Origin of the sequence: Pseudomonas spirodelae (assembly GCF_034653255.1) — a bacterium.
Taxonomy (GTDB): domain Bacteria; phylum Pseudomonadota; class Gammaproteobacteria; order Pseudomonadales; family Pseudomonadaceae; genus Aquipseudomonas; species Aquipseudomonas spirodelae.
Genome location: NZ_JAYEET010000036.1, coordinates 1 through 56,433 on the forward strand (window position 1 = coordinate 1; position 56,433 = coordinate 56,433).

General features: G+C 60.1%; 52 protein-coding genes and 1 pseudogene. 26 read left to right on the plus strand and 27 right to left on the minus strand.

Annotation, left to right across the window (positions count from 1 at the left end):
• Positions 1-176: ATP-binding protein (locus SOP97_RS10800; protein WP_322949275.1), on the plus strand; the 176-nt coding region annotated here is incomplete at its 5' end.
• Between the two features lie 161 nt (positions 177-337).
• Here SOP97_RS10800 and SOP97_RS10805 read toward each other — a convergent pair.
• Positions 338-1,768, minus strand: a complete 1,431-nt coding sequence (locus SOP97_RS10805; protein ID WP_322949206.1) for an IS1182 family transposase — start codon at positions 1,766-1,768, stop codon at positions 338-340.
• Between the two features lie 431 nt (positions 1,769-2,199).
• Between SOP97_RS10805 and SOP97_RS10810 the strand changes: the two genes are divergently transcribed.
• Positions 2,200-3,774, plus strand: coding sequence for a protein kinase domain-containing protein (locus SOP97_RS10810; RefSeq protein ID WP_322949207.1), 1,575 nt, complete (start codon positions 2,200-2,202; stop codon positions 3,772-3,774).
• Between the two features lie 528 nt (positions 3,775-4,302).
• On the opposite strand, the gene SOP97_RS10815 is transcribed toward SOP97_RS10810, so the two are convergent.
• The 11 genes from SOP97_RS10815 to glcD all read right to left on the minus strand — a co-directional run bounded on the left by SOP97_RS10815 (position 4,303) and on the right by glcD (position 15,726).
• Positions 4,303-4,800 (minus strand): TerB family tellurite resistance protein, encoded by a 498-nt coding sequence (locus tag SOP97_RS10815; RefSeq protein WP_322949208.1) that lies wholly within the window; start codon positions 4,798-4,800, stop codon positions 4,303-4,305.
• 132 nt (positions 4,801-4,932) lie between these two features.
• Positions 4,933-5,205, minus strand: coding sequence for an HU family DNA-binding protein (locus SOP97_RS10820; protein ID WP_136663630.1), 273 nt, complete (start codon positions 5,203-5,205; stop codon positions 4,933-4,935).
• A gap of 186 nt (positions 5,206-5,391) precedes the next feature.
• Positions 5,392-6,540, minus strand: coding sequence for an NAD(P)/FAD-dependent oxidoreductase (locus SOP97_RS10825; protein WP_274088014.1), 1,149 nt, complete (start codon positions 6,538-6,540; stop codon positions 5,392-5,394).
• A gap of 152 nt (positions 6,541-6,692) precedes the next feature.
• Entirely contained in the window at positions 6,693-6,860 is a 168-nt protein-coding gene (locus tag SOP97_RS10830) for a rubredoxin (protein WP_274088015.1), read from the minus strand.
• Between the two features lie 182 nt (positions 6,861-7,042).
• Positions 7,043-7,210: a rubredoxin gene (locus SOP97_RS10835; protein ID WP_090250760.1), complete on the minus strand. Its 168-nt coding sequence runs from the start codon at positions 7,208-7,210 to the stop codon at positions 7,043-7,045.
• Positions 7,211-7,359: 149 nt separating this feature from the next.
• Positions 7,360-9,063: an L-lactate permease gene (locus tag SOP97_RS10840; RefSeq protein ID WP_274088016.1), complete on the minus strand. Its 1,704-nt coding sequence runs from the start codon at positions 9,061-9,063 to the stop codon at positions 7,360-7,362.
• Between the two features lie 214 nt (positions 9,064-9,277).
• Positions 9,278-11,449, minus strand: coding sequence for a malate synthase G (locus SOP97_RS10845; RefSeq protein WP_322949209.1), 2,172 nt, complete (start codon positions 11,447-11,449; stop codon positions 9,278-9,280).
• A gap of 79 nt (positions 11,450-11,528) precedes the next feature.
• Positions 11,529-11,930 carry a heme-binding protein gene (locus SOP97_RS10850; RefSeq protein ID WP_274088018.1) on the minus strand — a complete coding sequence of 134 codons (402 nt, stop codon included), beginning with the start codon at positions 11,928-11,930 and terminating at the stop codon, positions 11,529-11,531.
• 12 nt (positions 11,931-11,942) lie between these two features.
• Complete coding sequence (gene glcF, locus SOP97_RS10855; RefSeq protein ID WP_274088019.1) at positions 11,943-13,160, minus strand: glycolate oxidase subunit GlcF; 1,218 nt, start codon at positions 13,158-13,160, stop codon at positions 11,943-11,945.
• 2 nt (positions 13,161-13,162) lie between these two features.
• Positions 13,163-14,221 (minus strand): glycolate oxidase subunit GlcE, encoded by a 1,059-nt coding sequence (gene glcE / locus SOP97_RS10860; RefSeq protein ID WP_274088102.1) that lies wholly within the window; start codon positions 14,219-14,221, stop codon positions 13,163-13,165.
• Between the two features lie 5 nt (positions 14,222-14,226).
• Entirely contained in the window at positions 14,227-15,726 is a 1,500-nt protein-coding gene (gene glcD, locus SOP97_RS10865; RefSeq protein ID WP_274088020.1) for a glycolate oxidase subunit GlcD, read from the minus strand.
• A gap of 258 nt (positions 15,727-15,984) precedes the next feature.
• On the opposite strand from glcD, the gene glcC reads away from it, so the two are divergent.
• From glcC to SOP97_RS10895, 6 genes are all read left to right on the plus strand, one after another.
• Positions 15,985-16,758 (plus strand): transcriptional regulator GlcC, encoded by a 774-nt coding sequence (gene glcC, locus SOP97_RS10870; protein WP_274088021.1) that lies wholly within the window; start codon positions 15,985-15,987, stop codon positions 16,756-16,758.
• Positions 16,759-16,875: 117 nt separating this feature from the next.
• On the plus strand, positions 16,876-17,430 hold the full coding sequence (locus SOP97_RS10875) for a chorismate--pyruvate lyase family protein (protein ID WP_274088022.1): 555 nt from the start codon (positions 16,876-16,878) through the stop codon (positions 17,428-17,430).
• A gap of 138 nt (positions 17,431-17,568) precedes the next feature.
• Entirely contained in the window at positions 17,569-18,465 is an 897-nt protein-coding gene (gene ubiA, locus SOP97_RS10880) for a 4-hydroxybenzoate octaprenyltransferase (protein WP_274088023.1), read from the plus strand.
• A gap of 100 nt (positions 18,466-18,565) precedes the next feature.
• Entirely contained in the window at positions 18,566-19,255 is a 690-nt protein-coding gene (phoB, locus tag SOP97_RS10885; RefSeq protein WP_274088024.1) for a phosphate regulon transcriptional regulator PhoB, read from the plus strand.
• 56 nt (positions 19,256-19,311) lie between these two features.
• On the plus strand, positions 19,312-20,619 hold the full coding sequence (phoR, locus tag SOP97_RS10890; protein ID WP_274088025.1) for a phosphate regulon sensor histidine kinase PhoR: 1,308 nt from the start codon (positions 19,312-19,314) through the stop codon (positions 20,617-20,619).
• Positions 20,620-20,688: 69 nt separating this feature from the next.
• The gene (locus SOP97_RS10895) at positions 20,689-22,029 is read left to right on the plus strand and encodes a hemolysin family protein (RefSeq protein WP_274088026.1); all 1,341 of its coding nucleotides are present in this window, start codon (positions 20,689-20,691) and stop codon (positions 22,027-22,029) included.
• A gap of 126 nt (positions 22,030-22,155) precedes the next feature.
• Here SOP97_RS10895 and SOP97_RS10900 read toward each other — a convergent pair whose 3' ends face one another.
• Positions 22,156-23,049, minus strand: coding sequence for a peptidoglycan DD-metalloendopeptidase family protein (locus SOP97_RS10900; protein ID WP_274088027.1), 894 nt, complete (start codon positions 23,047-23,049; stop codon positions 22,156-22,158).
• Positions 23,050-23,287: 238 nt separating this feature from the next.
• On the opposite strand from SOP97_RS10900, the gene SOP97_RS10905 reads away from it, so the two are divergent.
• Positions 23,288-24,781 (plus strand): acetyl-CoA hydrolase/transferase family protein, encoded by a 1,494-nt coding sequence (locus SOP97_RS10905; protein WP_274088028.1) that lies wholly within the window; start codon positions 23,288-23,290, stop codon positions 24,779-24,781.
• A gap of 59 nt (positions 24,782-24,840) precedes the next feature.
• Here SOP97_RS10905 and SOP97_RS10910 read toward each other — a convergent pair whose 3' ends face one another.
• The 4 genes from SOP97_RS10910 to pstA all read right to left on the minus strand — a co-directional run bounded on the left by SOP97_RS10910 (position 24,841) and on the right by pstA (position 28,530).
• Positions 24,841-25,740 (minus strand): response regulator, encoded by a 900-nt coding sequence (locus SOP97_RS10910; protein ID WP_274088029.1) that lies wholly within the window; start codon positions 25,738-25,740, stop codon positions 24,841-24,843.
• Positions 25,741-25,872: 132 nt separating this feature from the next.
• Positions 25,873-26,604 carry a phosphate signaling complex protein PhoU gene (gene phoU, locus SOP97_RS10915; protein WP_274088030.1) on the minus strand — a complete coding sequence of 244 codons (732 nt, stop codon included), beginning with the start codon at positions 26,602-26,604 and terminating at the stop codon, positions 25,873-25,875.
• 175 nt (positions 26,605-26,779) lie between these two features.
• Positions 26,780-27,613 (minus strand): phosphate ABC transporter ATP-binding protein PstB, encoded by an 834-nt coding sequence (pstB, locus tag SOP97_RS10920; RefSeq protein WP_274088031.1) that lies wholly within the window; start codon positions 27,611-27,613, stop codon positions 26,780-26,782.
• A 65-nt stretch (positions 27,614-27,678) separates the two neighbouring features.
• On the minus strand, positions 27,679-28,530 hold the full coding sequence (gene pstA, locus SOP97_RS20400) for a phosphate ABC transporter permease PstA (RefSeq protein WP_411912053.1): 852 nt from the start codon (positions 28,528-28,530) through the stop codon (positions 27,679-27,681).
• A 291-nt stretch (positions 28,531-28,821) separates the two neighbouring features.
• On the opposite strand from pstA, the pseudogene SOP97_RS20405 reads away from it, so the two are divergent.
• Positions 28,822-29,112, plus strand: a pseudogene (locus SOP97_RS20405) (hypothetical protein); the annotation flags it as partial.
• A 258-nt stretch (positions 29,113-29,370) separates the two neighbouring features.
• Here the strand turns inward: SOP97_RS20405 and SOP97_RS10930 are convergent.
• Both SOP97_RS10930 and SOP97_RS10935 read right to left on the minus strand, forming a co-directional pair.
• Complete coding sequence (locus SOP97_RS10930) at positions 29,371-31,656, minus strand: phosphate ABC transporter permease (RefSeq protein ID WP_322949210.1); 2,286 nt, start codon at positions 31,654-31,656, stop codon at positions 29,371-29,373.
• Positions 31,657-31,914: 258 nt separating this feature from the next.
• Positions 31,915-32,883 (minus strand): PstS family phosphate ABC transporter substrate-binding protein, encoded by a 969-nt coding sequence (locus tag SOP97_RS10935; protein WP_274088034.1) that lies wholly within the window; start codon positions 32,881-32,883, stop codon positions 31,915-31,917.
• 306 nt (positions 32,884-33,189) lie between these two features.
• On the opposite strand from SOP97_RS10935, the gene SOP97_RS10940 reads away from it, so the two are divergent.
• Positions 33,190-33,591, plus strand: a complete 402-nt coding sequence (locus SOP97_RS10940) for an acyl-CoA thioesterase (RefSeq protein WP_090250791.1) — start codon at positions 33,190-33,192, stop codon at positions 33,589-33,591.
• Positions 33,592-33,650: 59 nt separating this feature from the next.
• On the opposite strand, the gene SOP97_RS10945 is transcribed toward SOP97_RS10940, so the two are convergent.
• Positions 33,651-34,751, minus strand: coding sequence for a TRAP transporter substrate-binding protein (locus SOP97_RS10945; protein ID WP_274088035.1), 1,101 nt, complete (start codon positions 34,749-34,751; stop codon positions 33,651-33,653).
• A gap of 196 nt (positions 34,752-34,947) precedes the next feature.
• Here SOP97_RS10945 and SOP97_RS10950 point away from each other — a divergent pair, with 196 nt between their 5' ends.
• From SOP97_RS10950 to SOP97_RS10960, 3 genes are all read left to right on the plus strand, one after another.
• Complete coding sequence (locus SOP97_RS10950; RefSeq protein ID WP_274088036.1) at positions 34,948-35,493, plus strand: TRAP transporter small permease subunit; 546 nt, start codon at positions 34,948-34,950, stop codon at positions 35,491-35,493.
• Positions 35,486-36,862, plus strand: a complete 1,377-nt coding sequence (locus tag SOP97_RS10955; protein ID WP_274088037.1) for a TRAP transporter large permease — start codon at positions 35,486-35,488, stop codon at positions 36,860-36,862. The genes SOP97_RS10950 and SOP97_RS10955 overlap by 8 nt, the downstream gene beginning before the upstream one ends.
• 104 nt (positions 36,863-36,966) lie before the next feature.
• Positions 36,967-37,872, plus strand: a complete 906-nt coding sequence (locus SOP97_RS10960; RefSeq protein ID WP_274088038.1) for a D-hexose-6-phosphate mutarotase — start codon at positions 36,967-36,969, stop codon at positions 37,870-37,872.
• A gap of 38 nt (positions 37,873-37,910) precedes the next feature.
• Here SOP97_RS10960 and SOP97_RS10965 read toward each other — a convergent pair whose 3' ends face one another.
• The 5 genes from SOP97_RS10965 to purE form a co-directional block, all read right to left on the minus strand.
• A complete protein-coding gene (locus SOP97_RS10965) occupies positions 37,911-38,381 on the minus strand; it encodes an FAD/FMN-containing dehydrogenase (RefSeq protein WP_274088039.1) in 471 nt (156 codons plus the stop codon).
• Between the two features lie 16 nt (positions 38,382-38,397).
• Complete coding sequence (locus SOP97_RS10970; RefSeq protein ID WP_274088040.1) at positions 38,398-38,931, minus strand: DUF3299 domain-containing protein; 534 nt, start codon at positions 38,929-38,931, stop codon at positions 38,398-38,400.
• A 34-nt stretch (positions 38,932-38,965) separates the two neighbouring features.
• Positions 38,966-39,211 (minus strand): GlsB/YeaQ/YmgE family stress response membrane protein, encoded by a 246-nt coding sequence (locus SOP97_RS10975; protein WP_274088041.1) that lies wholly within the window; start codon positions 39,209-39,211, stop codon positions 38,966-38,968.
• A 114-nt stretch (positions 39,212-39,325) separates the two neighbouring features.
• Positions 39,326-40,411, minus strand: a complete 1,086-nt coding sequence (locus SOP97_RS10980) for a 5-(carboxyamino)imidazole ribonucleotide synthase (RefSeq protein ID WP_274088042.1) — start codon at positions 40,409-40,411, stop codon at positions 39,326-39,328.
• A gap of 3 nt (positions 40,412-40,414) precedes the next feature.
• Entirely contained in the window at positions 40,415-40,906 is a 492-nt protein-coding gene (gene purE, locus SOP97_RS10985; protein ID WP_274088043.1) for a 5-(carboxyamino)imidazole ribonucleotide mutase, read from the minus strand.
• Between the two features lie 299 nt (positions 40,907-41,205).
• On the opposite strand from purE, the gene SOP97_RS10990 reads away from it, so the two are divergent.
• The 4 genes from SOP97_RS10990 (at position 41,206) to SOP97_RS11005 (ending at position 45,475) form a co-directional block, all read left to right on the plus strand.
• Positions 41,206-42,000, plus strand: coding sequence for a hypothetical protein (locus SOP97_RS10990; RefSeq protein WP_274088044.1), 795 nt, complete (start codon positions 41,206-41,208; stop codon positions 41,998-42,000).
• Between the two features lie 96 nt (positions 42,001-42,096).
• Complete coding sequence (locus tag SOP97_RS10995) at positions 42,097-43,089, plus strand: AraC family transcriptional regulator (protein ID WP_274088045.1); 993 nt, start codon at positions 42,097-42,099, stop codon at positions 43,087-43,089.
• Between the two features lie 213 nt (positions 43,090-43,302).
• Entirely contained in the window at positions 43,303-44,331 is a 1,029-nt protein-coding gene (locus tag SOP97_RS11000; protein ID WP_274088046.1) for a histone deacetylase family protein, read from the plus strand.
• 31 nt (positions 44,332-44,362) lie between these two features.
• A complete protein-coding gene (locus tag SOP97_RS11005; RefSeq protein WP_274088047.1) occupies positions 44,363-45,475 on the plus strand; it encodes a polyamine ABC transporter substrate-binding protein in 1,113 nt (370 codons plus the stop codon).
• A gap of 55 nt (positions 45,476-45,530) precedes the next feature.
• Here SOP97_RS11005 and SOP97_RS11010 read toward each other — a convergent pair whose 3' ends face one another.
• Positions 45,531-46,436, minus strand: a complete 906-nt coding sequence (locus tag SOP97_RS11010; protein ID WP_274088048.1) for a LysR substrate-binding domain-containing protein — start codon at positions 46,434-46,436, stop codon at positions 45,531-45,533.
• Positions 46,437-46,685: 249 nt separating this feature from the next.
• Here SOP97_RS11010 and aspA point away from each other — a divergent pair, with 249 nt between their 5' ends.
• From aspA to SOP97_RS11035, 5 genes are all read left to right on the plus strand, one after another.
• Positions 46,686-48,110 (plus strand): aspartate ammonia-lyase, encoded by a 1,425-nt coding sequence (gene aspA, locus SOP97_RS11015; protein ID WP_322949211.1) that lies wholly within the window; start codon positions 46,686-46,688, stop codon positions 48,108-48,110.
• A gap of 15 nt (positions 48,111-48,125) precedes the next feature.
• Complete coding sequence (locus SOP97_RS11020) at positions 48,126-48,293, plus strand: hypothetical protein (protein ID WP_322949212.1); 168 nt, start codon at positions 48,126-48,128, stop codon at positions 48,291-48,293.
• A 148-nt stretch (positions 48,294-48,441) separates the two neighbouring features.
• On the plus strand, positions 48,442-49,695 hold the full coding sequence (locus SOP97_RS11025) for a dicarboxylate/amino acid:cation symporter (protein WP_322949213.1): 1,254 nt from the start codon (positions 48,442-48,444) through the stop codon (positions 49,693-49,695).
• Between the two features lie 169 nt (positions 49,696-49,864).
• Positions 49,865-51,274 carry a mechanosensitive ion channel family protein gene (locus SOP97_RS11030; RefSeq protein ID WP_322949214.1) on the plus strand — a complete coding sequence of 470 codons (1,410 nt, stop codon included), beginning with the start codon at positions 49,865-49,867 and terminating at the stop codon, positions 51,272-51,274.
• Positions 51,275-51,422: 148 nt separating this feature from the next.
• Positions 51,423-52,043 (plus strand): FMN-binding negative transcriptional regulator, encoded by a 621-nt coding sequence (locus tag SOP97_RS11035; protein WP_322949215.1) that lies wholly within the window; start codon positions 51,423-51,425, stop codon positions 52,041-52,043.
• An 11-nt stretch (positions 52,044-52,054) separates the two neighbouring features.
• Here the strand turns inward: SOP97_RS11035 and SOP97_RS11040 are convergent, their stop codons facing one another.
• Positions 52,055-52,873: a helix-turn-helix domain-containing protein gene (locus tag SOP97_RS11040; protein ID WP_322949216.1), complete on the minus strand. Its 819-nt coding sequence runs from the start codon at positions 52,871-52,873 to the stop codon at positions 52,055-52,057.
• Between the two features lie 152 nt (positions 52,874-53,025).
• Here SOP97_RS11040 and SOP97_RS11045 point away from each other — a divergent pair, with 152 nt between their 5' ends.
• The 3 genes from SOP97_RS11045 to SOP97_RS11055 all read left to right on the plus strand — a co-directional run bounded on the left by SOP97_RS11045 (position 53,026) and on the right by SOP97_RS11055 (position 56,194).
• Positions 53,026-54,474 carry an alanine/glycine:cation symporter family protein gene (locus SOP97_RS11045; RefSeq protein ID WP_322949217.1) on the plus strand — a complete coding sequence of 483 codons (1,449 nt, stop codon included), beginning with the start codon at positions 53,026-53,028 and terminating at the stop codon, positions 54,472-54,474.
• Positions 54,475-54,551: 77 nt separating this feature from the next.
• Entirely contained in the window at positions 54,552-55,538 is a 987-nt protein-coding gene (locus SOP97_RS11050; RefSeq protein WP_411912051.1) for an asparaginase, read from the plus strand.
• A gap of 200 nt (positions 55,539-55,738) precedes the next feature.
• Positions 55,739-56,194, plus strand: a complete 456-nt coding sequence (locus SOP97_RS11055) for a GNAT family N-acetyltransferase (RefSeq protein WP_322949218.1) — start codon at positions 55,739-55,741, stop codon at positions 56,192-56,194.
• Positions 56,195-56,433 lie beyond the last annotated feature (239 nt).

Below are 56,433 nucleotides of genomic sequence, written 5' to 3' on the forward strand. Positions count from 1 at the left end.
CGACCATCGTTACCAGCCAGATGCCGGTGGACAACTGGCACGAGCTGATCGGCGACCCGACCCTGGCCGACGCCATCCTCGACCGCCTGGTGCACAACGCTTATCGGATCAATCTGAAGGGTGAATCAATGCGCAAACGGACGCAGAAATTGACGACGCCGGGCACCTCAGACTAACAATGCCACCCCTGCGTCGCTGCGCTCCGACTGCCTGTCCGAATGATCGTGGAACAGGTGTCCGGATCAGCGTGGGCTGAGTGTCCGAATGGCGTGGAATCCGCAGTCAGAGCGTTTATGAAGCGCTTTGGCACCTCTTGGAGCAGCAAAAGCTGGGGCTTTTACGCCGTCATCGCCTTCAACAGACCTTCGGTGCCGATGATTTTCATCACCCGTTTCAAGTTGTAGGCCAGCACATTCAAGCTCATCTCCGCACTCACCCCGTTCAGCTTTCGGGTCAGGAAGTGCGTTGCGCCCATCCATTGCTTGAGCGTGCCGAAGGGATGCTCAACAGTCCGTTTTCGAACCCGCATCATCTCTGGTGCTTGGTTCAACCGGCGCTGCATTTCCTCCAGCACTGCTTCATGCTCCCAGCGCCTTACTCGACGATTTGTGCTTGGTGTGCACTGGGTTTTCAGCGCACAACTCTGGCACTTAGAACTCCAGTAACAGTGCATATTCATGCCTTTCTCAACGCTGGAGAATCGCCAGATCAGTGCCTCTCCCGCCGGGCAGGTGTATTCGTTTTTCGTCGGGTCATACACGAAGGCATCTTTATTGAATCGGCCATCAGCCTTGGCGCTTGAAGTCAATGGCTTAGGCACGTAGGCCGTGATGTTTGCGTCGTGACAGGCAAGGATCTCTTCACCCTTGAAGTAGCCTCGGTCAGCCACCACGGACAGCGTTTCTGCGCCGATGGCTTCACGAGCCTGCTTCGCCATTGAACTGAGTTGGTCGCGGTCTGAACCGCTGTTGGTGACCTCGTGAGCAACGATCAGGTGGTGCTGCGTATCGACAGCCGTCTGCACGTTGTAGCCGACGATACCGCTGCCGCGCGTCATCATCGAACGGGCATCCGGGTCGGTCAGCGAAACCTGTTTATCAGGGGAATCGTTGAGCTGAGTTTCGATCCCTTGAAGCTCTTTCATATGCGCTTTTAGCTTGGCAATCTTATCTTCCAGGCTGGCAGTGTCTGGCGCGGAGGCGCTAGGAATCTGTCGATCAGCCGCATCGAGCACAGCCAAATAACGGCTGATGCTCGCCTCGATTTCTTCCATACGCCGCTTCAGTTTGGCGCTGGTGAAATTGCGGTCACGGTTGTTCACTGCCTTGAATTTGCTGCCGTCGATGGCAACCAAGTTTTCGCCAAACAACCCCAACTGCTGGCAGAGCAAAACGAACTGGCGGCAGACGCCGCGAATGGCCTTGCTGTTATCTTTTCGGAAGTTGGCGATGGTCTTGAAATCGGGCATCAATCGCCCGGTTAACCACATGAGTTCGACGTTGCGCTGAGCTTCTCGCTCAAGACGCCGGCTCGATTGAATGCGGTTTAGATAGCCGTAGATATAGATCTTCAGCAGGATCGAAGGGTGGTAAGCCGGTCTTCCGGTTTCGGCTGGAATGACGCCATCAAAACCTAGCGTGGCTAGGTCGAGTTCATCGACGAAAACGTCAACCACCCGAACCGGATTGGTATCGCTGACGTAGTCGTCGAGGCTTTCGGGAAGTAAGGTGCTTTGACCTCGGTGTTCACCCTGGATAAACCGTTTCATGGGCGTCCCATACGCTGAGATTCTCGGAAATCATAGCAAGGGTTTACCGGTGCGTTTTTACACACTCTGGGGCGGAAGCTGCCGCTCATCAAGGTTTTCCATTAAGCGTTAGCTCCCCTTCGCGAACAGCTGTTTCCGGCCAACTCCAGCCCGATGCTACTGGCGACACCCGGCCAAAAGCAGCCGTTCAAATTCGTTAAAAAAACTGAACGCGATAGCGGCCGTTCACAAGTGGCAGTTGTTGGGTAGAAGCGATCAATAGCTGGGATGTATGAAAATAGCGCCAATTTCTGTGCTGCTGTGGAAATGGGAAAGGCGCTTGCGGGGTGAAACCAAGGAGTAAGGCTGCGTTGAGACGATATTATCGATGCGCCTTTTTTGCAGAGTATCGGCTTATTATCAATCCAGCCAACTACAAGAGAATGAGTCGCATGGATATGGATGAAAACTTGAAGGAATATTTGGAATCCTGCTTATTTAAAGGAAGGATAGTTGACCGTCGCAAAGGGCGAGGAGGGTTGGTTTATATTGTGGAGCAAGGAAATATCTCTCCGAGCCGAGTGGCTTATAAGACCATCAAGGAGTTTGAATGCAACACGACAGAGCACGTTGATGGCTTTATTCGTGAAACACACAATTGGGTGGAGTTTTCTGGCCATTATTCAATAATTTCGCCACATTTTATAAAGATGTATCAAGGGGTGCCTCTGGTTTGCATGCCCTACTGTGACGGGGATCTTCGTGGCTTGATCAAACTGAAGCCTGATATTATTGCCGTCATAAATATTGCCCTTCAAGTCATGAAGGGAATGATGGTTGCGATTAGCCGTGGAATGGAATATCACCAAGACATAAAGCCTGAGAATATTCTTTATTCGGATTTAAGTCGGATTTTTCATGATTTTCCTCCATCACATGTCGATCCTTCCGTGAGGTATTCGGTAAAAATTGCTGATTTCGGTGTAGCTAACGCATGGTTTAATGATTACTTAGGCGGAACTAATGCATACAAAGCGCCTGAGCAATATGTTGTGGATAAGGCGAGGTCGTTCGCTCCTGATATTTTTGCGGTTGGGGTAGTAATTTCTGAACTATATCAAGGCTACCATCCCGCAGTGCAATCCTCAGACATTGATCCTGGAAAAAAGTGGAAGGGTTCCAAGTTAAAAAGATGGGCTCAAGGTGGTGTCAGAAATTTCGCTGAACCACAGTCCTCTACAGCGAAAGCACTAGTAGAACTTTTAGGCGAAATGCTCTCCGCCGATCCTAATGCACGGCCTTCATTTGCTAGATGTTACGAAAGATTGGCAGAGATGCTGAAAGGGCTCAGTCCGACAACTCTTGAGCAAATGGAATTACTATTTGATTACTATGATTGCAACGCAAATCATAAAAGCCTGGAGTCAGGGTTGCATGCGATGTTAAAGCTCTTGGCGATCCCTAGTAAACGGGAGTTCTTGAGGGATAAATTATCGAACGATTTGAGTCTATGTTTAAGAAAGGATTTAGGAAATTTAGAAAATTTGTTTGAAGTGCATTTTATAGCGAACGCGTTGCAGGAAGCATGCATTGGGAAAGTCGAAGGTGTTCAGCGAGAGCTGTTAGTCGAGGCTTCCAGAGCAGTTGTGTTGTTTTTTCTGTCATCCTGCGAATTGATTACCTGTGGTGATCTTTGGTCGACGCCTGCATTCAAAGAGTTTAACCCAGTTAAGTTGGGAAGTGACCTGGAGGCAAGGACGGACATACTTTTCACAAGTATTGATCGGCTTGTTTATTTAAATTCATACGACCAAGAACTAAGGCGGCAGGTTGAGTCTGGCGGTAGTCAAATTCAAGCTTGCATTTTAATGAAGAAGGCATCGGGTGAATGGGTTGCGCAAAGATGGAGTAATGCGCTATCGCTGCTAGGTCAAGCTCGTTTGTTAGCTACCCCTGAACCGGAGTTAGAAAAGCTTTATAAGACTTGGCAATCAATGGAAAAGTATTGCTCTGAGTGGGGGAGCTAAGCGCCTCGAAAAATATTTCTTAAATTCTTCGACCGAATAGAGGCGTCACTGGGACAGACCAAACATTTTAAATCCTATGGGTTCTCCATGATGGAATAGAAGTCACTTAGCATTTGAACCACCGCATCAGTAGAACAAGGTAAATGGCTCGGTGGCAAATGAGCTTGAACGGATAATTTTGAATCGCTCCTAGTTTCGTAGACATCCGACGACTTCTTCTGGCCGGAAGCAGCCGATATAAAGCTGGATATAGCTTCATCGGCGATGGAGCCACCAAAATCCAAAAATGGACACTGGCACCCCACTTCTTAAGCAAGAATATTGCATTGCAGGTACACAGTTTTGTGCCGATAGCTGCTAGATATGAACGGCATTAGTCGCCCAAATGCAGCCCACAAAAGGTATCTTCGAAACTAGGAGCTATTAATTTAGCTTGTTTGGCATGGCACATGCACTCCTGCTTTTCTTTAGCAGTCGCCCTCAATATCTAGGGGTATCGAGGGCAAGGTGAAAAACTCCCGAGCACTACTAGCTATTAATCATTTCATTTATATCCGCATCGTCGAACCCAAGAATTTTTCCGACTTGCTTAATATACATCTTTTCGGTGATATGGAACTTTCCGTCAACTTTCGCCAGCGCAACCATATCCGTAATTAGCGCTATCGCATCTGCCGGTGAGGCTGCAATGGCGTTAATACCATCCAGCTTGCTATCCGTGCTTGATATGTCAGAAATCAGCGATAATTTGTCTTCTGCTGAGAGTGCGCTCGATTCAATCATCGAGGATAGGAATTCCAACTCTTCCTCTTCGGACTTCCCATCAACCTTCATAAGATTTGAAAGCGCTTTTATCTTATAAAACTCGAGCGACTTTGCTTCTTCAATGCTTTCAGTTTTTTCTGCGTTTAAAGGCGCGACGATTTCTATGTCGGCGATCCCATCATCAAAAACAATTTCGGAAGAAAATATTTCGTGGGCTTTTTTGCCAATTCGGCGTGTCAAATAATTTGTCCAGGCAGCCATGGCCGCAGCGCCAACGCCAGGAAGCCATTTAATGAAACACTGTTTCGATATTTTCACTTACCCCAGATAGTGCAAAGCCCCGATTCTCGGGGCTTTGCAGAACTTATCCACAGAAAATGAAACACTCTCTGTTTAATTTACAGCATCTTTCAGGGACTTACCCGGTTTGAAAGCGACGGTGTTGCTGGCCTTGATTTGGACCGGTTCACCCGTTTGAGGGTTTTTACCGGTGCGAGCACCGCGGTGGCGTTGCACGAATGTACCGAAGCCCACCAGAGTAACGCTGTCCTTACGGTTCAGGGCGTTGGTGATTTCTTCGAGTACCGCGTTAAGTACACGGTTTGCCTGATCTTTAGTCAGATCCGCCTTATCGGCGATGGCGGCGGCGAGTTCCGGTTTACGCATAAATGCCTCTTTACGGTTTTTTGTTGTTGTGTCCGGGCTGCTCTGCGCGAGCAGATACCAAGGCGCCGCAACAGCTCTAGGCTGCGGCAGACTGAGGGAGAATGGCATGGCATTGGGCCCTGCGCCAGTCTTGTCAGACAGTTAAGCCGCGCAACTTTATGGCATACCCGACAGAACAGCCGCCGTTTATGCCAATAGCGCCGGCAGGCGCTTATTCAAGGCCAATTTGTCCTGAACGGCCGCACCGGTGAGCGCGTAACCCAGCAGTGCGCCGCTGCTGTCATGGCACAGCGCTTTGATGTCCGCGCCACTGCCTTCAACGCTCCACTCGCCTTGCAGGCCGTGCGGTGGCGGCGACACGACCAATGGGCAAACCGGGGTTTTAACCGTTACCGGCATAGGGCCATAGCTCACTGCGCTGGGGTTACCGGCCAAGGTTTGGGCCAACGCACGGGCGCTGACCATCAGCGGCATGACGTAGAGCAGGTTGATCCCATCCACCTCGGCGCAGTCGCCCAAGGCATAGATATTGGCGTGGGAGGTGCGCAATTGGCGATCGACTACCACGCCGCGATTGGTTGCCAGCCCGGCAGCTGCCGCCAGGTTGATGCGTGGTCGTAAGCCCACCGCCGACAACACCAGATCACAGTTGATCAGCGTGCCATCGGACAGCTGCGCTGCCAGCCCATCGCCCTGGTGATTCAGGCTGGCCAGCACGGGGCCAAGGTGAAAGCGCGCGCCCAATCCCTCCAACCCGGCTTGCACGGCGGCGGCAGCAGCCGGATGCAGCAAACCGGGCATGACCTGCTCGCAGGGCGCCACCAGCTCAACCTGATAGCCGCCTAGGATCAGGTCATTGGCAAACTCGCAGCCGATCAGCCCGGCACCCAGCAGCAGCACCCGTTGCTTGCCGGCCGCAGCCGTGCGAAAGCGCGCGTAATCTTCCAAGTCATTGATCGAGAAGATCGAGTCATCAGCATCACCGGGCACCGGCACGCGAATCACCTCGGCGCCCAAGGCCAGCACCAGGTCGCGGTACGGTACGGCCTCTTCACCAATCCACAGCTGCTGGTGGCCGGGGTCGATCCCGCTGATGCGGGTGTGGGTGCGCACTTCCGCCTTGAGCTGCTCGGCCATGGCGCCCGGCTCAGCCATGCTCAGGCCATCGGCGTCCTTGTTTTTGGCAAAGCCGGTGGACAGCATCGGTTTGGAATACGAGCGGCCATCATCGGCAGTGATCAGCAGCAGCGGGGTTTCGCTGTCCAGCTTGCGAAATTCACGGGCCAGGTTGTAGCCGGCCAGGCCGGTACCGACGATGACGACAGGTGCGCTCATGTTGCATTCCTCACACGGGCCGGCGCAGGGCGGCGGCCATAATTGATTTTCGGACGTGCCGATCAAACTCTGCTCATGATCTGGCGAGCGAGAGTCCTGCAAGTTCGTTGTTAAGGCCGCGGGCTGACGCGCCGCGGATCATGCACGGGCTATCAGGCGATTTCGATCATCTCGAAATCCTGCTTGCCGACGCCGCAATCGGGGCACAGCCAATCGGCGGGAATATCTTCCCAGGCGGTGCCAGGGGCGATGCCTTCTGCGGGTAAACCGAGGGCTTCGTCATAGATAAAACCGCACACCACACACTGCCACTTACGCATAACCACCTCGCCGCTCATCCAGCTCGTTCGGGGTAATCAGTATGGGCACTCACTAAACAAAACGGCGACCCTTAGGTCGCCGACGCGCAGCCTTAACTTAGAACCTGCTTCAGATTTCGCGAACCCGCGCGAGGCCATTCCTAACGCTGCAGCGCCGACGCGCATCAGATCGGAGAGGGCTCTTAGCCGATTTCGATCATTTCAAAATCCAGCTTACCGACGCCGCAGTCAGGGCACAGCCAGTCTTCGGGGACATCCTGCCACAACGTACCGGCGGCGATGCCGTCATCCGGCCAACCCTGGCTCTCGTCGTAAATCAGTCCACAGACCACACATTGCCACTTCTTCATAACTACCTCAGGAGATCACACGGCTATCGCGCTGCGGAAACTACCGTATATACGCAGGTGCGCCAAGCCGCAGGACGAGAAAGGCCGCCTCGTGGGCGGCCAATCAAAATAAGCGTCTGCCCGCCACATGACGGGCAGAACATGGGGTATTAACCCGCCGCGTGCATCAGCGGATCACCAATCCCCATGCCGTACATGGCAATCATGGTGATGCTACCAGCCGCTACGAGGTAGTAGAGGGTCGGCAGAATGGTTTTGCGCAGGGTGATCCCTTCGCGACCCAGCAGACCCACAGTGGCCGAAGCCGCTACCACGTTGTGAATGGCAATCATGTTACCTGCCGCCGCACCCACCGACTGCGCGGCCACCATCATCGCGCCCGAAACCCCAAGCAAGCCTGCCGCGTTGAACTGGAACTGCGACAGCATCAGGTTGGACACGGTGTTGGAGCCGGCGATAAAGGCACCCAAGGCACCCACAGCCGGCGCGAAGAACGGATAAACCCCGCCCACGCTGTCTGCCACCAGCTGCGCCATAGCCACTGGCATGGACACCAGGTCCGCACCGTTGACGCCGGAGTTGATCAGAATCCGCACCATCGGAATGGTGAAGATCAGCACGAAGCCCGCGCCCAGCAAGGTACGGCTCGACTCATTGATCGCAGCACCCAGCTCGGACAGACGCATGCGGTGCAGCAGTGCGGTCACCAGCACCACCATGCACAGGATGCCGCCCGGCAGGTACAACGGCTCAAGTTTGCCGGAAATACCCGTCTCACCGAGGATGTCGATCCAGCCGATGCTGACCGACAGCAGGGCCGCCTTCAGCTCAGGGAAGACCCGCGACGCCACCAGGAAGATCGCCAGCAGCACGTAAGGTGCCCAGGCCATGCGCACGGAGATCGGCGTTTTACCGGCGATGTCTTCGAGCTTCATCTCGATCTTGCCCATCCACTCGGCTGGCCACTCGCTGGCCGGCGCAAAGTCCCAGGCGGTCTTAGGCAGCAGGAAGCCTGCCTTGGCGGCAGGGATGACAATCGCCAGGCCGACCATCGCACCGATCATCGACGGGAATTCCGGACCGAGGAAGACGCCGGCGGCGATGTAAGGAATGACGAAAGCCAAGCCAGTGAAAATGGCAAACGGGGCCATTTCCAAGCCTTCTTTCCACGACTGATTCTTGCCGAAGAAGCGCGTCATGATCGACAGCATGATCAGTGGCATAAAGATGCCGATCAAACCGTGAGTAATCGCCACGCGCGAGAAGATCAGGTGGAAGAACACCTCCCAGCTACTGCCCACTGTGGCCAGTTGCGCACTCATACCGGCCTGATCCAGACCGCCGGCAACGCCGACCAGGATCGGTGTACCCACCGCGCCGAAAGACACCGGCGTGGATTGCACCATCATGCCCAGTACCACTGCCGCCAGCGCTGGGAACCCCAAGGCCACCAACAGTGGCGCCGCAACGGCAGCCGGCGTACCAAAGCCCGAGGCGCCCTCGATAAAGCAGCCGAACAACCAGGCCACGATCAGCGCCTGGACCCGACGGTCCGGGGTGATGGTAGCGAAGCCACGACGGATGGCGGCAATGCCACCGGAATGTTTAAGGGTGTTGAGCAACAGGATCGCGCCGAAGATGATCCAGAGGATCGCGGCGGTGAGAATCAGGCCTTGCAGGCTGGACGCCAGCACCCGATTGAAGGACATATCCCAGGCCGTCAGGCCAATGATTGCGGTGAGCAGAAAGACCACCGGCATGGCGTACTTGGCTGGCCAGCGAAAGCCGATCAGCAGCACACCCGCCAGCACCAAAGGCACAAAGGCCAGTATCGACAGCAGTGTTTGACTCATGTGTTGGTTCCTATTTTTTATTGTGAACCAGAATATCCCGGGAAGACCCGGCGCCACGCACGTAGACCTGCCGAGTTGGTCGAGCAACACTCAGCCAACCCTAAGCAGCCCCCCTGATGCCGGTACGCAGTAACTCGTACCTGCATCAATGCTCAATCGCCCCGGCAGGTTGAGCCTGACGGGGCGGTTTATTAATCGAGTCTAGCCAGCCCTCTTATTGCTTGAAACGCAGACGCCACGCATGCAGCAGTGGTTCGGTGTAGCCACTCGGCTGCTCACGCCCTTTGAATACCAAATCACTGGCGGCCTGGAAGGCTGCAGACTGAGCATAGTTGGTTGCCATCGGCCGGTAAGCCGCATCGCCGCTATTCTGCTGATCGACCACCTTGGCCATCCGCGCCAGACTCTCACGCACCTGAGCCTCGTCGATAACCCCATGGTGCAACCAGTTGGCAATGTGCTGGCTGGAGATGCGCAGCGTCGCACGGTCTTCCATCAGGCCCACGTTGTGAATATCCGGCACTTTGGAGCAACCCACGCCCTGCTCCACCCAACGCACCACATAACCGAGGATGCCCTGGCAGTTGTTGTCCAGCTCTTCCTGAATCTCGCTAGCGCTCCAGTTACGCTCGGCGGCCACCGGCACGCTGAGTAGATCATTCAGCAGGCTGTCACGCTGGCTGTTGAGGTCGATGGCTTCCAGTTCACGCTGCACCGCTTGTACATCCACCTGGTGGTAGTGCATGGCATGCAGGGTGGCGGCCGTCGGCGACGGTACCCAGGCGGTGTTGGCACCGGCTTTGGGGTGGCCGATCTTCTGTTCCAGCATGGCGGCCATCAGGTCCGGCATGGCCCACATGCCCTTACCGATTTGCGCCCGACCACGCAGGCCGCAGCTCAAACCCACCAGCACGTTGTTGCGCTCATAGGCCTGAATCCAGGCGCTGCTTTTCATGTCGCCCTTACGCAACATGGCGCCCGCTTCCATCGCGGTGTGCATCTCGTCACCGGTACGGTCGAGGAAACCGGTGTTGATAAACGCCACCCGCGCGCTGGCAGCGCCGATGCAGGCTTTGAGGTTGATACTGGTGCGCCGCTCTTCGTCCATGATGCCCATTTTCAGGGTATGACGCGGCAGCTGCAGCAGGTCTTCAATACGCCCGAACAGCTGATCGGCAAAGGCCACTTCGGCCGGGCCGTGCATCTTCGGCTTAACGATGTAGACGCTGCCGGTACGCGAGTTGCCCTTACGCTGCAGGTCATGCAGCGCGCACAGGCTGGTCATCACGCCATCGAGAATGCCCTCGGGGATCTCGTTACCCTCGCCATCGAGAATCGCCGGGTTGCTCATCAGGTGGCCGACGTTACGCACGAACAGCAACGAACGACCGTGCAGCGTCAACTCGCCACCATCGGCGGCGGTGTAGGTGCGGTCCGGGTTGAGGCGACGGACGATGCGCTTGCCGCCCTTCTCCAATTCTTCGCTGAGGTCGCCCTTCATCAGGCCGAGCCAGTTGCGGTAAATCACCACCTTATCGTCGGCGTCGACCGCTGCCACGGAGTCTTCACAGTCGAGAATGGTCGACAGCGCCGACTCGATCAGCAGGTCTTTGACCCCTGCGGCGTCGGTGGCGCCAATCTGGCTGCTGGCATCGATCTGGATTTCCACATGCAGGCCGTTGTTCTTCAGCAACACGGCGGTCGGCGCGCTGGCCTCGCCCTGATAGCCGATAAACTTAGCAGCCTGGGCCAGGCCCGTTTGGCTACCGTCTTTCAGGCTGACGTGCAGCTGACCAGCAACCACTTGATAGCCGGTCGAGTCGACGTGCGAGCCCTTGGCCAACGGCGCAGCCTGATCGAGGAAGGCACGGGCAAAGGCAATCACCTTGTCACCACGCACCTGGTTGTAGCCTGAGCCCTTCTGCGCGCCGCCGTCTTCGCTGATCGCATCGGTGCCGTACAGGGCGTCATACAGCGAACCCCAGCGCGCGTTGGCGGCGTTCAGCGCGTAGCGGGCATTCATTACCGGCACCACCAGCTGCGGGCCGGCCTGGCTGCTGATCTCGCTGTCGACGTTGGCGGTGCTGGCTTGCACGCTGTCGGGTTGCGGCAACAGGTAGCCGATGGATTCGAGGAAGGTGCGATACGCCGGCATGTCGCTAATCGGCCCTGGATGCTCGCGGTGCCAGGTGTCCAGCTGGACTTGCAGGGCATCACGCTCGGCCAGCAGTGCACGGTTCTTCGGCGCCAGGTCATGTACCAGGGCGTCGAAACCCGCCCAGAACGCCTCGCGCTCAATACCGCTGCCCGGCAGCACTTCCTCGTCGACAAAACGTTGCAGATTGGTGGCCACTTGCAGGCGCTGGCAGTTCACGCGATCGGTCATTTTCCCACTCTCCAAAAATCAGTACAGGTGTGGCGCTAGGCGCCTGGCGGCTCACTGAGGAACCGCCTCGCGAGGCGAATCAGCTCAGTGCGGCAACGCCGGCTTTGGCCACTTGTGCATCCTGGTCAGCCTTGACCCCAGACACACCGATTGCGCCAACCACTTGGCCGTCAACAATCACCGGCACGCCGCCTTCCAGCGAGGTCACCAGTGGTGCGGACAGAAAAGCCGTGCGCCCGCCATTGACCATGTCTTCAAAGCCCTTGGTCTCACGACGACCGAGGGCGGCGCTGCGGGCTTTTTCGCTGGCAATGTAGGCACCAATCGGCGCGCAACCATCGAGGCGCTCCAGGGCCAGCGGGTGACCGCCGTCATCGACCACGCTGATGGTCACGGCCCACTGGTTCTTCTCGGCCTCGCTGCGGGCAGCAGCGAGCATGCGGCTGACTTCGGTTTGGCTCAATATAGCTTTGCTAAGCATGCTGTTCTCCAATTAATTCAGGGCTTCTTCGACGAGTTCGATCCAGTGCCGCACAGGCGTGCGACCGGCGCCGTCGAGGTGGGTTTGGCAGCCGATGTTGGCGGTGACGATCACCTCCGGCTTGCCGCTTTCCAGGGCATTTAATTTGTTGTCACGCAGCTGCTTGGACAGCTCCGGCTGGGTCAGCGAGTAGCTGCCGGCAGAACCGCAGCACAGGTGGCTGTCGGGCACGGCCGTCAAGTTGAAGCCCAGGCGCGCGAGCACGCCCTCGACCGCACCGCCGAGCTTCTGCGCATGCTGCAGCGTGCAGGGGCAATGGAAGGCCAAACGCTTGTCAGCCTGCACATTGAGCTGTTCCAGGGGCTCGGCGCTGAAGACCTCAATCAGGTCCTTGGCCAGTTCACTGACGCGCTGGGCCTTCTCGGCATAGGCCGGATCCTGCGCCAGCAGGTGCCCATAATCCTTGACGAAGGCACCGCAACCGCTGGCCGTTTGCACGATGGCCTCGGCGCCCTGCTCGATGGCAGGCCACCAGGCGTCGATGTTCTGTCGGGCACGTTGCAGCCCCTGCTCTTGGGCATTCAAGTGGTAGTCCACCGCGCCGCAGCAACCGGCTTCATTGATCGGCGTAACGCTAATGCCCAAGCGATCCAGCACCCGCGCCGTGGCGGCATTGGTGTTGGGCGCCAGGCCAGGCTGTACGCAGCCTTCGAGCATCAGCACACGGCGCTCATGGCGCGGCGCAGGGCGTGGCTTCGCGGCATTTACGATGCGCGGCAGCTTGCTCTTGAGACTCGCCGGCAACATCGGACGGAACACCTGGCCGATCTGCACCAGCCCCTTGAACAGAGCCGCGTTCGGCACCACGGCGCGCAAGCTTTCACGCAGCGCGCGCTGGGCCAACGGGCGCGGTACGGCGGCATCCACCACGGCGCGGCCGATATCCAGCAGGTTGTGGTACTGCACACCCGACGGGCAGGTGGTTTCACAGTTACGGCAGGTCAGGCAGCGGTCCAGGTGCAGCTGGGTCTTGGCGGTAACTTCGTTGCCTTCCAGCACTTGCTTGATCAAGTAGATGCGCCCGCGCGGGCCGTCCAGCTCATCACCAAGCAATTGGTAAGTCGGGCAGGTGGCGTTGCAGAAACCACAATGCACGCAGCTGCGCAGGATGCGTTCGGCTTCCTCGGCGCGCGGCAGACTTTTGGCGTGTTCACTCAGATTAGTCTGCACGGCTATACCTCGGCATACATGCGGCCAGGATTGAAAATGCCCTGGGGGTCGAGCTGGGTTTTCAGCTGGCGGTGGTAGCGCAGCAACGGCGCGGCCAGCGGCTGGAAGGGGCTGTCGCAGTGACCGGCGGTAAAGCAGGTGGCATGGCCACCGACTGCGGCGACGGTCTGGCGGATCAGCGCCGCATCAGCATCGGATTTCAGCCAGCGCTGTGCGCCGCCCCAATCGATCAACTGCTCGCCAGGCAACGTCAGCACGCCAGTGCTGCTCGGCACCGACAACCGCCACAGCGGCCGTGGATCGGCGAAGAAGCTCAAACGCTGCTCGCGCAGGCCGGCCCAGTAAGCGCTGTCGAGCAGCTCACCACCCAGGCGTTCACGCGCGGCGGCGACTGAGCCTTCCCCGCCTTCCAGGCGCAGATGCAGCGCCCGGCCGTCGTGGCTGGCGGCACTCAGCGGAATCGGCTGCTGGCCCCACTCAGCGAGTTTTTGCAGGGCCAAGGCGGCGTCCATGTCCAGGCGCAGGCTGAGGCACTGGCGCGGCTTGGGCAGCACCTTGAGCGATACTTCGGTGATCACCCCCAGGCAGCCGAAGCTGCCGGCGAGCAAGCGCGACAGGTCGTAGCCGGCGACGTTCTTCATCACCTCGCCACCAAAGCGCAGGTGTTTGCCCATGCCGGTGATCAGGCGCGCACCCAGCACCAGGTCGCGTACCGCGCCGGACCAGGGCCGACGTGGCCCCGACAGGCCGGCGGCAACCATGCCGCCCAGGGTCGCCGCACCGCCGAATTGCGCAGGCTCACAGGTGAGCATCTGCCCGGCCTCGTCGAGTGCTGCTTCCAACTCAGCCAGCGGTGTGCCGGCGCGCGCGGTGATCACCAGCTCGGTCGGGTCGTAGCTGACGATGCCACGGTGGACGCGGGTATCGAGCACTTCGCCCTCAACCTTACGGCCGAGAAACGCCTTGCTGTTGCCGCCCTGAATGCGCAGTGCAGTCGAGCTGTTGAGGCTGTGATTGACTTGTTCCAGCAGCGCCGCACTGGCATCTGCGTCATGCCGCATAACCATTAAAAACGCTCCAGTTCAGGGAAAGGCAACTTGCCGTGGTGCACGTGCATGGAACCGAATTCGGCGCAGCGGTGCAGGGTCGGAATGTTCTTACCGGGGTTGAGCAGGCCGCGTGGATCAAAGGCCGCTTTCACCGCGTGGAACAACGTCAGCTCGTCACTGTTGAACTGGGAGCACATCTGGTTGATCTTCTCGCGGCCCACGCCGTGCTCGCCGGTGATGCTGCCGCCGACCTTGACGCAGAGTTCGAGAATCTTGCCGCCCAAGGTCTCGGCGCGCTCTAGCTCGCCGGGCTGGTTGGCATCAAACAGGATCAGTGGGTGCATGTTACCGTCACCGGCATGGAACACGTTGGCCACCCGCAGACCGAACTCTTCAGAGAGGTCGCTGATGCCCTTGAGCACACCCGGCAGCTCGCGGCGCGGGATGGTGCCATCCATGCAGTAGTAGTCCGGCGACAGGCGTCCCACCGCGGGGAAGGCGTTCTTGCGCCCGGCCCAGAATCGGATGCGCTCCGCCTCGTCGCGGGCCAGGCGCACTTCGGTGGCGCCGGCCTGGGTCAGCACAGCTTCAACGCGCACGCACTCGTCATGCACATCGGCTTCCACGCCATCCAGCTCACACAGCAGAATGGCCTCGGCCTCTACCGGGTAGCCGGCGTGGATAAAGTCTTCAGCGGCGCGAATCGCCAGGTTGTCCATCATTTCCAGGCCGCCGGGGATGATCCCTGCCGCGATGATTTCACCCACCGCGCGACCGGCTTTCTCCACCGAGTCGAAGCTGGCGAGCAACACTTTGGCCACCTGCGGCTTGGGCAGCAGCTTGACCGTCACCTCGGTGATGATGCCGAGCATGCCTTCGGAGCCGGTGAACAGCGCGAGCAGGTCGAAACCCGGTGAATCCAGGGCATCGCTGCCCAGGGTCATGCGCTCACCCTCGACGGTGAGAATCTCCACCTTGAGCAGGTTGTGCACGGTCAGGCCGTATTTAAGGCAGTGCACACCCCCCGCGTTCTCGGCGACGTTGCCGCCGATCGAGCAGGCGATTTGCGAGGACGGGTCCGGTGCGTAGTAGAGGTCATACGGCGCGGCGGCCTGGGAGATGGCCAGGTTGCGCACACCAGGCTGGACACGGGCAAAACGCCCCTCGGGATTCACTTCGAGGATGTGCTTGAAGCGCGCCATCACCAGCAGAATGCCTTGCGACAGCGGCAACGCACCGCCCGACAGACCGGTGCCCGCACCGCGTGCAACCACGGGTACATTGCGTTGGTAGCAGAGTTTGAGCAGCTGCTCGACCTGCTCAATACGCTCAGGCAAGACCACCAGCATCGGCGTGGTGGTATAGGCCGAAAGGCCATCGCATTCGTAGGGTTTGAGGTCTTCTGCGATGTGCAGCACCTCCATATCGGGGAGCTGCTCACGCAATGCAGCCAGCAAAGCTGGCTTATCGACGTTGGGCAGCGGCCCATCGACGCGCTCGTCGTACAGAATACTCATGGCAGGCGTTCTCGCGTGACGTTGTCTTTTGTTTGCGCGCAGCACCGGTAGCGACCCGGTCTGCTTGTTGTGCACTAGTTGTAGAGGCCTGCACGCCCAACGTCTATCGTTCAACACGCTGGTATGACCAGTTTCTTAAGTTCGCAGCCGAGCTAAAACTGCCTAATAGGCTTACATATAGGGCGCTTTACACCTATATTGAGACGCACAGGGTTGACCCGAACCAACTGGTACTACCAGTTACTAGAGGCGCTTAGCATGCTCGAAAAGACACCTGATATTCGCCGCCAGGTCAGTGATGTGGTCGCTGAACGCATCGAGCGGTTGATCGTCGATGGCGTGCTCAAGGTCGGCCAAGCGCTGCCTTCGGAGCGCCGCCTGTGCGAGAAACTGGGGATCTCCCGTTCCGCCCTGCGCGAAGGGCTCAAGGTGCTGCGCGGTCGCGGCATCATCGAGACCGCGCAGGGCCGCGACTCGCGGGTGGCCACGCTAAACGGCCCCCGCGACGCCAGCCCGCTGATGCACCTGTTCAACTCACAGCCGCGTACCCTCTTCGACCTGCTTGAAGTGCGCGCCCTGCTCGAAGCCGAGTCGGCGCGACTGGCCGCCTTGCGCGGCACCGAGGCGGATTTCGTCCTGCTCACCCGGCGCTATGAAGAAATGCTCGCCGCCCACAGCCAGGCCGTGCCGGTCGATCCGCGCGAGCATGCGCGCCTCGACCACGCCTTCCACCTGGCGGTTTGCGAGGCGTCACACAACCCGGTGTTGCTGCACACGCTGCAATCGTTGACCGACTTGATGCTCAGCACGGTGTTTGCCTCGGTTAACAACCTCTACCACCGGCCCATGCAGAAACGCCAAATCGACCGCCAGCACACACGGCTCTACCAGGCGGTGATCGAGCGTCTGCCCGAACAAGCGCAGCGCGCGGCACGCGAGCACATTCACAGCATTCGCGACAACCTCAAGGAGATTGAAGAAGAAGAACAACGCCTGGTTCGAGCGACCATGCGCCTTGAAGGCTGGGCGTAGGAGCCGGCTCCAACAACCCCGCCAGCGCCATCAAGCCAAGCCGCTGATGACGGCCCTCTGGATGATCACTGGCATTTGCTACACTCGCGCGCTTTGATTTGTGGTGACTTCCCTACCGTGCCCGATGCCTCTCTCGCTTTTCCGCCGCACTGGCTCACCGCCAGCCAATTGCAACCGACCCCGGCGGCGGGCGTTTACGGCTGGCTGTTCGTCAACCAGGACTCACTCACCCAGCGCCTGGTCGAACTGTCGGCCAAACACTTCAGCGTCTTGCCGCTGAACGAAGGCTGGCAGACCCTGCGCAGTGATGAATGCGCCGCCTTGAATGTTGCAGAAGGCAGCCAAGGCTGGGTGCGCGAGGTGTTTCTGCGCGGCCACCAACAGCCGTGGGTGTTTGCCCGCAGCGTGGCCGCGCGCCGCGCGCTGGAAGATTCCGGGATGGGCCTCGACCAGCTTGGCAGCCGCTCCCTCGGCGAGTTGCTGTTCAGCGACCGCGCCTTCGCCCGCGGACCGCTGCAAGCCTGCCACTACCCGGCCGCCTGGTTGCCGCAGCAGGTGCGCGAAGAAAACCTATGGGCGCGCCGCTCGTGCTTTAGCCGTGGCGCGCTGAACGTGCTGGTGGCCGAGGTGTTCTTGCCGGCCTTCTGGGCGGCAGCAGCCATCGAGCCGTAGGATCGATGGGGCCGCCTAGGTCGGGCCGCAGGCGTAAACTATCAATAAACAGCGTCAGCCCTCCTACAGCTCAACCCTGGCCCCATCCCGCGCGCCGACTCCGTATAATCCGCCGCAACCCGCACGGAGACGCGCTCGATGTATACCCAGTTGCTGCACTCACTCAACCGCCTGCACCCACGCGCCTGGGACTTTATCCAGCTAATGCGCCTGGAAAAACCCATCGGCATGTACCTGCTGCTGTGGCCAACGCTGTGGGCACTCTGGGTAGCGGCTGAAGGTGTGCCGAGCGCAAAAAACCTGGTTATTTTCATCGCCGGTGTATTCCTTATGCGCGCCGCCGGCTGCGTGATCAACGACTACGCCGACCGCAACTTCGACGGCCATGTCAGCCGTACCCAGGCGCGGCCCCTGGCCAGTGGCAAGGTCAAACCGCGCGAGGCGCTGATCCTCTTCGTCGTCCTGGTGGCGGCCAGCTTTGTTTTGGTGCTGTTTACCAATGCCACCACCATCTGGCTGTCGTTTGGCGGCCTGGCACTGGCGGCCTGCTACCCCTTTATGAAGCGCTACACCTTCTATCCACAGGTGGTATTGGGGGCGGCGTTTTCCTGGGGCATGCCGATGGCGTTCAGCGCGGTGACTGGGGAGATGCCGCCGCCCGAGGCCTGGCTGTTGTACATCGCCAACCTGCTGTGGACGGTGGCCTATGACACCTACTACGCCATGGCCGACCGCGAAGACGACCTGAAAATTGGGGTGAAATCCACCGCCATTCTGTTCGGCGATGCCGACCGTTTGATCATCCTCACCCTGCAAGGCCTGGCGCTGCTTTGCCTGCTCTTGGCGGCGGCGCGCTTTGAGCTGGGGCTGTACTTCCATATCGGTTTAGTGGTGGCGGCGGGCTGCTTTGCCTGGCAATTCCACGTGACCCGCAACCGCCAACCCATGGTCTGTTTCAATGCTTTTTTGCATAACCACTGGGCCGGACTGGCGATCTTTCTTGGCCTAGTGCTCGACTACGCCTTGCGCGGCTAGGAGGCGTGTTACAAGGCAGTGCCGCGCGACTGTCATATGGCTGCAATAATTCCGTTATCTAATGCAGGCCATTACAGCGAGATGACTTGAGGTTTGATCCATGGTTGGCAAGAACATCCTGATCGTCGATGACGAAGCACCGATCCGTGAAATGATCGCCGTGGCCCTGGAGATGGCCGGCTACGAGTGCCTGGAAGCGGAGAACACCCAGCAGGCCCACGCAATCATTGTCGACCGCAAGCCCGACCTGATTCTGCTCGACTGGATGTTGCCCGGCACCAGCGGCATCGAGCTGGCGCGGCGGCTCAAGCGCGATGAGCTGACCAACGATATTCCGATCATCATGCTCACCGCCAAGGGCGAAGAGGACAACAAGATCCAGGGCCTGGAAGTCGGTGCAGATGACTACATCACCAAGCCGTTTTCCCCGCGCGAACTGGTCGCGCGCCTGAAAGCCGTGCTGCGCCGCGCCGGCCCCGTTGACAGTGAAGGGCCGATCGAAGTTGGCGGCCTGCTGCTCGACCCAATCAGCCATCGCGTGACCATCGACGGCAAACCGGCGGAAATGGGCCCCACCGAATACCGCTTGCTGCAATTTTTTATGACCCACCAAGAGCGCGCCTACACCCGCGGCCAATTGCTTGATCAGGTGTGGGGCGGCAACGTCTATGTTGAAGAACGCACGGTCGATGTGCACATTCGGCGCCTGCGCAAAGCCCTCGGCGAGGTCTACGAGAATTTGGTGCAGACTGTACGTGGCACGGGTTACCGTTTTTCCACCAAAAGCTAGGCCGCTTTTGCTACTCGCACCTGGCAACCATGGATTGATTGGCGGATGAGTTTGAATTGAATCAAGACTGGCGCGGCTCCCTGATACGTCAATTGTTAGTGCTCGGCGGTGTTTGCCTGCTGCTGGGCTTGATCACCGGCGAATACGCTTGGCCCCTGGTAATCGGCCTGGCCGGCTACCTCGGCTGGCATCTGCAGCAACTGCTGCGTCTGCACAAATGGCTGCGCACCCGCGAGGGGGATGAGGCACCGCCGGAAGGCTACGGCCTGTGGGGCGAGGTACTCGACAGCATTTATCACCTGCAGCGCCGCGACCAGAAAGTCCGCGCACGCTTGCAGGCGGTGATCGACCGCGTGCAGGAGTCCACGGCCGCGCTAAAAGACGCGGTGGTCATGCTCGACCGCGACGGCAACCTGGAGTGGTGGAACATCGCCGCCGAGAAACTCCTGGGCCTGCAAACGCCCCAGGACAGCGGCCAGCAAATCACCAATCTGCTGCGCGACCCGCGCTTTATCGACTATTTCGACAACCACAATTACAACGAGCCGCTGGAGCTGCCTTCGCCGGTGAATAACCACCTGCGCCTGCAATTTCACATCACCCGCTACGGCAACCGCGAGCACCTGATGCTGGTGCGTGATATCACCCGGCTGCATCAGCTGGAGCAAATGCGCAAAGACTTCGTGGCCAACGTTTCCCATGAACTGCGCACCCCGCTCACGGTGATCAGCGGCTATCTGGAAACCCTGTTGGATAACGTCGAAAACGTTAATCCACGCTGGCTGCGCGCCCTGCAACAGATGCAACAGCAAGGCGGGCGCATGCAAAACCTGCTCAACGACCTGCTGTTACTGGCCAAGCTGGAAGCCACCGATTACCCCTCGGATAACCAACCAGTAGCGGTTGACCTGCTGCTGCTGAGCATCAAGAACGATGCCCAGGCGCTGTCCGGCGAGCGCCACCACCGCATCAGCCTGGAGGCAGACCCGCACCTCAAGCTCAAAGGCAGCGAGGCCGAGTTGCGTAGCGCGTTCTCCAACCTGGTGTTCAACGCGGTGAAATACACCCCGGACGAAGGTGAAATCCATGTGCGTTGGTGGAGTGATGAACAGGGCGCGCACCTCAGCGTGCAGGACACCGGCCTGGGCATCGAAGCCAAACACCTGCCGCGCCTGACCGAGCGCTTCTACCGCGTCGACTCCAGCCGCGCCAGCAACACCGGCGGCACCGGCCTGGGCCTGGCCATCGTCAAGCATGTGCTGCTGCGCCACCGCGCCCGCTTGGAGATTGCCAGCCAGCTGGGCAAGGGCAGCACCTTTACCTGCCACTTCCCGCCCTTGCAGATGGTGCGCCGCGGTCAGTAGCCGCGCCCTACTTGCAAAGCCGGCAATCAACCCCCACCTTGTAGCGCTCATCCACTACCCGAACCCTGTATGGACCCCTCCCCGAGTTACACCGCTGCCACTTACTTCGCCGATTTCGGCCTGGTTTTATTTGCCCTGTTTCTGGTCTTGCTCAACGGCTTCTTCGTCGCCGCTGAGTTCGCCATCGTCAAGCTGCGAGCCACCAAGGTCGAAGCCTTGGCCGCCAAGAATGGCTGGCGCGGGCATATCCTGCGCACTGTGCACAACCAGCTCGACGCCTACCTCTCCGCCTGCCAGCTGGGTATTACCCTGGCCTCCCTCGGCCTTGGCTGGGTGGGCGAACCGGCCTTTGCTCACCTGCTCGAACCGCTGCTGGCCGCTATCGGCATCGAGTCGCCGAAGCTGGTGCATGGCATCGCCTTCTTCACCGCGTTCTTTATCATTTCCTACCTGCATATCGTGATTGGCGAACTCGCGCCCAAGTCGTGGGCCATCCGCAAACCCGAGCTGCTGTCGCTGTGGACGGCTGCGCCGCTGTACCTGTTTTACTGGGCGATGTACCCGGCGATCTTCCTGCTTAACGCCAGCGCCAACGCCATCCTGCGCGTGGCCGGTCAGGGCGAGCCAGGGCCGCACCATGAGCACCACTACAGCCGTGATGAACTCAAGCTGATCCTGCATTCCCGACGCGCCAGCGACCCTAACGATCAGGACATGCGCGTTCTCGCCTCGGCCGTCGAACTGGGCGAACTGGAAGTGGTGGACTGGGCCAACTCCCGCGAGGATCTGGTGTCCCTACCGCTAACAGCCGCGCTGGATGAGGTGTTCAGCGTGTTCCGCCGGCACAAGTACAGCCGCTACCCGATCTATGACGACACCAGCGGCGAATTTGTCGGCGTTCTGCACATCAAGGACCTGCTGCTGCACCTGTCCCTGCTGGAAATGCTGCCCTCGGCGCTGAAGCTGGCCGACCTCATGCACCCAATCGAACGTGTCGGCCGGCACATGCCGCTGTCCAACCTGCTGGAGCAGTTTCGTCAGGGCGGCTCGCACTTCGCGCTGGTCGAGGAAGCCGACGGCAAGGTGATCGGCTACCTGACCATGGAAGACGTGCTGGAAGCCCTGGTCGGCGATATTCAGGACGAACACCGCAAGGCCGAACGCGGCATCCTCGCCTACCAACCGGGCAAGCTGCTGGTGCGCGGCGACACGCCGCTGGCCAAGGTCGAGCGCCTACTCGGGGTCGACCTCGACCATGTCGAGGCAGAAACCCTGGCAGGCTTGATCTACGAAACCCTCAAGCGCATGCCTGAAGAAGAGGAAGTGCTGGAAGTCGACGGCCTGCGCATCATCGTGAAAAAGATGAAAGGCCCGAAGGTCGTGCTGGCCAAGGTGCTCAAGCTGGATTGAGGCGCAGATCATGGGTCGCGCGGCATTTAACCGACGCTGCGCGACCTGGCCTTCCGTTAGCGCGCAGAGCCAACGGCAATAAAAACCTGTTTCCACTCGACTATAAGCGGACCGGCAACAGGTTGTTTATTCGCCGCCTACCGCAAAGTTGGGCAGGCTGTTAACCGGTTTGGCGAAGTCGAAGGGGATCGATTCCAGTGCTAATCCGACGTTGCGCTGCACCACGAAGTGCAGGTGCGGGCCGGTGCTGTTGCCGGTGTTGCCGGAGCGCGCGAGCAGGCTGCCAACATTGACTCGGCTGCCCTCGCGCACGACGACCGAACCTTGCATCAAGTGTAGGTAGACGCCCATGGTGCCGTCGTCGTGCAGGATGCGCACATAGTTGCCGGACGGATTATTGCCGCGCCCACTCTGCCGATTCTCGGTTTTCACTACCATTCCGCCGCGCGCCGCGACAATTGGCGTGCCTTCAGGCATGGCGATATCCATGGCGTAACGGCCTTTGGGGGTGAAATGGCTGTACTTACCGTTAGCGCCCTGGGTCAGACGGAACGGTCCGCCGCGCCACGGCAGCGGGTAATGCTGCTGGGTCGGTAACAAGCGCGGATCGCCCATGGCGTAACGCAGCTTGGGGGTATAACGCATGGGTTTGCGGGCATCACGCGGTGCCAGAGTCACCAAGCGAATTTTACTGCGCGGCGGCAGCACCCAACTGATCGGCTCGTCCGGTATACCGGTGATGTTGTCAGTGGCTTGCAGGCGTAACTCGATCTGCACGGGGGCGAACAAGTCGTTGCGCACCAACAGCGTTTCACCGGCTTCGTGTTTCTTGGTTTCCAGCTTTACCTGGTTATCCAGGCGCTCAACCATGCGGTCGCGAAACACAAACACTTGCGCACCGGGCGCGGCCTGGTCGCTGTAAGTGACCACACCGTTGGCATCGGTGTACTTATAAATAGTTAACGCGCTGGCCTGACTGGCAAACAGCAACGCCCAAAGGATCAATAAACGCCCCAACATAACGACTCGATTTTAATTTTTGTACAATGGCAGACCTAACGAGACTAGCAGTCCAGCCTGTTCTCCGCGAGCGTCGCTGAAATGGTCTGTGGCCTAGGCCGCAGAAGCGGCCTTCGGTCTAAGCCGAGGTCCAACTGAAGTGCTCAATCAAGCGCTATACGACCTTAGTCGAACTGGCCTCACGCGGTTCAGCGCCTAAACTCTTGCGCCGCTCTACACCCCCTTCCCGAGGTTCCCCATGTACCGTGATCGCATTCGCCTGCCTGCTTTACTGGGCAAAGTCATGAGTGCTGCCGACGCTGCGGCCCTGATCGAAGACGGCATGACCGTCGGCATGAGCGGTTTCACCCGCGCCGGCGAAGCCAAAGCTGTACCCCGCGCCTTGGCCGAGCGCGCCAAGACCCAACCGCTGCAGATCAGCCTGATGACTGGCGCCAGCCTGGGCAACGACCTCGACAAGCAGCTGACCGAAGCCGGTGTACTGGCGCGGCGCATGCCATTCCAGGTCGATAGCACCCTGCGCAAGGCGATCAACGCCGGCGACGTGATGTTTATCGACCAGCACCTGTCCGATACCGTCGAGCAGATCCGCAATCTGCAACTGAAGAAACCGGACATCGCGGTGATTGAAGCCGTTGCCATCACCGAAGAAGGCCACATCGTGCCGACTACCTCGGTGGGCAACTCCGCCAGTTTCGCGATCTTCGCCGACCGCGTGATCGTCGAGATCAACCTGGCACACAACCCTAATCTGGAAGGGCTGCACGACATCTATATCCCGACCTATCGGCCGACCCGCACGCCTATCCCGCTGGTTCAGACCGATCAGCGCATTGGCAGCGGCGCCATCCCGATCCCGCCGGAGAAGATTGCGGCCATCGTCATCACCAACCAGCCGGACTCCTACTCCACGGTCACCCCGCCGGACAGTGAGACCCAGGGGATTGCCGACCATCTGATCGCCTTCTTCGAGAACGAAGTGCTGCTGGGTCGCCTGCCGAAGAACCTTGGTCCGCTGCAAGCGGGCATCGGTTCGATTGCCAACGCGGTGATGTGCGGCCTGCTCAACTCGCCGTTCGAAGACCTGGTGATGTACTCCGAAGTGCTGCAGGACTCGACCTTTGATCTGATAGACGCGGGCAAGATGCGCTTCGCCTCGGGCTGCTCCATCACCCTTTCGGAGCGCTGCAACGAACGCGTGTTCGGCAACCTGGAGCATTACAAAGACAAGCTGGTCCTACGCCCGCAGGAGATTTCCAACCACCCGGAAATCGTCCGTCGCCTGGGCATCATCGGCGTCAACACGGCGCTGGAGTTCGATATCTACGGCAACGTCAACTCGACTCACGTGGGTGGCAGCAAGATGATGAACGGCATCGGTGGTTCCGGTGACTTTGCCCGCAACGCGCACCTGGCGATCTTCGTCACCAAGTCGATCGCCAAGGGCGGGGCGATTTCCAGCGTGGTGCCGATGGTCAGCCACGTCGACCACACCGAGCATGACGTTGACATCCTGGTCACCGAAATCGGCCTCGCCGACCTGCGCGGTCTGGCGCCGCGCGAACGTGCTCGGGCGGTGATCGACAACTGCGTCCACCCGGACTTCCGCGCCGAACTGAATGACTACTTCGAGCGCGCCTGTGCCAAAGGCGGCCATACCCCGCATATCCTGCGCGAAGCCATGCAGTGGCATATCAACCTGGAAGAGTGTGGGCGCATGTTGGCGAGCTGAGCAGCACCCCGGAATGCACAACGGCGCCCTAAGGCGCCGTTGTCGTTATGGCGAAGCGCTCAAGCCCCCGGGACGAAGTGCTTCTGTACGGTGCCATGAGCAATCAGCCGCGAGAGGTAATCGAGCTTCTGCGGGTCGCGGTCGACAAACTTGAAGGTCAGCTGTAGCCACTCACTGTCTGGCTTTGGCTCAAATGCAGCGACCGCATGTAAATAACCGTTGAGCCGGGCAGTTTCCGCCGCTTCGCCCTGCTCCAGATCGAGCACCGCGCTTTCCAATACCTGCGGCAGTACCTCGGTGCGCTTCACCACCAGCAGGGCCTCTTTAAGGCTAAGCGCCTTGATCACGCAACTCATGGTGCCGCTCGGCAAGCGCAACTGGCCCTGACCACGGCCACTGCTCGCGCTTGGCGCTGCGGTTTTACTGGCTGCCGGCGTGGGCACAGCTTGGGCGGCGGGGGCTGACGCAGGCTTGGGCGCATCGGCCTTGCCCCCTGTCAGAGCCGATAGAGAGTCGTTGGCGTAAGCGCCAGTACTGAGCATTTTCGGCGGTGCGCTGGCGGCAAGTGCTTGCAGTTTACCGGCGCGGCTCAGGGCCTTTTTTACCTTGGTGATCAGCTGTTCGTTGGAAAATGGCTTGCCGATAAAGTCAGAGACACCAGCCTGAATCGCCTGCACGACATTTTCCTTATCGCCACGGCTGGTGACCATGATAAACGGGACGATTTTCAGGCTGTCTTGTTCGCGGCACCAACTGAGCAGTTCCAGGCCGGACATTTCCGGCATTTCCCAGTCGCAGAGAATCAGGTCTACCGGCTTGCGTGTCAGCATTTGCAGGGCTTTGCGCCCGTTAATGGCTTCCTCGATCTGGATGCCAGGGAAGTGGTCGCGCAACCCCTTTTTCACCAGATCACGGATAAAAGTTGCGTCGTCCACTACCAGCACACTGACTTTGCTCATCGGCCACTCCCATTCTGATGCCTTTAAGCATAGTCATGGCAACTGGCCAAAGGCCAACCCAAATACAACTAATGTCGCACCAACTTGGATTGTTCAGCGCGGGCGCACCCACGCTACCCAGCGCCGCTGCACTCAGTCGTCTTTTTTAGTGCCCTGTACTTCTTCCTTCATCCGCGTCAGGCCGATGTGCTTCACGTCGGTGCCACGTACCAGGTAGATCACCAGTTCGGCGATATTGCGCGCATGGTCGCCGATGCGCTCCAGTGAGCGCAGGGCCCAGATGATGTTGAGCACGCGCGAGATCGAGCGCGGGTCTTCCATCATAAAGGTCACCAGCTCACGCAGCGCGGTCTTGTATTCGCGGTCGACGGTCTTGTCGTACTGCGCCACGGACAGCGCCAGGTCGGCGTCAAAGCGTGCGAAGGCATCCAGCGCCTCGCGCACCATGCGGCGCACCTGATCACCGATATGCCGCACTTCCACATAACCACGCGGGGCCTCGCCTTCTTCGCACAGCAGGATGGCGCGCTTGGCTATCTTGGTTGCTTCGTCGCCGATGCGCTCAAGGTCGATGACTGACTTGGAAATGCTGATGATCAAGCGCAGGTCGGACGCGGCTGGCTGACGACGAGCCAGAATGCGCACGCACTCTTCGTCGATATTGCGCTCCATTTGATTGATCTGATCATCAATCTCACGCACCTGCTGAGCCAGACCGGAGTCGGCATCGATCAGCGCGGTCACCGCGTCGTTCACCTGCTTCTCGACCAGGCCGCCCATGGCCAGCAGATGGCTGCGCACCTCCTCCAGCTCAGCGTTGAACTGTTGGGAAATGTGCTGGGTGAGGTTTTCTTTGTTGATCATGATTCGCTCCGCGAAAGCTGCCGGCTTAGGTGGCCATGGTGCGCACAGCGCACCCTACTAATTTTCAGGTGGATGGACTTTGGCGGAGGGTGCTGGCCAAGGAGGCGGAACGCAGACAGTACATATCAGTACGGCAAGTTCCGCCGACACAGGCCAGCGCACTCCGACATGGCCATCAGCCGTAACGACCGGTGATGTAGTCCTCAGTCTGCTTCTTCGCTGGGTTGGTGAACAACGTATCGGTATCACCGAACTCGATCAGCTTGCCCATGTACATAAACGCCGTGTAGTCCGAGACCCGCGCCGCCTGTTGCATGTTGTGGGTCACGATGACGATGGTGTACTTGGATTTCAGCTCGTAGATCAGCTCTTCGACCTTCAGCGTGGAAATCGGGTCGAGTGCCGAGCACGGCTCATCGAGCAGCAACACTTCCGGCTGAACCGCCACGGTACGGGCGATCACCAGGCGCTGCTGCTGACCACCGGACAGGCCGAGGGCTGAATCGTGCAGGCGGTCCTTAACTTCGTCCCACAACGCCGCGCTTTTCAGCGCCCATTCTACGGCTTCATCGAGCACACGCTTCTGGTTGATGCCCTGAATGCGCAGGCCATACACCACGTTCTCGTAGATGCTCTTGGGAAACGGGTTGGGCTTCTGGAACACCATGCCGACGCGGCGACGCAGCTCGGCGACGTCTTCGCCCTTGCGATAGATGTTCTTGCCGTCGAGGTTGATTTCGCCTTCTACGCGGCAGCCATCGACCAGGTCGTTCATGCGGTTGAAGGTGCGCAGCAGGGTCGACTTACCGCACCCGGACGGACCAATAAACGCCGTTACGCGCTGGTTGGGAATGCTCATTTTGACGTCGAACAACGCCTGTTTGTCGCCGTAAAACAGGTTCAGGCCGGGCACATCGATGGCCACCTGCTCATTGGCCATGCTCAGGCCCTGGCGCTCGCGGCCCAGGGCCGCCATGTCGATACCGTGTGTATGTGCTTCGTGCTGCATGGGATGCTCCCTACGCTAACAATTCGTACCTGCCCGCCCGGCAATGACCGGGCGGGCACAAGTGATTAATGATCCAGCGCTTTGTACTTCTCGCGCAGGTGGTTGCGGATATAAACCGCAGCGAAGTTCAGCACCACGATGACCAGCACCAGCAGCAGCGCGGTGGCGTACACCAGCGGCCGCGCAGCCTCGACGTTGGGGCTCTGGAAGCCGACGTCGTAGATATGGAAGCCCAGGTGCATGATCTTCTGGTCCAGGTGCAGGTACGGGTAGTTACCATCCAACGGCAGGCTCGGCGCCAGCTTGACTACGCCCACCAGCATCAGCGGCGCCACTTCGCCGGCCGCGCGGGCTACGGCGAGGATCAGGCCAGTCATCATCGCCGGGCTAGCCATGGGCAGCACCACACGCCAGAGAGTTTCCACCTTGGTGGCACCGAGGGCGAGCGAGCCTTCACGCACCGCACGCGGAATCCGTGCCAGGCCTTCTTCGGTGGCGACAATCACCACCGGCAACGTGAGAATCGCCAGGGTCAGCGAGGCCCACAGCAGGCCCGGCGTACCGAAGGTCGGCGCCGGGGCCGATTCCGGGAAGAACATGCGATCCAGCGAGCCGCCAAGCACATAGACAAAGAAGCCCAGACCGAACACCCCGTAAACGATGGCCGGAACACCCGCCAGGTTGTTCACCGCAATGCGGATCACCCGGGTCAACGGACCCTGCTTGGCGTATTCACGCAGATAGATGGCTGCGACCACGCCGAACGGGGTGACGATCACGGCCATGATCAGGGTCATCATCACGGTGCCGAAGATAGCCGGGAAGATGCCGCCTTCGGTGTTGGCTTCGCGCGGGTCGTCGCTGACAAATTCCCACAGCTTGGCGAAGTAGAAGCCGAGCTTGTCGCCCGTGCCCATGGCATTCGGCTGGAAGGCCCGCACCACCTTGCCGAGGCTGATAGTCACTTCGCGACCGTCGACGGTTTTCAGCGTGACGCTGTCGCGGTTGAATGCCTGATTAAGGGCAATCAGCTCGGTTTCCAGCACCTTGTACTCGGCATCCCACTGCGCGCGCTCGGCGTCCAGCTCAGCCTGGGCAACATCATCTAGCTTGCCCTGCAGCTCCAGCTTGCGGGTTTGCAGACGAATACGTTCCAGACCGGCGTTGATCCGGCCGATGTCTTTCTTCTCCAGGCGTACCAGGTTCTTGTGCAGCTGCTCGACGCGCTCAAGGCGCTCCTGCAGTGCAGGCCAGCTGGCATCGCCTTCGGCGACCAGTTCGCCGGCTTCCTTGACGTTGACCAGGTAGCCGTAGAAGTTGCCCCACTCGCGGCGCTCCAGCGCCGTAAGGTTTTCCGGGGTGCGCAGGTTGCTCAGCCATTCGCCGACCACCCAGGTGAAGTCCGCGCCATACACGTCACGGTTACCCACCTTGAACAGCTCGCGGGTCATAAACTCGCCGCCTTCAGCCTCCACCGGCAAGCCGGAAGCCGCCAGACGCGCACGCGGCACTTCTTCGATCTGGGTGACCTCGCCAGCCATCACCTTGGCTTGCTGGCCAGGGATCTGGTAGTCGGCCTCAACGATATCCGCCGGCCAAAAGTGGCCAAGGCCGCGCACGGCGATGACCATCATCAGGCCCAGGGTCATGATCACGGCGATCGACACCGCGCCGGCGTTCATCCAGATCCACGGCGTACCGCTCTTGAACCAGGTTTTCAGGTTGTTCTGTTTCACGGACATATACCTTCCCAAGCCTTAGAGCGAGGCGTACTTGACGCGCAGACGCTGGCGCACCAGTTCTGCCAGGGTGTTCATGACAAAGGTGAAGCCGAGCAGCACCAGCGCCGAGAGGAACAACACACGGTAGTGAGTACCACCGACTTCCGACTCGGGCATTTCTACCGCCACGTTGGCGGCCAGGGTGCGCAGACCTTCAAAGATGTTCATGTCCATGATGGCGGTGTTACCGGTGGCCATCAGCACGATCATGGTTTCACCAACGGCGCGACCCATGCCGATCATCACCGCCGAGAAGATGCCAGGGCTCGCAGTGAGGATGACCACGCGGGTCAGGGTCTGCCAGGGCGTGGCACCAAGGGCCAGGGAGCCGAAGGTCAGGCTCTTCGGCACGCTGAACACGGCGTCTTCGGCAATCGAGTAAATAGTCGGGATTACCGCAAAACCCATGGCCAAGCCGACCACCAGGGCGTTGCGCTGGTCGAACGGAATGCCCAGATCATTGCTCAGCCACATGCGCATGTTGCCGTCGAACAGCCAGTTTTCCAGATGCCCACTCATGGCCAGCGAGACATAGCCCACCAGCAGGATCACCGGCACCAGCAGCGCTGATTCCCAGCCATCCGGCACGCTCAGGCGGATCGATTCAGGCAGGCGGCTCCACAGGTAGCCGGCCAACATGATGCCAATCGGGGTAAAGATCAGCAGGCTGAAGATGCCGGGTAGGTGCCCTTCGACATAAGGCGCGAGGAACAGGCCGGCGAAGAAACCGAGAATCACCGTCGGCAACGCTTCCATCAGTTCAATCACCGGCTTGACCTTGCGCCGCAGCGACGGGGCCATGAAATAGGCGGTGTACAGTGCGGCGGCAATGGCCAGCGGAGCAGCCAGGAGCATCGCGTAGAACGCCGCTTTCAGGGTACCGAAGGCCAGCGGCGCGAGGCTTAGCTTGGGTTCGTTGTCGGTGCTGGCAGAGGTCGACTGCCAGACGTGGCCAGGCGCGTCATAGTTCTCGTACCAAACCTTGCCCCACAACGAGCTCCAGGAAATTTCCGGGTGCGGGTTGTCGATGATCAAACGCTGCAGCTGGCCATCGCTCTCCACCAGCAGGCGGTTGGCGCGCGGCGACAGGGCCGCCAGAGCCTGACCTTCGGCTACTGGCTCAACCAGCAGGGTGCGGTGCGCGGTGCTGTGGAAGATACCCAGGTTGCCTTTGGCGTCCAGGGCGAAGAAGCCCTTGCGGCGCTCTTCCGGGAGAGTCTGCACGATCGGACTATCGGCCAGCTGGAAGCTGCGAATAGAGGTCAGTGAGGCCTTGCCATCTTCCTGACGCACCATAAACCACTGGGCGATGCCGCCGCTGCTATCGCCGATCATCAGCGAGATACCACCGAGCAGCGAGGTGGCGTTGCTAACTTCCAGCTTGGCATCAGCGAGCAGCTTGTAGCGGCCGTTGAGACTGTTGCTACGCATGTCGAAGACATCGGCCGTGGCGCGGCCATTGACGACATAAAGCCACAGGTGGCGAGGGTCGATGATCAGCGCCTTGATTGGCTCGGCGATCTGCGGCAGGGTAACGCGCTCTTCGCTGAGGGTTACCTCGCCGGTCATCATGTTTTCTTCACGACCGAGCTTCAGCACATGCAGCTCGGTGCCGGTGGAACCAGTGAGCATCAAGGTACCGCTGTTCAGACTGACGCCCACGTGATCCAGTTCGCGGCCCTGCGGGTCGAGTTCAATTGGCGCTTCGCCGAACGGATACTCGATGCTCGGCGTGATGGTTTGCACATCATTCGGGTAGCTGAGCTTGTAAACATGCTGGAACACCAGCACCTGGCCGTTGGATAGGCCCAGAGCGACGCGGTTGCTGCCGGGCTGGTCCTGGCCGACTGAAGCAATCCGCACATCCGCCGGGATTGGCAGCTGCACGCTGCTCAGCGGCTGCATCTTCTTCGCGTCGAAGAACTGCACCTTACCGCTCTGGTCCAGGCGCATGGCCATCTGGTTCTGCTCTTCCAGGGTCAACAAGAGCGGCGCGGCGGCTTCATTCAGCCAGGCAACCTGCACGGGCTTGCGAGTGTCCAGGCTGGCGCCCTGGAACATTGGCAGCACCACATAGGCCAGGTAGAAGAAGATCAGGGTGATGGCGCCGAGCACGGCCATACCACCGATGGAAACCGCCCAGCGGGCGAAACGATCTTTCAGCGCGCGGATACGGCGCTTACGTTGCAAGGCCGGAGTATTGAAGTCCAGCCCAAGGGATTTGGAGGTGGCGGTCATGGTTTCACTAGCCAAGTCATTCATAGGTAAGAGCGTCTCTGCGCAGCCATGAGCGCGCCATAGTGAGTTCTGTCGCTATACGAGGCGCCAACTCTAACGCCACTGTATGACAGAAAAGTTACAGCGCTTTGACAAAGCAACGCCCACCTGTCGTAAACGAAGGTGGGCGTGCGAATTACTTAATGGTCTGCCATCCCTGGCGATCACCCTTCGGGCCGTCGCTGCGCGACGTTAAAAAGGGTTTGCGACCATTTGTTGGCGTCCTTGCCAGTTAAGCGGTCCTTACAGACCCAGTTCCTTCATGGTTTTCGCCGCCACTTTGCTCGGCAACGGGATGTAGCCGTCTTTTACGACAACGTCCTGGCCTTGCTTGGACAGCACCAGCTTGATGAACTCAGCGTCCAGCGGGCTCAGCGGCTTGTTCGGAGCCTTGTTAACGTAAACATAGAAGAAGCGAGCCAGCGGGAACTTGCCAGCCAGGGCATTTTCTTCGTTGGCGTCAAAAGCTTCGCCGCCTTTCTTCGACAGTGGCACAGTCTTCACGCTGGAAGTCTTGTAGCCGATGCCCGAGTAACCGATGGCGTTGATGGTGCTGGAGATCGACTGCACCACGGAAGCCGAACCTGGCTGCTCGTTGACGTTGGCCTTGAAGTCACCTTTGCACAGGGCTTCTTCTTTGAAGTAACCGTAGGTACCGGATACCGAGTTACGACCGAACAGCTGGATCGGCTTGGTCGCCCACTCGCCAGTCATGCCCACATCGCCCCAGGTTTTGATATCGGTAGCGCCACCGCACAGACGGGTGCTGGAGAAGATGGCGTCAACCTGAGCCATGTCCAGGGACTTGATCGGGTTGTCTTTGTGCACGAAGACCGCCAGGGCATCGATGGCCACCGGTACGGCAGTCGGCTTGTAACCGTACTTTTCTTCGAACGCCTGGATCTCGGCATCCTTCATCGCACGGCTCATCGGACCCATGCTGGCGGTGCCTTCAGTCAACGCAGGTGGCGCGGTAGAGGAGCCGGCAGCCTGAATCTGGATGTTGACGTTCGGGTATTCCTTTTTGAACTCTTCAGCCCACAGCGTCATCAGGTTGGCCAAGGAGTCGGAACCGACGCTGGACAAGTTGCCCGATACGCCGGAAGTCTTGGTGTAGCTCGGCAGAGCCGGGTCGACAGCAGCAACCGCAGTGGCAGTAGCCACGCCAGCGGCGACAAAAGTCATGGCCGCCATCAAACGCTTAAGTTTCATGCCTTACTCCTGAAAAACTAGTGTTGGATTGAACGGGGCCAAGTATCTGTAGGCCGCATGACGACTGTATGTAATCAATATGACAGTTAGATGAACAACACGATGTTTTATCCGCGCCGATGAAAAGACCGGATACCCAATAGCAAAGCGCGATGGTCGCCCTGCGACTGCTGAGTCGTTATACTCGCTGCGCCCGCAGTCCCGCGGGCCTGCGGGCGACCCCGCGATAGCCGCAGAGCCTGACTCGCCGCCACCGCCAAGCCCCGCACCGCGCCAATAACAACAACCGCGCCGTGAGCCTATCTGATGCACGATTTCGAACAGGAAGACCCTATCCCGCAAGGCGACCTGGCTTTGCAAATCACTGCTCTGCCGCGTGAAACCAACGGCTTTGGCGATATCTATGGCGGCTGGCTGGTCTCGCAAATGGACCTGGCCGGCACTGCCATGGCCTGCAAAGTGGCAGGCGGACGCGTGGCCACCGTGGCCATTGACCGCATGGCCTTCCTGGTGCCGGTGGCGGTGGGTGCGCAATTGTCCTTCTATACGCAAACCGTGGAAGTAGGCCGCAGCTCGATCCAGATGCTCGTTGAAGTGTGGAGCGATGACCCGCTGTCCAGTGAATGGCGCAAGGTCACCGAGGCGGTGTTCGTGTTTGTCGCCATCGATGGCAGTGGCCGTACCCGTCCGGTTCCGGCGCGGCGCTGAGCGCAGATGACAAACAAAAACGCCGGCTATTAAGCCGGCGTTTTGCTGTGCGCTAAGAATCAGCCACGAATGTTGTAAATATCCTTCTCGTTCGACTCGGCGTAGTCGTAAAGACGCTGCAGATAAGCCTTCTGCTGCGCCCACACCTTGCTCGCCACTGGATCGGCTGCGGCGCTGGCGTCGACCACTTCGGCGGCGACCACTTTAAGTTTGGCCAACACTTCATCCGGCAGGCGGCGCACCTCTACGCCCTCACTCTTGAGCTGCTCCATGGCTTCCATGTTCTTGGCGTTGTAATCATCGAGCATGTCACCGTTCACATCGCGCGCAGCAGCACGGACGATGGCCTGCAAGTCAGCCGGCAGGGTTTCCCAGGCCTTGATGTTGATATCCAGCTCGAAGGTCACGTTCGGCTCTTGCCAGCCCGGGGTGTAGTAGTACTTGGCGGCTTTGTGCAGGCCCAGCGCCTGGTCGTTGTAGGGGCCAATCCACTCGGTGGCATCAATCGCACCGGTTTGCAGCGCAGTGAAGATTTCACCCGCCGGCATGTTAACTACGGTGCCGCCCATCTTGGTCAACACTTCGCCGCCCAGCCCTGGGGTGCGCATCTTCAGGCCATTGAAGTCGTCAACGCCGTTGATTTCCTTATTGAACCAACCAGCGGTCTGCACGCCTGTCGCACCACAAGCCATCGGCAGCACACCGAAAGGCTTGTAGGTTTCTTCCCACAACTGCATACCACCGCCCTTGTGCAGCCAGGCGTTCATTTCCTGGGCATTCGGGCCAAATGGCAGGGCGCAGAAAAACTGTGCGGCCGGGACTTTGCCCTTCCAATAATAAGGTGCACCGTGACCCATCTCGGCCGTACCGCGACTGACCGCATCGAACACTTCCAGCGCCGGCACCAGCTCACCCGCGGCATACACCTTGACCTTCAAGCGGCCATTACTCATTTCATTGACCAGCGTGGCGAAACGCTCGGCACCCACACCCACGCCAGGGAAATTCTTCGGCCAGGACGTGACCATTTTCCAGTTAAACGTTTCAGTGTCAGCGCCTGCCTGGGGCTTACCAGCAGTTTCAGCTTCTTGCTTGCAGCCAGCCAGGGCGGTGGCTGCGAGGCCTACGCCTGCTGCTGCGAGAATTTGACGACGTTTCATGCAATGCTCCTTTATTGTTGTATTGGTTTGACCACAGGATCACTGCGGACCCACCACGCTTGACTAAAATAGGCCTAAGAACCTCTCAAGCCTAGCGGATACGACTAAAGTTGCAGGGCCATTGCCGCACATACCCGGGCCTGCCTAAAATCGCCGCCCCGCCTGCTTAAACAGCTCATAACCATAAGGACTTATGATGTCCGACAAACCGCCTCTGCTGCTCGGCCTTGCTCGTCTGATCGATTCACTCAATGCCAATTTAGGTAAAGCCTGCGCCTGGCTGACCCTGTTTTTGGTACTCGGCACCGCCATCGTGGTGGTGTTGCGTTACGGTTTTGGCATCGGTGCAACCGCACTGCAAGAAGCCGTGCTGTATGCCCACGCCTTGGTCTTTATGGGCGCCGCCGCCTGGGTGTTGCAGCGCAACGGCCATGTGCGTGTCGATATCTTCTATCAAAACTTCAGCCCACGCCGTAAAGCCCTGGTCGATAGCCTCGGCACGCTGTTATTTCTGCTGCCGGTCTGCCTGTTTCTGGGCTGGGCCAGCTGGGATTACGTCAGCAATTCGTGGGCGACCTTAGAAGGCTCCAGCGAATCTGGCGGCCTGAAATTCGTCTATTTGCAGAAGAGCATCATCTTGCTCCTCATCATCAGCCTGGTCTTGCAAGGCATTTCAGATTTGATCAAATTCGCCAATATCCTCCTCGGCCGCCTACCTACCGAGGAGCTGACCCATGGCTGAATTAATGGCAATTCTGCTGTTTATCAGCATCTGCGCAGCCTTGATGGCGGGCTACCCGGTAGCCTTCACCCTCGGCGGCGTCTCGCTGCTGTTTGCCGGCATCGGCATCCTCATCGGCGCCTTCGATGGCAGCTACCTGAGCGCGCTGCCCAACCGGCTGTTCGGCATCATGAACAACCAGACGATGCTGGCGGTGCCGCTGTTCGTGTTTATGGGCGTGATGCTGGAGAAGTCCAGGGTCGCCGAAGACCTGCTGGAGTCCATGTCGCGGCTATTCGGCACCTTGCGCGGCGGCCTGGCCATTTCCGTCTGCGTGGTAGGCGCCCTGCTCGCCGCCAGTACCGGCATTGTCGGCGCCACCGTAGTAACCATGGGCCTGCTGGCCCTGCCAACCATGCTGCGGCGCGGTTATGACCCGGCGATTGCCACCGGCACCCTGGCGGCTACCGGCACATTAGGGCAGATCATTCCACCGTCTATCGTGCTGGTACTGCTGGGTGATGTGATGTCCAGCGCCTACTCCCAAGCCCAGCTGAAGATGGGTATTTTCTCGCCGAAGACCGTCTCGGTGGGCGACCTGTTTGTCGGTGCGCTGCTGCCCGGCTTGCTGCTGGTGGGGCTGTATATTGTGTACATCATCGGTGTCGCGATCTTCCAGCCGAAAAAGCTGCCCGCCTTGCCGCAGGAGGAGCTGGGGCCGATTGAGTGGGGCAAGCTGATCAACGCATTGGTACCGCCACTGCTGCTGATCGGTGCGGTACTCGGCTCGATCCTCGCCGGTTACGCCACCCCGACCGAAGCCGCCGCTCTGGGCGCATTGGGCGCAATGGTGCTGGCGTTCTGCAAGGGCAAGCTGAACTTCGGCCAACTGCGTGAAGTGGCCTCTGGCACCACGGAAATCAGCGCCATGGTCTTTATGATCCTGATTGGTGCGTCGCTGTTTTCTCTGGTGTTCCGCGGCTTCGGCGGCGAGGCGATGATCGAAGATGTATTCGCCCAATTACCCGGCGGCGTGCTCGGCGCGTTCTTCCTGGTGATGGTGGTGATCTTCCTGCTCGGCTTTATCCTCGACTTTATCGAGATCACCTTTGTGGTGGTGCCGATTGTCGGCCCGGTATTGCTGGCCATGGGCCTGGACCCAGTCTGGCTGGGCGTGATGATCGCGCTGAACCTGCAGACCTCCTTCCTTACCCCACCGTTCGGCTTCGCGCTGTTCTACCTGCGTGGCGTCACCCCGGCCTCCGTACCAACCAGCACCATCTATAAGGGTGTGCTGCCATTTATCCTGATCCAGATCTTTCTGCTCGTGCTCGCCTACCAGTTCCCAGGGTTGATCACCTGGCTGCCAGAGCAGGTCTACGGTAAGTAATCTATGCGCCACCACAAAACGCCCGTCGCTGACGGGCGTTTTGCTTTCTGCGCGCAAGCTGGGCTCCAATAGCCGTCTTTATTTCTTCTAATGCGAGTATGCCAATGGCCAGGTCCCACGTTGAACGCCTCGAACTGGATGAGCTGACCGGCTGGCGCGCGCGCTACGCGGGTACCGAACTACTGATCAGCCAGCAAGGCGCGCAGATCCTCAGCTACCAGGAGGATGATCAACCACCGCTGATCTGGCTCAGTGAGCGAGCCGCTTATAAGCGCGGCCAGGGCGTACGCGGCGGCGTGCCCGTTTGCTGGCCATGGTTTGGCAGCCTGCAACGCAATCCACAAGCCGTACAGAGCATGCACTGCCAACCTGCACACGCACCCGCCCACGGCCTGGTACGAGGCCTCGACTGGCAGCTACAGGGGATTGATAGCGACGATAACGGCATCTGCCTCGACTTTGTCTTCAACACTGCAGATCAGCCGCTGACTGACTGGCCCCACGCAGCTGAACTGCACCTGCGTATTCGCCTGGATGGCCGCCTGCACCTCGAACTCACTAGCCGCAACCTGAGCGACACACCGCTGGCCATCAGCCAGGCGCTGCACAGCTATTTTGCCGTCAGCGATATTCGTCAGGTCAGCGTCGAGGGCCTGCACGGCTGCCGCTACATTGAAACCCTGGAAGACTGGCAGACTCGCCAGCAAGAAGGGCCACTGCAGTTCAACGGCGAAACCGACCGCATCTACCTGGACACACCCGCATCACTGAGCATCCTCGACCCCGCCTGGCAGCGGCGCATCCAACTGCATAGCCACGGCTCGCAATCTGCGGTGCTGTGGAACCCCTGGATCGACAAGGCACAACGCCTCTCACAATTTTCCGCCGATGCCTGGCAAAGCATGCTGTGCATCGAACACGCCAATGTCATGGACGACATCCGCCTACTGGCCGCAGGCGCACAGCATCAGCTCAACGTCAGTATCTGGGCTGAACCACTGCAGCGCTAAAGCAATCGCCTACATGACACGCCAAAGGCCACCCGCGCTTACTGCGGCGCTACAGCTTCAAGCGCCTGCGTCAACTCGCTGGCATCGGTAAAGCTGCGCTGCCCCTGCAGCTTGCCGTCTCGCAGGTCGAGCCACAGCACGCTGGTGGCGTCTACCGGGTAACGCGGGGTGATGCGGGCGTCGCGGTCGAGGAGGATGCGGTAGTTGTAGTCGCGCATTTTGGGGAGGGCGAACAAGGTGGCTATCACCTTGGGCATGCGGCTGATATCGGCGAGAAAAACCGCGTGGCGCTGTTCCAGGTAGCCCTTGGGCTTGTCTTGCAGGGCGGCGTCGACCAGTTTGGCGGCGTCCATGCTTTGGGCCACCAGCAGCACCTGCAGTTGATTGTCGAGGGTGTAGGCCTGGTCGTGCTGGTCCAATAGGGTCCAGGGCGCTAGGCGCTCACCGGTTTCAAGGGCCAGGGCGCTGGCGGAGATCAGACACAACAGCAGTAGGCAGGCAGCTTTCATGGATGAAACTCCAGGCTTATAGGTCGTCATCGGTGACCACTCTGACTGCATCCGCCTGCATGGCATACGCGGCGTCCGCCAGTTCATTGTTGACCTGTTCGACCTTCAGCGTGCCGCTGACCCACAGCGGTGCGTAGATGTCGTCCAACTCAATGCCTTGGGGGTAGCGAACGAGTACCAGCTGGTTCGGGGGGGGTGGCGGGACGTGGATGCAAGCGCCGGGATAGGGCACCAGAAAGAACAACGTACTGCGGCCTTCTCGGTCGGTTTCCAGCGGCACGGGGTAGCCGCCAAGGCGCAGCGTTTTGCCATTCAGGGCGGCGACGGTGCTGGTCGAGTACATCACCACCGGTAGGTTGTTATCTTGCTGTTTGAGACCGCCGGGGTTATAGAACGCGCTGTCTTGCTCGGCGCCCTGATGGTCGATCTCCGGCATGGCTTCCAGTGCCGCCCGATCTTGCGGCGGCATCAGCTCCAGCCAATCGGTTTCCGGCAGCTCGGCACAGGCCAAGGTGCTGACAAGCAGCAAGGGTAACAACAGATAACGCATCGATGGGCTCACAGGGCGGCGGAGTGAAAGGGCATCAGCCCTTTTTGACTGCGCCGTAGATTACCAGCAACACCACTGCACCGATCACCGCGCCGATAAAGCCGGCAGACTCACCGACTTTGTATACCCCCAACGCCTGGCCGCCATAGGTCGCAGCGATTGAGCCGCAGACACCCAGCAGGATGGTCATGATCCAGCCCATGCTGTCGTTGCCAGGTTTGATAAAGCGCGCGATCAAGCCGACGATCAGGCCGATAAAGATAATGCCGAGAATGCTCATGGCGCTGTACTCCACGTCTGTTGCAGGGATGCCAATAATGGCGTTAGGCAATCAGACGTAAATCATCCGCCAAGGTTCCATCTGACGCCGCCGCACTGGCGGCGCCAGACGGACTCAGCCCTTGGTGATCAACGCCTCGACAGCAGCAATTTGCTTGTCCAGGGTGGCGCGATCCGCGCAGCGCAGGGTGGCGTGGCCAACCTTGCGCCCGGCCTTGAAGGCCTTGCCGTAGTGGTGCAAGCGGCAGCCATCGATGGCGATAACCTGCTCAACCGGCGGTACGCTGCCGAGGAAGTTGAGCATCGCACTCTCGCCAACCTTGGCGGTCGAGCCCAGCGGCAGGCCGGCGACGGCGCGCAGGTGGTTCTCGAACTGGCTGCACTCGGCGCCTTCGATGGTCCAATGCCCGGAGTTGTGTACGCGCGGGGCGATTTCGTTGGCTTTCAGGCCACCATCGACTTCAAAGAACTCGAACGCCAGCACACCAACGTAGTCGAGCTTGCTCAGCACGCGGCCGACGTAATCTTCTGCCAGCGCCTGCAACGGGTGATCGGTGCTGGCGATCGACAAGGCCAGCACGCCGCTGTCGTGGCGGTTGTGCACCAACGGGTAGAAGCGCGTTTCACCATCGCGGGCACGCACGGCGACCAGCGACACTTCACCGGTGAAGGGGACGAAACCTTCAAGAATGCACGGCACGCTGCCCAGTTCGGCAAAGGCGCCGGTGACGTCCTCAGGCTTACGCAGAACCTTCTGGCCCTTGCCGTCGTAACCCAGGGTGCGGGTCTTCATCACCGCTGGTAAACCGATAGCCGCGACAGCAGCATCCAGGTCGGCTTGCGACTGGATATCGGCGAAGTCCGGGGTGGGAATGCCCAGGTCCTTGAACATGGACTTTTCAAACCAGCGATCGCGGGCGATGCGCAAGGCTTCGGCGCTCGGGTAGACCGGGACGAACTGGGAGAGGAAGGCCACGGTTTCGGCCGGAACGCTCTCGAACTCGAAGGTCACCAGGTCGACTTCGTCAGCCAGCTGGCGCAGATGATCCTGATCGCCATAATCGGCGCGGATATGCTCACCCAACGCTTGCGCGCAGGCGTCCGGCGCGGGGTCGAGGAAGGCGAAGTTCATCCCTAGTGGGGTACCTGCCAGCGCCATCATACGGCCCAGTTGGCCGCCACCGATTATGCCGATCTTCATGGGTTAGGCCTCACGCGGGTCCGGGTTGTCCAATACGGTTTCGGTCTGATCCTGACGGAACTGCTTGAGCGCCGCGTGGAACTGCGGGTGCTGGTGACCGAGAATGCTCGCCGCGAGCAGCGCAGCGTTCACCGCACCGGCCTTGCCGATAGCGAGAGTGGCAACCGGAATACCGGCTGGCATCTGCACGATCGACAGCAGCGAGTCGACACCCGAGAGCACAGCGCTTTGCACTGGCACACCGAGTACCGGCAGGTGGGTCTTGGCCGCACACATGCCCGGCAGGTGCGCCGCGCCGCCGGCACCGGCGATGATCACCTGAATGCCACGCTCGTCTGCTTGCTCGGCATACTGGAACAGCAGGTCCGGGGTGCGGTGGGCGGAAACCACCTTCACTTCGTACGGAATGCCTAGCTTATCCAGCATCTCGGCGGTGTGGCTAAGGGTGGACCAATCGGACTTGGAGCCCATGATCACGCCAACCAGTGCGCTCATCGTCGTGCCTCTTCTCAAAATGCGCCCGCAGGCGCGGCAAAAACCAACAAGCCACGCGGGAAAACCGGCGTGGCTTGTGTGCGAATTCCGGCCGGTGCGACCGGCCAAAGGCCGCGCAGTATACCGTAAAGCCCCAGCAGGCGCGCACCCCTGCCAACCGTTTGTCGAAGCACACGCCGAGCCCCATCACAGGGCACCAAACCAGCCGTTTGCAGGCAGCACGAGCAGACTCCGCGCACAAATCGACAGCACGACTCTGGCTATACTGGGCGCCCTTTTCATCCAACAAGGACGCCACCATGACAAGGCTGTCACTGCTACTCAGCGCATCACTGCTCACCCTCAACGCCAGCGCGCTGGAACTGGCCAAGTACCCGCAGGCCTTCGATGCCGGCAACGGTATCAGCGTCATCGTGGCACCCAGCAGCGACAACACGCAGGCCCTGGTTCAGGTCAGCGGCATCAATCACCCCCTCGATGAAGTGGTCATCCTCACCACCCTCAAGGACCGCGGTAACGATGACCGCGACTACAGCACCACCCTCAATGGCAGCGCTTACAACATGCTGGTCAAACGCCAAGACTGGGGTGGCGAGCGCGTCAAACTCTACCTGCCGAATACCGACGGTTTCGAGCTGGGCTTCGATGCAGACAAGAGCAAGACAGCCAAGCCGGCCAGCCTATTGGCGCTCTATGAGCAGCAGAAAAAACAAGGCGTTCAGGAGCAGCTGAGCCGCTTTGACCGTGAACAACGCGTGGCCGACTTCACCGCGCAATTGCAACAGATCGATCAGCACGCCTCAAAAACCTGCGGCACGACGCTGCACACCCAGGTTGACTGGCAGGCGCTTGATGACGAGAAACTCAAACGCCTCAGCGTGCCGAGCTTCTGCGGTGAAGTCGTGCGGCAGATCGCGTACCTGTGCGAAGACAATGCTGATTACAAAACCCAAGCCAAACAGCTGAGCAGCGTGCAGTGCAGCTTTGCTGACGCGTTAAAGTTGCGCGAGAAGGATGCAAACCTGGTGTTTACCACCCATGAAAAAGCCCCCAACCAGGGCGATTTTATCAACGCGTTCCTGCGCAACCGCTAGGCCTTCCCCGGCAGTGGCCTGCCCCACGGGCCACTGCCAGTCCACGGCATAATTCTTGCGTCGTTCTGAGCATTCTGAACCGCTACGGTCGTACTGATGTTGCATGCCCACCTGACCACCCTGCATGTGGTCTCACAAATTCTCGAGATCTTTGCCGAGCAACCCGAGCTAACCGAGCAACTGCTGGCTAGCAGCGCCATTGCAGCCAGTGATCTGGCGTGCGCCGATACACGCATCACCCGCACCCAGGAGTTGCAAGTCTGTGCCAATGCCCTGCACCTGCGCAGTGATCTGGGCCTGGAGCTGGGCCGGCGCATGCATGTATCAGCCTACGGCATGGTCGGTTACGCCGCCCTGTCGAGTGCCACCTTTGGTGACGCCTGGCGACTTATGCTGCAGTACCCAGCACTGCTCGGCACCTACTTCAAGCTGGACTTGTGCATCGAAGGCGAACTGGCCTGGGTCTGCGCCAGCGATTACCAGCACAGCCCTGAGCTGGAGATGTTCAACCTGGAGATGTGCCTGGCCTCGCTCAAACTGATCAGTGATGACCTACTCGGCCAGCCGCTGCAGCTGAGTGCCGCGCAGTTTTGCTACAGCGAGCCGCATTACAGCGACCGTTACCCGCACAGTTTCGCCTGCCCCCTGCAGTTCAATGCCGCGCGCAACGCGTTCGCCTTCCCCGCGCATCTGCTACAGCAGCCTTTGCCATTGGCCGACGCGGTCACTCACCGGGAAATGCTCAGCCGTTGCCGCAAGCAGAATACCGAGTTCACCACCCGCCAGGCCTGGCTCGGGCGCATCCGCCAATTGCTGGCGGAACAAGTCACAGCACCGCCCGGCTTAGAACAGCTGTCGCAGCAGATGCATTGCTCGCCGCGCACTCTGCGCCGGCACCTGCAGGCGCAAGGCACGCACTATCAGGAACTGCTTGATGAGCTGCGCTTCGAGCGGGCAAAAACCTTGTTAAGCGAGGAAGACTGGCCAATCTGCCGCATCGCCGAACACCTCGGTTTCAGCGAAACCGCCAGCTTCCGCCATGCCTTCCAGCGCTGGAGCGGTGTGCCACCAAGCCGTTTCCGCGCCTGACTCTGAGCCGCGCAGTGATAGGGATTTGTGGGAGGGGCTTTAGCCGCAACAACCACGATCAAACAGCTCGCCGCTAAAGTGCCTCCCACGAAATGCCAAGGCGGCCGCGTAACTTGGCCACTTCGATCCCCTTTTGGCCGTTGTCAGCGTTTTTTCACAACCCACGAGCGGCGAACAATGGTGACTAGAACAACAAGCCTGGGAGCCACCTGCATGCTGACCTTTTACAGCGACGACCATCACCTGCACCACGGCAGCTGCGAGCTGATCGATGGCCAGCTGATGCCCTGTTTCGAGAAGCCACAACGCGCCGACCATATCCTGCAGCGGGTTGAGGCTCGCCAGCTTGGCGAGGTGCACCCACCGCAGGATTTCGGCCGTGCGCCAATTGAGCGTATTCACAGCGCCGCTTATCTGGACTTCTTTCAGGGTGCCTGGAGCCGCTGGCAGGCACAGAACGGCACGGGCGACCTCCTGCCCTTTACCTGGCCAGCCCGCACCCTGCGCGCGGTCATCCCCAAGGACCTGCACGGCCAGCTGGGTTATTACAGCTTCGACGGTGGCGCGCCGATTACCGCTGGTACCTGGCAGGCCGCCTACAGCGCCGCACAAGTAGCACTCAGTGCCCAGCAAACCATCGCAAACGGCGCACACAGCGCCTTCGCCCTGTGCCGGCCGCCGGGCCACCACGCCGCCGGCGAGCTGATGGGCGGTTACTGCTACCTGAACAATGCCGCCATCGCCGCCCAGGCCTTTATCGACCAGGGCAAACAACGCGTGGCTATCCTCGATGTCGACTACCACCACGGCAACGGCACCCAGGACATCTTCTATACCCGCAATGACGTGCTGTTCGCCTCGATCCACGGCGACCCGGCCGAGGAGTTCCCGTTCTTCCTCGGCTATGCCGATGAGTGCGGCGAAGGCGCCGGTGAAGGCTGCAACTTCAACTACCCGCTGGCCATGGGCAGCCCTTGGGCAGTGTGGAGCGCGGCGCTGGATGAGGCCTGCCAACGCATCGCCGAATTTGATGCCGAGGTGATTGTGGTGTCGCTGGGCGTGGACACCTTCAAGGACGACCCGATTTCCCAGTTCAAACTCGACAGTCCGGACTACCTGGCCATGGGCAAGCGCATCGCCGCCCTTGGCAAGCCGACCCTGTTTGTCATGGAAGGCGGCTATGCCGTCGAAGCCATCGGCGTGAATGCAGTGAATGTTCTGGAAGGTTTCGAGGGCGCGTAAGCCCTCTTTTAATTGCTCAAGGTGAAGAACGATGAAAACAATCAAACACCTACTCGCCACCGCCATCTGCGGTGCAACGCTATTGGCCAGCGCCGCGCAGGCCGAAACCGCAACGCCGCAACGTGAACTGCGCGTATACAACTGGGCTGACTACATGCTGCCCTCGGTGCCCAAGGACTTTGCCGCCAACACCGGCATCAAACTGACCTGGGACATCTTCGACACCAACGAAGGTCTGGAAGCCAAGCTGCTGACCGGCAACTCGGGGTACGACCTGGTGGTGCCGACCAACACATTCCTTGAGAACGAAATCAAAGCCGGGGTATTCCAGAAGCTGGACAAGAGCAAGCTGCCGAATTGGCAGAACCTCGACCCCGGCCTGCTCGAACTGATGACCGCCAACGACCCCGGTAACCAGTACGCCGTACCCTATATGTACGGCACCGTGCTGATCGGCTTCAACGTAGACAAAGTCAAAGAAGCGCTGGGCGCCGATGCACCGGTTAACAGCTGGGACCTGATCTTCAAGGAAGAGAACATCAGCAAGCTCAAGCAGTGCGGCGTGGCCATGCTCGACTCGCCCGGCGACATTCTGCCGATTGCCCTGCACTACCTGGGCCTGGACCCGAATAGCACAAACCCGGATGACTACAAAAAAGCCACCGAGCTGATGCTGAAAATTCGCCCCAACATCGCCTACTTCCACTCCGCCAAGTACATGACCGATATCGCCAACGGCAACATCTGCGTGGCCATCGGTTACTCAGGCAGCTTCTACCAGTTCGCCAACCGCGCCAAAGAGGCTGGCAACGGCGTGGTGGTCGACTGGCGCTTGCCGAAAGAAGGCGCACCGTTGTGGTACGACTCCTTCGCCATTCCGAAAAGCGCGCAGAACGTTGCCGAGGCCCACGAGTTCCTCAACAACCTGCTTGACCCCAAAGTCGTCGCGCCGATCAGCGATTTCCTCGGCTACCCCAACCCGAACAAAGCCGCCATGCCATTGGTGGGCGCAGAAATCCGCGACAACCCTGGCCTGACGCCAACCGCCGCCGCACAAAAGACCCTTTACGTACTGCAGCCGCTGCCGCAAAAGGTTGAGCGCGTACGCACCCGCGCCTGGAACACCATTAAGTCCGGCACCTGAGGTCATCACGGCGCAGCGGCTAATCGGCTGCGCCGACGATCTTCAACACACGGCGTTAACCACCGACCTCGCCGGTTTCCAGCTTGCGCCAGAGCAGGCGTACCGACGCCTTGCGCACCAAGGCGCAGCGGTACAGGCGGATTTCCAGCGGCACCTGCCACTGCTCATTACCGCACACCACCAGCTCACCACGGGCCAGCTCGCCACTGACCGACAAGCGCGGCACCCACGCCACGCCCATGCCCTGCAAGGCCATGCTTTTCAGGCTGTCGGCCATTGCCGTTTCATACACGGTGGTGGAACGCAGCGCGCGCTGACGCAGCAACAGATTCACCGAGCGACCGAGAAACGCGCCGGCACTGTAGGCCAGCAGCGGCACGCTCTGACCATTGTCGAGGTCGAACAGCGGCGTACCGTCTTCGCTCACCGCACACACCGGCAGCATTTCCGTACGGCCCAGGTGCAGTGAGGGGAAAATCTCCGGGTCCATTTGCAGGGCTGCGTCCGGGTCGTAAAAGGCCAGAATCAAATCGCAGGCGCCGTCACGCAGCGCATGCACCGCTTCGCCGACGTTGGTGGCGACCAAGCGGGTGTTCAGCGGCAGCCCTTCCCGCCGCAGGCGGGCGATCCACTGGGGGAAAAAGCCCAGGGTCAGCGAGTGCGCGGCGGCAATCTGCATCACCTCACCCTGCTGGCCTTCGAGGTTGTGCAGATGGCGCACCACCTCACCCAGCTGCTCGACGATGCTGCGCGCCGTCACCAGAAACAGCTGACCGGACTCAGTCAACTCGATCGGCGTGCAGCTGCGGTCCACCAGGGTCAACCCGAGCATGCTCTCCAGGCTACGAATCCGCCGACTAAAGGCCGGCTGGGTGACGAAGCGCTTTTGCGCCGCCTGGGAAAAGCTGCGGGTGGCCGCCAGGGTGACAAAATCTTCCAGCCATTTACTTTCTAGATTCATCGCTCATTCCGCCATCCAGATTTAATCGCGTAAACGCTTGCTAATTCAGGGGATTTTCTCGATAACCGCTGCGCGGCCTCAGGTATCTAGTTTTAGGCTGCTCATGCGCCGAGCACGCCTAAGAGTCACACCTACATTATGCCGATTATGCATGACCCAGCGATTAACAGCATTGGCCAGCATCAGGCTACAGCCCCTAACCTACGGGGCATCGCGGCCTATACCGCACATCCAGAGATAGTAACCATCATGTCCGCTGCTGCATCAACCCGCCTTGAAAAAGACCTGCTCGGCACCCTCGACGTTCCCGCTGAGGCCTATTACGGCATTCAGACCCTGCGCGCCGTGCAGAACTTCCGCCTGTCCGGCGTGACGCTGTCGCACTACCCGAAACTGGTGATTGCGCTGGCCATGGTCAAGCAGGCAGCAGCCGACGCCAACCGCGAGCTGGGCCACCTGTCTGCCGCCAAGCACACGGCCATTAGCACCGCTTGCGCACGCATCATTCAGGGCGAGTTCCACGATCAGTTCGTGGTCGACATGATTCAAGGCGGCGCCGGCACCTCGACCAACATGAATGCCAACGAGGTGATCGCCAACATCGCCCTGGAAGCCATGGGTTTCGAGAAAGGTGACTACAAGCAGCTGCACCCGAACAACGACGTGAACATGGCGCAGTCGACCAACGACGCCTATCCCACTGCCATTCGTCTCGGCCTGTTGCTCGGCCACGAAAGCCTGCTGACCGCACTGGATAAGCTGATCCAGTCGCTGTCGAAAAAGCACCTGGAGTTCAACCACGTGTTGAAGATGGGTCGCACCCAGCTGCAAGACGCCGTGCCGATGACCCTCGGCCAGGAATTCCGCGCCTTCGCCACCACCCTCGGCGAAGACCTGCAGCACCTCAAGCTGCTGGCGCCAACCCTGCTCACCGAAGTCAACCTGGGTGGCACCGCGATTGGCACCGGCATTAACGCCGACCCGCAGTACCAGCTGCTGGCCGTTAAGCGCTTGGCGATCATCAGCGGCCAGCCGCTGACCCCGGCCGCTGACCTGATTGAAGCCACCTCGGACATGGGCGCGTTCGTGCTGTTCTCCGGCATGCTCAAGCGCACCGCGGTGAAAATGTCGAAGATGTGCAACGACCTGCGCCTGCTCTCCAGCGGCCCACGCACCGGGATCAACGAGATCAACTTGCCGGCGCGCCAGCCAGGCAGCTCGATCATGCCCGGCAAGGTCAACCCGGTGATCCCGGAAGCGGTCAACCAAGTCGCGTTTGAAGTGATCGGCAACGACCTGGCGCTGACCATGGCGGCCGAAGGGGGCCAGCTGCAGCTCAACGTGATGGAGCCGCTGATCGCCTACAAGATCTTCGACTCGATCCGCCTGCTGACCCGCGCCATGGATATGCTGCGTGAGCTGTGCATCGACGGTATCACGGCCAACGAAGCGCGCTGCCGCGAACTGATGGAAAACTCCATCGGCCTAATCACCGCACTCAACCCCTACATCGGCTACGAAAACGCCACGCGCATCGCCAAGGTGGCGCTGGAAAGTGGTCGCAGCGTGCTGGAGTTGGTGCGTGAAGAGAAGCTGCTGGGCGACGCCGAACTGGCCGACATCCTGCGCCCGGAAAACATGATTGCCCCACGTCTCGTCCCGCTAAAGCCTTGAGCCAGGAGCATCGTCATGCATCAGCAACCTGCACCCATCGGCTTTCTCGCTATTCATCCGCCGCGCCGCCTGTGGCCTAGCGTGCCGGTGTTCTATAGCCAAAACCTGCCCGGCACAACGCAACAGTCGCCACAGCCAGCAAAACCTGTGACCATTGCACCACAGGTATCGCTAACCACCTGACACACAGAGCACCACAACGCGCCGCATCCGTAAGGATGCGGCGCGTTTTTTTGGCCATAGATCAGGCCTTTACGCCCCAGCCAGCCGGACGGCATCGCTCAAGGCCGTAGCAGACGGCCCCACAACAACGACAATCCGGGTAACCACCATGAGTCAGAGCACCACCTTCTCCCTAGGCTTCCTAGGGCGCATGCCGCTGTGGCAACAAATCCTTATCGGCCTCGGCCTTGGCGTGCTCACCGGCGTGCTGTTCAAGAGCAACGCCCTGCTGCTCGCGCCGATTGGTACGCTGTTCCTCAACGCAATCAAGATGCTCATCGTGCCGCTGGTATTCGTCTCCCTGGTGGCCGGTATTACCGCCATGAGCGACAGCGCCAAGCTCGGCCGCATCAGCGTTAAAACCATCGGCATCTACCTGCTCACCACCGCCTTTGCGGTGAGCATCGGCCTGCTCTTCGGCGCCCTGTTCAGCCCCGGCGAAGGCATGAACATGGTCGCCAGCGGCGTTCAGGAAGCCAAGCAGGCCCCCTCGCTGGTACAGATTCTGGTCGGCCTGGTACCCACCAATCCGGTCGCCGCCTTTGCCGAAGGCAATATCCTGCAGATCATTGTGTTCGCCATTGCCCTGGGCGTGAGCATGAACCTGATTGGCGAAAAGGCGGCGCCGACCGTCAAGCTATTCAACAGCCTGGCCGAGGTGTTCTACAAGCTCACCGACCTGGTGATGCGCTGTGCGCCCATTGGCGTGTTCGCGCTGATCGCCGGCGTGGTGGCCTCCCATGGCATCGAAGTGTTGCTGCCGTTGGCCGAGGTAATCGGGGTCATTTATCTGGCCAGCATCGCCCACATGCTGCTGGTCTATGGCGGCCTGCTGGCATTGCTCGCGCGCCTCAGCCCGCTGCGCTTTTTCAAGGGCGTGGCGCCCGCGCTGGCCGTGGCCTTCAGCACCTCCAGCAGCGCTGGCACTCTGCCGGTATCGATTGAATGCGCGCGTAAAAACCTTGGTGTATCGCAAGGTGTAGCGGGCTTCGTGCTGCCGGTAGGCGCCACCATCAATATGGATGGCACGGCCATCTACCAAGGTGTGCTGGCCCTGTTTATTGCCCAGGCCTTCGGGGTTGAGCTGAATGGCGCGCAGTACCTGATGATTATCCTCACCGCCACCCTGGCGTCGGTGGGCACTGCCGGTGTACCGGGCGCCGGGCTGATCATGCTCGGTTTGGTGCTGACCTCGGTCGGCCTGCCGCTGGAAGGCGTAGCGCTGATCGCTGGCATTGATCGCATCCTCGACATGGCGCGCACCACGGTTAACGTCGCCGGCGACCTGATGACCACCACCCTGGTCGGCCGCAGCGAGAACGAGCTGGATCAGACCATCTATAACAGCGACAACCCGCAGTAAAGCGACCAACGCTGCCCTCCACAACGCCCCGTGAGCCTCGTGTTCACGGGGCGTTGTGCTATTGGCTTGCCGCCGCCACCTCGACCCACCGCGCACGGGGTCAGTCAGCGTTTGGCGCATCCGTGTAGGCTAGTGTTTTTACTGTCGCCTTATTTCGGAGCCGCCTGCGATGACGTTCTCAACCCAGCCCTCGCGCAATATGCTGCTGGCATTAGCACTGCTGACTGTTTTATTGCCGGGCCACGCTGCCTGGGCGCAAAGCGAAAACGCGAGCCTTTCCGAGCCCGTCGCCACGGCGGCTATCGAAGCAGAGGCGACGCAGAGCGATGAGACGATTCAGGCGCGCATCGAGAATATTTTTGCCGAACTGGAGCCGCTGCGCGGCGTCACTGTGTATGTCGGTGGCGGCGTGGTCATTCTGCGGGGCGAGGTGGCTAATGAAATGGCGGCGCAGCAAGCCCAGCGCTTGGCAGGCCGGCTCGCCGGGGTGGTCACGGTAACCGACGAGATGAACAGAACCCTGGCCGTGGCCGACAACGTGCGGCCGGTGATTGAGCGCCTACGCACGCAAAGCGTGAATTTTATAAAAGCATTGCCGCTGATTGGCCTGGCGCTACTGGTTTTAACCGCCTTTGTCCTGCTGGGCAACTTCATCGCCGGCCGGCAGTTTTTATGGCGGAAAATAGCGCCCAATCCCTTTCTCGCTGACCTGATGGCCCAGGCCACGCGCGTGGTCATCCTGTTACTGGGGATTATCCTCGCGCTGAATTTATTGGGCGCTGCAGCGGTTATCACCACCATTCTCGGCGGCGCCGGCGTCATCGGCCTGGCAATCGGTTTTGCCGTGCGCGATACGGTGGAGAATTACATCTCCAGCGTGATGCTCAGCCTGCGCCAGCCTTTCCGCGCCAAGGATCACGTGATCATCAATGACATCGAGGGCATCGTCGTGCGCCTGACCTCGCGCGCCACGATTTTAATGACCCTCGACGGCAACCATATGCGCATCCCCAATGCGGCGGTGTTCAAGGGCATCATCCTCAATTACTCGACCAACCCGGAACGGCGCTTTGAGTTCGAACTCGGCGTGGATGCCGACGATGACCCGGTGGCCGCGATGCAGGCGGGCCTGGACGCCGTCAGCAGCCTCGACTTTATCCTGCAAGAGCCCGAGCCCGACGCGCTGATCAACACGGTGGGCGACTCCAACATCGTGCTGACCTTCTACGCCTGGATCGATCAACGCCAAACCAATTTTGCCAAAGCCCGTAGCCTGGCCATTCGCGCTGCCATGCGTGCGCTGCAAGCACAGGGCTTCACCTTGCCGGAGCCGATCTATCGGTTGCGCTTCGATCCCGAGGTCAACACCGCGCTGTTTAGCGCGCTGGATGCCAAGCCTGCCGGCAGCCCGCCGGTTGCAAGCCGTTCAGCCAAAGAAGAGCGCCCGGCAAGCCGCGCTGAGCAAGCGGATGGCGTGCTGGATGTCTCGCCAGACAAACACCTGGAGCAGAAAGTGGACGCGGAAATCCAATCCGACCCAGGCAATGACCTGCTCGATAAAGATGTGCCGCATGAATAAAAGCGCCCTTGGCTAGCGACCTGCGTCAGAGCTGACGGCGGCCAAGCCAAGGCGCGACGCAGACTGTGCTGGTCAAAGTCGCCGCAACTGGCGCTTATCCGGCCCAGCACTGCGCGCTAGGATGGGGCCTCGCCGCCGGAGTCACGCCATGTACACGCCACCCGCGTTCCGCCAAAACGACCTCGCCCTGCTGCATCAGCAGATCAACGCCTGTCCACTGGCAACGCTGGTAAACCAGGGCGCAAATGGCCTACAGGCCAGCCACCTGCCGCTCCTGCTGGCCGCCGACGAGGGCGAATTCGGCACCCTCTACGGCCACTTTGCCCGGGCCAACCCACACTGGCGTGAGCTGCTGCAAGGCGAAACACTAGCCATCTTCCAGGGGCCACAGGCCTACATCAGCCCCGCGTGGTATCCGAGCAAGGCCGAACACGGCAAAGCCGTGCCCACCTGGAACTACATCGCCGTGCACGCGCGTGGTCAGGCGCAGCTGATTGAAGACAGCGAGGGGCTGCTGCAGTTAGTCAGCCGTCTCAGTGCTCAGCATGAGGCCGGGCGCGAGCAGCCCTGGGCGGTCAGTGATGCGCCCACGGACTATATCGACACGATGCTGCGCGCCATTGTCGGCTTCGCCCTGCCGATCCAACGCCTTGAGGGCCAATGGAAGCTCAGCCAGAACCGCACGGCCGTTGATCGCGAGGGCGTGCATAAAGGCCTCAGTGGCAGCCCTGTCGCCGCAGACCAAGCCCTGGCGGCACGCTTGAGCTGAGCGGCTGCGCCTTACTCGATCTCGAACAGGCCGTTACGGATCTGCGCACCACTCAAGCGCTGCCGAATATCAGCGTCGATGCGCGGATCATCCGGGCTGTAGAGCATCACCTGGCGGTAGGCGTTGACTCGGTTGATGTCATTGCCGAGAAACTCCCAGACCACCCGCGTGCAGGCCGGGGTGCGTAAGTCGCCGCTGGAGACCCCGGTTTTCAGGCCGTTGAGGCGGCTGATGCGGCTCTTGAAACTGGGGATCAGGATGGTCTGGCTCATCTCGTTGCCGGTCAGCGACTCGTAGTCGATCAGAAACAGCCGATCCTGCAGATAGAAGGCCGCGCCCAAGTAGCGGCAGCGCACCCAATCCTCGGCCTTGCCATTGTCGGCGCGCGACGGTTCCTGACGCTCCTGACGCTCAAACAGGTAGCTGCCGCGCTCCTCGCGCAGGTGCACCAGCGACAGCAGAATCTGCCCCGGCACCGACATGCAGTTGGCGTATTCAAAGTAGTAGCCGCAGTAACGCGACAGGCTGCTTGAATGCGCGCCGAGGGGCTGGAACAACTCCAGCAACGGATCGGTGACCACCCGCGTTTCCTGACTGCCGCTGCGCGCGCCGATCAGGTCGGCAAACTGCTCACTCGGCAAGCTCAGCTCGTAGCCCTCAACCCCGAAAAAATCACAAATGCGCTTGAGGTTGTAGGCCGTCGGACGACTCTGCCCGCTGAGGTATTTGTTGAACTGGGCACGGTTAATAGCCAGCTTGCGGCACACCTCGGCAATCGACCGGTAATGGCTGCACAACAGCTTGAGATTGAGCCCTAGATGGTCGGACATGGTGGATTTTCCGGTGATGCGAGCGACGCGATTCTAGCATCAACTCGCGTCATCTCGCCGCCACCTGCGAAATTGCATGACGAACGCGCCTGCTGAACTATTCCGTCCCTAGCAATTTCCCCTCACACAACAACAAGAGAGACTGCCCTGCCATGCTCGATATTCTCAACGACCTGATCTGGAGCAAGCTCCTGATCGTAATGCTGATCGGCCTGGGTCTGTACTTCACCATCGCCTCGCGTTTCGTCCAGTTTCGTTACTTTGGCAGCATGTTCCGCATCTTCGCCGAAGCCTTCCAGCGCCAGCCCGGCCAGCTCAGCTCGTTCCAGGCCCTGATGCTTTCAGTCGCTGGCCGCGTGGGTGCCGGCAACATCGCCGGGGTCTCGGTGGCGATCATGCTCGGCGGCCCGGGCGCAATCTTCTGGATGTGGGTCGTAGCCCTGGTCGGCATGGCCACCAGCTACTTCGAATGCTCCATCGCGCAGCTGTACAAGCGCCGCGAAGACGACGGCACCTACCGCGGTGGCCCGGCCTTCTACATCCAGCACGGCCTCGGCCAGCGCTGGTTGGGCATTGTGGTGTCGATCCTGCTGCTGGTGACCTTCGGCTTCGGCTTCAACGCGGTGCAGTCCTACACCGTCGCCAGCTCGATGCATGACACCTTTGGCATGCCGACTTATGTCAGCGGCCTGATCCTCACTGTGGTCATAGGCCTGATCATCTTCGGCGGCATCAAGCGCATCGCCAAATTCGCCGACGTGCTGGTGCCCGTAATGGCCTTCTCGTACATCGCCATGGCGGTATTCGTGATTGGCAGCAACGTTGAGGCGATCCCCGCAACGCTGCAACTGATCTTCAACAGCGCCTTCGGCCTGGAGCCGGCGTTTGCCGGTGGTATTGGCGCGGCGATCATCATGGGCGTGAAGCGCGGCCTGTTCTCCAACGAAGCCGGCTTGGGCAGTGCGCCGAACGTCGCCGCCGTGGCCGAGGTCAAGCACCCAGTTGCACAGGGCATCGTGCAGTCGCTCAGCGTGTTTATCGACACCATCATCCTGTGCAGCTGCACCGCGCTGATCATCCTGCTGTCGGGCGTCTATCAGCCAGGCATGGACATCGCCGGTGTCGTCCTGACCCAGACGGCCGTAGCCAGCGTGGTCGGCGAATGGGGCCGGATTTTCGTCACCGTCGCCCTGCTGCTGTTCGTCTTCACCACCCTGATCTACAACTACTACCTCGGCGAGAACGCCCTGGGCTTCTTCAGCAAGAAGCGCACGCCGGTGCTGGTCTACCGCGTACTGGTCATCGCTCTGGTACTGTGGGGCTCGGTACAGGATTTGGGCACCGTATTCGCCTTTGCGGATGTCACCATGGGTCTGCTGGCCATTTGCAACCTGGTGGCCCTGGCGCTGCTGTTCAAGGTCGGCCTGCGCCTGATGCGCGACTACGACAGCCAGATCAAGGCAGGCGTGGAGTCGCCGGTACTGGACGCGGAAAACTTCGCCGACCTGGACCTCGACCCAGCCGTTTGGGCGGCTAACGCGCACACCGCGACGGCGCCGGCCAAACAAGCCGAAATCGGCAACAGCGTGCACCAGCGCTAACACGCTGCGCAGGCTGTGAAAAACAGGGGGCTTAGCCCCCTGTTTTCTTATAAGAACAATGAAAACGGAGACCCCTGATGGGCTGTAAAAAACTCCTGGCGCTGTACACCGGCGGCACCATCGGCATGCAGATGAGCGCCGATGGCCTGGCCCCCGCGTCCGGCTTCGAAGCGCGCTTGCGCAGCCAGCAAGCGCTGGAAGCCCAACCGCTGCCGCAATGGTCGTTTGCCGAGCTGTTGCCGCCCATCGACAGCGCCAATATGAACCAGCACAACTGGCTGGCGATGGTCGCGGCGATTCGCGCCGGCATCGAGCAAGACGGTTGCGACGGCGTATTGCTGCTGCACGGCACCGACACCCTGGCCTACAGCGCCGCCGCCCTGAGCTTTCTCCTGCTCGGTCTGCCGGTTCCGGTGATGCTCAGCGGTTCGATGCTGCCGGCCGGCGCCGAAGGCAGCGATGCCTGGGGCAACCTGTTCGGCGCCATGCGCGCACTGCAAGCCGGCGTCACGCCGGGCGTGCACCTGTATTTCAATGGCGCGCTGCTGCATGGCGCGCGGGTCAGCAAGCTGCGCAGCGACGCCTTCGACGCCTTCCACGTGCTGCCGCGCCAACGCCAGAGCGCCCGCGCCGAAAGCATCCCGGCCAGCATCGACTATCACCAGCCGCGTCAGCCGGTCAACCTGGCCGTACTGCCGTTTTACCCCGGCATCCAGGCCAGCCATGTACGCGCCCTGCTCGACAGCGGCGTACAAGGTTTGCTGCTGGAATGCTACGGCAGCGGCACCGGGCCGGCGGATGATGCCGAGCTGCTCGGTGTGCTCAAGGCTGCACATGCGCGCGGCGTGGTACTCGCGGCCATCAGCCAATGCCCCCACGGCCATGTCGAATTCGGCGTGTATGCCGCCGGCAGTCAACTGGCCAGTGCGGGGCTGATCTCTGCGGGCGGTATGACCCGCGAAGCCGCACTGGGTAAACTGTTCGCCCTGCTCGGCGCGGGCCTGAGTCAAGCCGAAGTGGAACACTGGTTTGCCCTGGATGTCTGTGGTGAACGCGCCGATTGAAGCTTGGGCCCTTGCAGCTAGGCTGCAAGAACCTGTTTATGATCTCGCGAGCTAGAGCCATACAAGACAAAAACTGGCGAGGAAGCGGAGTGTACGAGCTGTACATGAGCATTCCGAGCCGGTTTTTAACGCAGTAGAGCCGACGCGCAGCAGATCGTAAATAGGTTCTAAGGGCTTTACCCCATCGAGGAGCCAATGCCATGCCGATTCGCATTCCCGTCGAAATCCGCCCGATCAGCGCCGCTGATCAGGCCGCCTGGCTGCCGCTGTGGCAGGGCTATCAACGTTTCTACATGACCGAGATTAACGCAGCGACCACCGACATCACCTGGCAGCGCTTTCTCGACCCGGCCGAGCCGATGCATGCCGCGCTGGCCTGGCACGAGGGCAAAGCCATTGGCCTGGTGCACTGGATCTACCACCGCTCGACCTGGACGGTTGGCGACTATTGCTACCTGCAGGACCTGTTTATCGCCAAGGATGTGCGCAGCAGCGGCACCGGTCGCAAGCTGATCGAGCACGTCTACCAGCAGGCTAAGGCCGCAGGCTGCTCACGCACCTACTGGCTGACTCATGAGAGCAATAGCCGCGCCATGCTGCTGTATGAACGCATCGCCGAGCGCTCGGGGTTTATCCAATACCGAAAACTGTTCTGAGAATCTGCTTACGGTCTGCTGCGCGTCGGCCCTACTGCGTTAAAAACCGGCTGGTGCGCCAGCCCGGTCGGAAGCCGCTTGCGGCTAACGCGCTTTAGCGCGGCCCGTAGGGCGAGTGAAACGAGTAATGCTCATGTACAGCTCGTACACTCCGCTTCCTTGCCGCTTTGACCAGCCAAAGGCTGTTACTAACGTAGCGCCTTGCATGGCTCTAGCTCGCAAGATCGTAAACAGGTTCT

What these genes read in the sequence shown, in the direction of transcription:
- SOP97_RS10850 (WP_274088018.1), bottom strand. Translation starts at nt 11,930, where the DNA reads ATGCTTAGCAAAGCTATATTGAGCCAAACCGAAGTCAGCCGCATGCTC.
- SOP97_RS10820 (WP_136663630.1), bottom strand. Translation starts at nt 5,205, where the DNA reads ATGCGTAAACCGGAACTCGCCGCCGCCATCGCCGATAAGGCGGATCTG.
- SOP97_RS10825 (WP_274088014.1), bottom strand. Translation starts at nt 6,540, where the DNA reads ATGAGCGCACCTGTCGTCATCGTCGGTACCGGCCTGGCCGGCTACAAC.
- SOP97_RS11055 (WP_322949218.1), top strand. Translation starts at nt 55,739, where the DNA reads ATGCCGATTCGCATTCCCGTCGAAATCCGCCCGATCAGCGCCGCTGAT.
- ubiA (WP_274088023.1), top strand. Translation starts at nt 17,569, where the DNA reads ATGTATACCCAGTTGCTGCACTCACTCAACCGCCTGCACCCACGCGCC.
- SOP97_RS11045 (WP_322949217.1), top strand. Translation starts at nt 53,026, where the DNA reads ATGCTCGATATTCTCAACGACCTGATCTGGAGCAAGCTCCTGATCGTA.
- SOP97_RS11020 (WP_322949212.1), top strand. Translation starts at nt 48,126, where the DNA reads ATGCATCAGCAACCTGCACCCATCGGCTTTCTCGCTATTCATCCGCCG.
- SOP97_RS11010 (WP_274088048.1), bottom strand. Translation starts at nt 46,436, where the DNA reads ATGAATCTAGAAAGTAAATGGCTGGAAGATTTTGTCACCCTGGCGGCC.
- SOP97_RS10835 (WP_090250760.1), bottom strand. Translation starts at nt 7,210, where the DNA reads ATGAAGAAGTGGCAATGTGTGGTCTGTGGACTGATTTACGACGAGAGC.
- purE (WP_274088043.1), bottom strand. Translation starts at nt 40,906, where the DNA reads ATGAGCGCACTGGTTGGCGTGATCATGGGCTCCAAGTCCGATTGGTCC.
- SOP97_RS10980 (WP_274088042.1), bottom strand. Translation starts at nt 40,411, where the DNA reads ATGAAGATCGGCATAATCGGTGGCGGCCAACTGGGCCGTATGATGGCG.
- SOP97_RS11040 (WP_322949216.1), bottom strand. Translation starts at nt 52,873, where the DNA reads ATGTCCGACCATCTAGGGCTCAATCTCAAGCTGTTGTGCAGCCATTAC.
- SOP97_RS10905 (WP_274088028.1), top strand. Translation starts at nt 23,288, where the DNA reads ATGTACCGTGATCGCATTCGCCTGCCTGCTTTACTGGGCAAAGTCATG.
- SOP97_RS11030 (WP_322949214.1), top strand. Translation starts at nt 49,865, where the DNA reads ATGACGTTCTCAACCCAGCCCTCGCGCAATATGCTGCTGGCATTAGCA.
- SOP97_RS11050 (WP_411912051.1), top strand. Translation starts at nt 54,552, where the DNA reads ATGGGCTGTAAAAAACTCCTGGCGCTGTACACCGGCGGCACCATCGGC.
- SOP97_RS10845 (WP_322949209.1), bottom strand. Translation starts at nt 11,449, where the DNA reads ATGACCGATCGCGTGAACTGCCAGCGCCTGCAAGTGGCCACCAATCTG.
- pstA (WP_411912053.1), bottom strand. Translation starts at nt 28,530, where the DNA reads ATGGGCACGGGCGACAAGCTCGGCTTCTACTTCGCCAAGCTGTGGGAA.
- SOP97_RS10900 (WP_274088027.1), bottom strand. Translation starts at nt 23,049, where the DNA reads ATGTTGGGGCGTTTATTGATCCTTTGGGCGTTGCTGTTTGCCAGTCAG.
- pstB (WP_274088031.1), bottom strand. Translation starts at nt 27,613, where the DNA reads ATGCAGCACGAAGCACATACACACGGTATCGACATGGCGGCCCTGGGC.
- SOP97_RS10960 (WP_274088038.1), top strand. Translation starts at nt 36,967, where the DNA reads ATGGCCAGGTCCCACGTTGAACGCCTCGAACTGGATGAGCTGACCGGC.
- SOP97_RS10815 (WP_322949208.1), bottom strand. Translation starts at nt 4,800, where the DNA reads ATGGCTGCCTGGACAAATTATTTGACACGCCGAATTGGCAAAAAAGCC.
- SOP97_RS10805 (WP_322949206.1), bottom strand. Translation starts at nt 1,768, where the DNA reads ATGAAACGGTTTATCCAGGGTGAACACCGAGGTCAAAGCACCTTACTT.
- SOP97_RS10955 (WP_274088037.1), top strand. Translation starts at nt 35,486, where the DNA reads ATGGCTGAATTAATGGCAATTCTGCTGTTTATCAGCATCTGCGCAGCC.
- SOP97_RS10830 (WP_274088015.1), bottom strand. Translation starts at nt 6,860, where the DNA reads ATGCGTAAGTGGCAGTGTGTGGTGTGCGGTTTTATCTATGACGAAGCC.
- glcD (WP_274088020.1), bottom strand. Translation starts at nt 15,726, where the DNA reads ATGAGTATTCTGTACGACGAGCGCGTCGATGGGCCGCTGCCCAACGTC.
- SOP97_RS10975 (WP_274088041.1), bottom strand. Translation starts at nt 39,211, where the DNA reads ATGAGCATTCTCGGCATTATCTTTATCGGCCTGATCGTCGGCTTGATC.
- SOP97_RS11000 (WP_274088046.1), top strand. Translation starts at nt 43,303, where the DNA reads ATGCTGACCTTTTACAGCGACGACCATCACCTGCACCACGGCAGCTGC.
- SOP97_RS10810 (WP_322949207.1), top strand. Translation starts at nt 2,200, where the DNA reads ATGGATATGGATGAAAACTTGAAGGAATATTTGGAATCCTGCTTATTT.
- SOP97_RS10965 (WP_274088039.1), bottom strand. Translation starts at nt 38,381, where the DNA reads ATGAAAGCTGCCTGCCTACTGCTGTTGTGTCTGATCTCCGCCAGCGCC.
- SOP97_RS10945 (WP_274088035.1), bottom strand. Translation starts at nt 34,751, where the DNA reads ATGAAACGTCGTCAAATTCTCGCAGCAGCAGGCGTAGGCCTCGCAGCC.
- SOP97_RS10995 (WP_274088045.1), top strand. Translation starts at nt 42,097, where the DNA reads ATGTTGCATGCCCACCTGACCACCCTGCATGTGGTCTCACAAATTCTC.
- SOP97_RS10950 (WP_274088036.1), top strand. Translation starts at nt 34,948, where the DNA reads ATGTCCGACAAACCGCCTCTGCTGCTCGGCCTTGCTCGTCTGATCGAT.
- aspA (WP_322949211.1), top strand. Translation starts at nt 46,686, where the DNA reads ATGTCCGCTGCTGCATCAACCCGCCTTGAAAAAGACCTGCTCGGCACC.
- SOP97_RS11035 (WP_322949215.1), top strand. Translation starts at nt 51,423, where the DNA reads ATGTACACGCCACCCGCGTTCCGCCAAAACGACCTCGCCCTGCTGCAT.
- SOP97_RS10940 (WP_090250791.1), top strand. Translation starts at nt 33,190, where the DNA reads ATGCACGATTTCGAACAGGAAGACCCTATCCCGCAAGGCGACCTGGCT.
- SOP97_RS10840 (WP_274088016.1), bottom strand. Translation starts at nt 9,063, where the DNA reads ATGAGTCAAACACTGCTGTCGATACTGGCCTTTGTGCCTTTGGTGCTG.
- SOP97_RS10895 (WP_274088026.1), top strand. Translation starts at nt 20,689, where the DNA reads ATGGACCCCTCCCCGAGTTACACCGCTGCCACTTACTTCGCCGATTTC.
- SOP97_RS10910 (WP_274088029.1), bottom strand. Translation starts at nt 25,740, where the DNA reads ATGAGCAAAGTCAGTGTGCTGGTAGTGGACGACGCAACTTTTATCCGT.
- SOP97_RS10935 (WP_274088034.1), bottom strand. Translation starts at nt 32,883, where the DNA reads ATGAAACTTAAGCGTTTGATGGCGGCCATGACTTTTGTCGCCGCTGGC.
- glcC (WP_274088021.1), top strand. Translation starts at nt 15,985, where the DNA reads ATGCTCGAAAAGACACCTGATATTCGCCGCCAGGTCAGTGATGTGGTC.
- SOP97_RS11005 (WP_274088047.1), top strand. Translation starts at nt 44,363, where the DNA reads ATGAAAACAATCAAACACCTACTCGCCACCGCCATCTGCGGTGCAACG.
- SOP97_RS10990 (WP_274088044.1), top strand. Translation starts at nt 41,206, where the DNA reads ATGACAAGGCTGTCACTGCTACTCAGCGCATCACTGCTCACCCTCAAC.
- phoU (WP_274088030.1), bottom strand. Translation starts at nt 26,604, where the DNA reads ATGATCAACAAAGAAAACCTCACCCAGCACATTTCCCAACAGTTCAAC.
- SOP97_RS10930 (WP_322949210.1), bottom strand. Translation starts at nt 31,656, where the DNA reads ATGAATGACTTGGCTAGTGAAACCATGACCGCCACCTCCAAATCCCTT.
- phoB (WP_274088024.1), top strand. Translation starts at nt 18,566, where the DNA reads ATGGTTGGCAAGAACATCCTGATCGTCGATGACGAAGCACCGATCCGT.
- SOP97_RS10970 (WP_274088040.1), bottom strand. Translation starts at nt 38,931, where the DNA reads ATGCGTTATCTGTTGTTACCCTTGCTGCTTGTCAGCACCTTGGCCTGT.
- glcE (WP_274088102.1), bottom strand. Translation starts at nt 14,221, where the DNA reads ATGCGGCATGACGCAGATGCCAGTGCGGCGCTGCTGGAACAAGTCAAT.
- SOP97_RS11025 (WP_322949213.1), top strand. Translation starts at nt 48,442, where the DNA reads ATGAGTCAGAGCACCACCTTCTCCCTAGGCTTCCTAGGGCGCATGCCG.